Consider the following 50,763-nt stretch of genomic DNA (forward strand, 5'->3'; position numbering starts at 1 on the left):
ATACAACATTTTGTGCTTCGAGCACGGCAATAGACGATCAATCAAGTACGTAGGGCTTGATTTTTTATTGCACCGGCATAAAAAACGAAGATTTTTATGTAAGTTTGTAGTAATAAAGGTCATTCCTGATATGACAATCAATTATAAAGGAACATATAAAGAATTGATGCAATCGTTGTTGGGCATTTTCAGACAAAGACCTGATATCAGATTATCGTCATTGCGTGCCGGTTTGTGTTTTGGCAGTTTTCTTTGTCTGTGGGCTTGTCTGGCTTTCAAGTTGAGCGGAGCGCCTTTTTATGCTGGAAATAATATAATTGGTCTTATGGGATTGTGTGGTGTCGCAGGTGCATTGACGGCTTCAATAGTAGGACGCTATGTACGTATATTGGGAGTTAAGAGACTGAATTACATAGGCTGCAGCGTAATAATTGTTTCTTGGGCAATAATGTTTTTCTTCCAGAATACCTATACCGGTTTTATTGTTGGTATAATGCTCATGGATGTAGGTATGCAGTGTGTACAGTTGAGCAATCAGACGTATGTCCTGACTTCAGTTCCAAATGCTTCGAACAGGGTTAATACGATTTTCATGACTACATATTTTATTGGTGGCGCCTTGGGAACTTTCCTTGCAGGATTTTTCTGGCATTATCTGCAGTGGACTGGAGTTGTGATAGTCGGTATTTCTCTGACTATGGTCTCATTGTTGATAACCCGTTTTGCAAAGGTTTTGCAATAGTATTGCAAACAATGTCTTTACGCCCTAAGAATCAAGTTCATTTGATTTTGTTGGCAAATCCGTATAAAAGAATTACATTTGCAATGTAAAAGATATATACAACATGGGAAAAGGTAAACTGGCTAAATTTGCTGATATGGCGGAATATCCGCATGTGTTTGAATATCCGTACTCAGTGGTGGATGAAGTGAACTTCGAAATGAAGGGAAACTGGAACCGTGATTTCTTTAAAAATGATAATCCTATCGTTTTGGAGTTAGGTTGCGGGAGAGGTGAATATACTGTAGGACTTGCAAGAAGATATTCCGACAAGAATTTTATAGGAGTTGACATAAAAGGCGCGCGCATGTGGACAGGAGCTACGGAAGCTCTTAACGAAGGACTTAAAAATGCGGCTTTTCTACGTACTAATATTGAGATAATAGACCGTTTCTTCGCTCCTGGTGAGGTAAGTGAAATATGGCTTACTTTTTCCGACCCACAGATGAAGAAAGCTACGAAGCGTCTTACATCTACTTATTTTATGGAAAGATACAGGAAATTCCTTGTTCCAGGCGGAATAGTACATCTGAAGACTGACAGTAATTTCATGTTTACATATACCAAATACATGATAGAGGCAAATAATCTCCCTGTGGAGTTTATTACAGATGATCTTTATCATTCCGGAATGGATGATGACATTCTAAGTATTCGGACATATTACGAGCAACAGTGGCTGGACAGAGGACTAAACATCAAATACATAAAATTCAGATTACCTCAGGAAGGTGAATTGAAGGAGCCTGATGTAGAAATTGAACTTGACGATTACAGAAGTTATAACCGCAGTAAAAGAAGTGGATTGAAGACCAGTAAATAAATCAGACCTGATTTGCTTGGCATTAACTTCATAACTTCTTTAACTTCAAAAATATACTTACGAATAAAAAATAAATATATGACACTATATCCAAAATTAATTCTTGACGCGCTTTCAACAGTGCGTTATCCGGGAAACGGAAAAAATATTGTTGAGGCAGAAATGGTTGCCGACAATCTTCGTATTGACGGAATGAAAGTCAGCTTTTCCATTATATTCGAAAAACCGACAGATCCGTTCATGAAGTCTGTGGTGAAATCGGCTGAAACTGCTATCCATACATACGTATCAAAAGATGTTGAAGTTACGATAACAACTGAGAGCAGGCAGGCGGCTCGTCCTGAACCTGGGAAATTACTCCCTCAGGTTAAGAATGTGATAGCTGTATCATCAGGCAAGGGTGGTGTAGGTAAGTCAACTGTAGCAGCAAACCTGGCTGTAGCACTTTCTAAGTTGGGATATAAAGTAGGATTGCTTGATGCTGATATTTTCGGTCCGTCGGTTCCTAAGATGTTCCAGGTTGAAGATGCGCGTCCATACGCTGAAGAGGTGGGAGGACGTGATTTGATTGTACCGGTGGAAAAATATGGCATAGAACTGTTGTCAATAGGATTCTTTGTAAGTCCTGAACAGGCTACGTTGTGGCGCGGTGCTATGGCAAGCAATGCCTTGAAGCAGCTCGTTGGTGATGCAAAATGGGGAGAACTTGATTATTTTGTGCTTGACACTCCTCCTGGAACAAGCGATATCCACCTTACTTTGTTGCAGAACCTGGCTATAACTGGTGCCGTGATAGTAAGCACACCCCAGGAAGTAGCATTAGCTGATGCCCGTAAAGGTATTAACATGTACCAGAATGATAAGGTTAATGTACCTATTCTTGGATTGGTTGAGAACATGGCATGGTTTACTCCTGCCGAACTTCCGGAAAACAAATATTATCTTTTCGGCAAGGAAGGAACAAAGAGACTTGCTGAAGAGCTTAATGTTCCTTTGTTGGGTCAGATTCCTATCGTACAGAGTATATGTGAAGGAGGAGACAATGGTACCCCTGTTGCTCTTAATGAGGATTCTATAACAGGTCAGGCATTTATAGAACTTGCCAGAAACGTGGTGGAACAGACAGAGAAACGTAACGCCGAGATGGCTCCTACACAGATAGTTCAGACACACAAATAATAAATTGGTCTTATGATGAATGATGAAATTAAAAAGGCATGCGAAGTCATGTATAAAGGTGGAGTAATCCTATATCCTACAGATACAGTGTGGGGTATAGGTTGCGACGCGACAAATGAAGAAGCGGTAAAGAAGGTGTTTGAGATAAAACGCAGGGCGGACAGCAAGGCTATGCTGGTGTTGGTGGACAGTCCTGTAAAGGTGGAATCATACGTAAGCGATGTGCCAAGTGTGGCATGGGATCTTATTGACATGACAACCAAGCCGCTTACAATAATTTATGACGGAGCCAGAAATCTTGCTCCAAATCTTATTGCCGAAGACGGTAGCATAGGCATAAGAGTTACTTCAGAAGAATTCTCAAAACAGCTTTGTTTCAGATTCAAGAAGGCTATTGTGTCAACATCTGCCAATATCAGCGGACAACCTGCTCCAGCTGTGTTCAGCGAGATAAGCGATGAAATCAAGAATGCTGTTGACTATATTGTTGACTATAGAAGAGATGAGACTGGACCAGCCAAACCATCAAGCATAATCAAGCTTGGTAAGGGAGGCGTTGTGAAGGTTATCCGAGAGTAGTATATTAAAATTTGCTGGAGATGAAGACTAAGGAAAAATTTTCTTTTTTGCAGAGTTTTCTAAAGTGGAGAGAAAAGCATATCACCGATAAGCAGTTCATACTCATACTTAGTTTCCTGGTAGGTATCTTTACTGCTCTGGCTGCTTTTGTCCTTAAGTTCCTTGTGGAATACATAAAGGAATTCCTTACTGAAAACTTCGATACCACAGGAGCCAACTGGCTCTACCTTGTTTATCCTGTTGTCGGAATATTTATTACCGGATTGTTTATCCGATATATAGTACGTGACGACATCAGTCATGGTGTGACAAAGATTCTTTATGCCATATCGCGTCGTCAGAGCAGGATTAAGGGACATAATGTATGGTCGTCCGTTTGTGCGTCTGCAATAACCATCGGTTTCGGTGGATCAGTAGGAGCTGAGGCGCCTATTGTCCTCACAGGGTCTGCCATAGGCTCAAATCTTGGAAGTATGTTCCGTATGGATCATAAAACACTTATGCTTTTGCTTGGATGTGGTGCTGCAGGAGCTGTATCAGGTATTTTTAAGGCTCCAATTGCCGGACTTGTGTTTACTCTTGAAGTACTGATGTTCGACCTGACAATGGCTTCACTGTTGCCATTGCTTATTTCAAGTGTTACAGCAGCCTGCATGTCATATCTTCTTACAGGTACTGAAGCAATGTTCCAGTTTCACCTGGATTATCCATTCGCTCTCGAACGTATTCCTTACGCCATTGTTTTGGGAATATTCTGCGGTTTGATTGCGTGGTATTTCACACGTTCAATGAACTGGATAGAGAATATATTCAGGCGTTTTGCCAGTCCTTATTCAAAGTTTGTGCTTGGAGGTATAATGCTGAGTGTTCTGATATTCCTCTTTCCGCCTCTCTACGGTGAAGGTTATGACACTATCTCGCTTTTGCTTAACGGAACATCCAGTGCCGAATGGGATACGGTGATGAACAATTCTTTGTTTTACGGACACAGTGGTCTGTTGGTGCTGTATCTTTTTCTGATAATATTATTCAAGGTTTTTGCTTCGAGCGCTACTAACGGAGGTGGAGGATGCGGCGGTATATTTGCTCCAAGTCTTTTCTTGGGATGTATTGCCGGATTTGTATTTTCTCATGTGTGCAATGAGTTTAGCATAGGAGATACATATATACCTGAAAAGAATTTCGCACTGATGGGTATGGCAGGACTTATGTCCGGAGTGATGCATGCTCCGCTTACAGGGGTATTCCTTATTGCCGAACTTACCGGAGGGTACGGATTGTTCCTTCCGCTTATGATAGTATCGGTTTTTGCTTACCTTACTATAAAAGTATTTGAGCCACATAGCATATATTCAATGCGTCTGGCTAAAAAAGGTGAACTTATCACACATCACAAGGATAAGGCAGTGCTTACGATGATGAATATAGAGAGCATTATGGAGACTGATTTCCTTACTGTCAAACCTGAAATGGACCTCGGCCAGATGGTTAAGGTGATTTCAAAGTCAAGTAGGAATATGTTTCCTGTGGTAGATGTCAATGACGAGCTTATCGGCATTGTCAATCTTGATGATATAAGGAATATAATGTTCAGGCAGGAACTTTATCACAGATATACAGTGGAAAGTTTCATGACAGTTCCAAAGGCGAAACTTGTCACTACTGACTCAATGGAAGAGGTGATGGAAAAATTTGATACCACAAATGCATGGAATCTTCCGGTTGTGGATGAAGATAATAAATATAAAGGATTTGTCTCAAAGTCGAAGATGCTGAACACATACCGTCAGGTACTTGTTGACTTTTCGGCCGAATAAGTTATAATTATGGATAAGAAAGATTTACGTATAGTATATATGGGAACGCCTGAGTTTGCGGTGGAAAGCTTGCGCAGACTTGTGGAAGGCGGATATAATGTAGTAGCTGTAATAACTATGCCTGACAAACCTATGGGGCGTCACGGCAGTGTGCTTCAACCCAGTCCTGTAAAGCAATATGCCGTATCGCAGGGATTGAAAGTATTGCAGCCTGAAAAGCTCAAGGATGAGGCTTTTGTTTCCGAACTTCGTGACTTGAAGGCAGACTTGCAGATTGTAGTAGCCTTCAGAATGTTGCCTGAAGTAGTATGGAACATGCCTCCTATGGGTACATTCAATCTGCACGCATCGTTGTTGCCCCAATATAGAGGTGCGGCTCCTATAAATTGGGCTGTGATAAACGGTGATACAGAAACAGGAATAACAACATTCTTCCTGAAACATGAGATAGACACAGGTGAGATTATAGACCAGGTAAGAGTGCCTATCGCTGATACAGACAATGTGGAAGTGGTATATGACAAGCTGATGATGCTTGGAGGAGATTTGGTGCTCAAGACTGTAGATGCGATTCTCGAAGGTAATGTAAAGACTACTCCACAAGAAGACCTTGTAAAGGTGGAAGAATTGCGCCCTGCACCGAAGATATTCAAGGAAACCTGTCGTATAGACTGGAATGCCGGAGTGAAGAAGGTTTATGATTTCGTGAGAGGTCTGTCTCCATATCCTGCAGCATGGACTGAACTACATCAGGGCGATTCAGCTCCAGTCATGCTGAAGATATATGAAACAGAAAAGATATTCTGTGACCATGATTGTAAGCCCGGAACCATAGTTACAGACAATAAGACCTATCTGCATGTCGCTTCAACAGACGGATATGTCAATGTATTGTCATTGCAGTTGGCCGGAAAGAAGAGAATGCCCGTAGCCGATTTCCTGCGTGGATTTCATGCTTCTGACGTTACTGTCCTGGTTTGATGTCTGTTTGCTGACTTTAATTTCGGATTTTGTATTGGTGGCACTCTGATATGAAATTTTGAATCCTTTTACGTTTTCGTTGTCGTATTCAGGAATACTTGACAGAGTGAACGATACCACTCCCCAATAAAGTCTGTCACCATAATCGGAATTACTGTTGTGTCTTAATTCCACATTAATAAATCCCTCATTGTCTATGCCCGTGTTTTCTGTAAGAAGCAGGCTTATGCGATGAGGGGTTGTTTCGTTATAGCCGGTTATATTAAACTCCAAATTTAAGTGTTCATCACTTATATAGGCATTGGTAACCTGAATCGGGTCATTGCCGAATTTATCAATATTTCCTGAGGCAGATACCCGCATGTCGTCTGCTTTTTTTGTAAGTACCTTATATAAATAATATATGGTAACTTCCTTTCCTGAATTTTCCTTTGAATTTTTGTTTTCTGTGTCCGGGAAATTGACATTCAGCAGAACCCTTTGTCCTACGCTGTCAGCATCGTTACGTGTTATTATTTCAGGGTTATTAGGAATCAGTTTGCCATATACGTCAGAATTTATTGCAATTCCGTCCAGTTCGCATACAGTTCCCATAGTAGAGTGAAGTTCCGGATATTGTTCATTATCCAGACAGGCAGACATACATGTTCCGATGAAGCATAATGATATTATGCGTGTGATTGTTTTTCTGATTTTCATATTGCATCAAATTGTAAATCTTTGATTTATAAATGTCGGGTGCAGTACATTACTGCATAGTGACGTGTTAAAAAATAAGAATAGAAAAAAATTATGTTACATAATGCAGTATTTTTGTTCCGAATCCATTTAACTATTGAATAACAATTCCAGTATGACCGAAGAAGAAATAGCTTTAAAATGTACAGAGGCTGACCCTTATGCCCGTAAGAGACTATACGAGATTTACGGAGGGCAGTTGTTGGCTATATGTCTTCGGTATATCGGAGACCGGGATACCGCCCAGGATGTATTTCATGACGGCATTATTAAAATATTCCAGTCAATAGGTCAGTTCAAGTTTTTGGGGGACGGTTCGCTCAAGGCATGGCTGTCGAGGGTAATGGTTAACGAGGCTTTAGGTTTTCTGAGGAAAAAGAACTTGCAGATGCAGCAGGAAACGTTGGTAGAACAATTACCTGATACGCAGATTGATGATGACGGAGATGTAAATACCATCCCTAAAAAAGAATTGATGAGAATGATAAGTGAATTGCCTGATGGGTACAGAACAGTTTTCAATCTGTTTGTTTTTGAGGAAAAAAGTCATAAGGAGATAGCTTCACTATTAGGTATATCCGAACACACATCCTCATCACAGTACTTTAGGGCCAAGACGTTGTTAATGAAAAAAATAAATGAATACAGGAAGAGCTTATGAAAGATAATAGAGAAAAATGGATTGACGATATTCGTAACCGTATAGAAGACTATTCGGAACCTCTCCCTGTAGGTCTTTGGGAGAAGATTGAGGCAGATATTCCTTCGGCAAAAGTAATACCTTTGTGGCGAAGATGGCAGTCGGTAGCTGCTGCGGCAGTCGCTGTTGTCGGAGTATCGACTTTGTCGTTATGGTATTGGAGCTCTGATAAATATGTCAATCAGGCCAATAATGCTGAGATATTGAATGCTGTGAAGCCTGCTACTGTAATTGACGCTCAACCATTAATGTCCGATAATATTGAGAATGAAATATCCGACAGTGGAAACCGGCTTGCATATAATGCAACTGAGGTAACTACAGATAGTAGGACTATTGATTTTGCTCCTGTTAATGATGTCATTTTAATGAATACAGTTGCGGAAGAGGAAGTGTCGGAGAACAATTATGCGGTGACTGAAGTAGATGATGACCGTTCGAAGGAGAAAAGGATAAATATGATGAAAGCAGACAGGGAGACAGCAAAGCGTAATGCTGCCTATTTGGCAATGTCTGTCGAGAAAGATAATAAGGACAGTAAAATACAGTTTGGAGTCATGACAGGGAATATTCCGTATTCATCTTCCAACAGTTTTAGTGGTATGTCAAGGCTATCAACCTTAAAGAAAGTAAATTCAAATCCCAATAATGCTGTAGCCGGAGAAATATCAGATGCTACAGCGTCTTATACTCAGGTGTTGTTCAATAACATTGGTAAGGAAACCTATACAGACGTCAAGCATCATATTCCTGTTACGGTTGGAGCGTCCTTGAAATGGAATTTGAATGACAAATGGGCTGTTGAGACCGGCTTGAACTATACTTATCTTTATTCGGAATTGAAATCTGGCGCCCAGTCGTATATTGAAGACAGACAAAAACTGCATTATGTAGGTATTCCGCTAAAGGTTCATCGTACGATATGGGATAATAGTACATTCAATTTTTATGCTTCTTTAGGTGGAATGATTGAAAAATGTGTATCCGGAACTGTAGAAACGGTTTATGCTGAAGAAGGTAACGTGAAAAGTTCGGAAAATGAAAAAATAGATGAAAAGCCGCTGCAATTCTCGGCTTTGGCATCTGTGGGAATACAGGCGAATTTCAATAAATGGCTAAGCATCTATTTTGAACCCGGTATGGCTTATTATTTCGATGATAACACAGAACTTCTGACTATAAGGAAAGACAAACCTTTTAATTTCAATATGCAGTTGGGACTGAGATTTAATCTTGGCAAATAATTCAGTTCATACTGTCCCCGTTGTTTAAACAGTGTTTAAATACTGCTTAAATACCATTTAAATACTGTTTAAACGTCTTTCATAAAAATATTCGCTACTCTTTATCTTTTATTTAGGAAAAGAATTCATATCTTTGTTCTTGTACTAATCTATAATAGTCCTGAAATGAATAAAGTATTGATTTCTCCATCTCTGCTTTCGGCAAACTTCGGTTGTCTGAAAGACGATTTGGACAAGATAAACCGCAGTGAAGCTGACTGGTTGCATATAGATATTATGGATGGAGTGTTTGTTCCTAATATCTCATTTGGATTTCCTGTTCTTGAATATGTTGCTAAACTTTGCAACAAACCGCTTGATGTTCATCTTATGATTGTACAGCCTGAAAAATTTATTAATGAAGTAAAGGCTTTAGGTTCTATGATGATGAATGTTCATTATGAAACGTGTCCACATCTGCATCGTGTAATCCAGCAAATAAAGGATAATGGAATGAATGCGGGGGTTACTCTTAATCCGGCTACTCCGGTGTCTGTACTGTCTGATGTCATCGCAGACCTCGATATGGTGCTTCTGATGAGTGTAAATCCTGGATTCGGTGGCCAGAAATTCATTCCAAATACTTTGAAAAAAGTGCGCCAGCTACGTCAAATGATAGAAGAATCAGGTTCCGGTGCGTTGATAGAGATTGACGGAGGCGTTAATCTGGAAACAGGCAAACAGCTTGTTGAGGCAGGTGCTGATGTATTGGTTGCAGGTAGTGCCGTATTTAAGGCGCCTGATATGATTGATATGATTCATAAAATGAAAAACTTATAAAAGAAAGGATTGGAGAATAAATCCCATTTAGTTGACTATACGTTATTCCGGTTGGCTGTTTTTATGGCTGCCGGAATTTTTTTCTTCGACAGCTTTCTGCCGGACATGTCGGTATGGCCATTACTTTGTGTCCTATTCGTTTCTCTTTTTATATTGCTTTTGTCTTCTATATTGAAATTCAGGAAGAACTTTCTTAACTATTCCATTGGATTTGTTATATCTGCATGTTTTTTCCTGATTGGAGGTATATTGGTTATTTTGGAAAGAAACAATATTGAATATGAATGGGACAACAGTAAATCTTGCTATTACGGGGTAGTGGAGACCTCTCCTGAGGTGAAAGGCAAAACATTGTGTTCCGAAGTAAAAGTTGAGGCTGGAATATCCCCTAAAGGTGATGTCTCTGAAGTTATAGACCGCAATATTCTCTTATATTTCATTCCTGATTCTTCGGCATACATACCGCGGTGTGGAGACAATATCGTTTTTTATTCCTCAATTTCTAAACCGGTATCCGACTCGGAGTTCATGGGTTTCGATTATTCCAGATATCTTTTTACAAAAGGAATTTCCGGAACAGCTTTTGCTTTTTCCGGTAACTGGAAGGCGGTCGATGTTGAACACCCCAGTTCCATAAGGCATACTGCATTGAGATGCAGGGAGGCTGTGTCGGGTATATTCAGAAGTTGGGAAATGGATGATGATGTACTGGCTGTAGTTTCCGCATTGACTATAGGCGACAAGAGTGAACTAACACAGGAGTTAAAGGCGGTATATAGTGCTGCCGGAACAAGTCATGTTCTTGCACTATCTGGACTACACGTAGGAATATTGTCAGGAATTCTTTATCTGTTGTTGTGGCCTCTCAGAAAGGTCAAGCGGGGCAGGATTATACAGTCGTTTGTCGTGGCTGCTGCTTTATGGATTTTTGCGTTTATATCAGGTTTGAGTCCTTCGGTTGTAAGGGCAGTAACCATGTGTACGCTTTATCTTGTGGCATCCGTTCTTGTTGAGAATGGTTTCTGCGGATTTTTCTCTTTATCTCTTACAGCATTCATAATGCTGTTGTACAATCCTTTGTATCTTTTTGATATAAGCTTCCAGCTTTCATTCATAGCAGTGCTGTCGATAATTTTATTTTTCCCGGTAATATCTGTATGGGTAAAGAGCGGAAACAGGATAATAGGATATGTTTGGAATGTGATATCTGTTTCCATAGCGGCGCAGTTGGGAACATTGCCTCTCATATTATATTATTTCGGAACATTCCCGACTTATTTTCTCATGGCAAATCTTTTGGTCGCTCCTTTGGCTATAATAATCCTTTCGCTTACACTGGCGTCGCTCTTATTGTCGTTTATACCGGTAGTAGGAGAAATTTGCATTTCGTTGTTGGAAATGTTTACAATGTTTCTTAACTCTTCCATGCAGTTTGTCCAGAGTATCCGTGGAGCACAAATAACCTCTGTCTATTTCAATGAATTACAGGTTTTGCTCGCTTTCATGTTTCTTGCGTCATTATATATGTTTTTCAGAAAACGGTGTGCCGCATGGTTGATAAAAGTATTTTCCATTGTATGTCTGTTGGCTATGGTAGAAGTCTATAAAATGCGTACTCAAGAAGGTCCGTCATTGTTTTTTGCCCGATCCGATCTGTACATCAGGAATGGGAAAGAGCTTGAGTCTGTTTCGTCCGATTATGGACTTCATGAAATAAACGGAGTGAAAGTAGGAGTTATGAAGTCGGCTTACTGGAAGAATATCTGTCTGACCGGTGAAACGAAACTTGCATCACTGGATTATGTGTATATATGTAGAGGTTTCAGTGGGAATATCACACATTTGTTAACCCTGTTCGATATAAAAAATGTTGTAATTGACGGTGCTGTGAGCGAACGTTATCGTGAGTTTCTGAAGGAAGAGTGTGTGAGGTTGAACATCAGATGTATTGAAAATTCCGCTCAAGCTTCTTATAGAATACTTCTGTAAATAGAAAAAAAAGAGTACATTTGCCAATAATTTAACACAAACAATCGAATATGCTGTCAAAGATAATCTTACAAGCGAACATTGACAAAGTAGAAACTTACTTCGAGAAGGCTGATAAAATAGTGATAGTAACCCATGTGTCGCCCGATGGTGATGCGTTGGGCTCTTCATTAGGGCTTTATCATTTTCTTCTGGGTATGGAGAAGAATGTTCACGTAATAGTTCCCAATGCTTTTCCTGAGTTCTTGAGGTGGATGCCTGGAGCCAAAGACATTATACGATATGATAAGTATTCTGAATTTGCAGATCAGCTTATTGCGGATGCCGACGTTATCTGTTGTCTTGATTTCAATGCTTTGTCGAGAATAGATGCTGTGGCTAAACCAGTGGCCGAATCGCAGGGACGAAAAGTGATGATAGACCATCATCTTAATCCTGAACCGTTCTGTAAGATTACAATTTCTCATCCTAATATATCTTCTACTTCAGAACTTGTGTTCCGTCTGATATGCCGTCTGGGATGTTTTGACGACATAACATACGAAGGAGCCCAGTGTATCTATACCGGAATGATGACTGATACCGGTGGATTTACTTACAATTCGAATGACCGTGAGATTTATTTCATCATCAGCGAACTTCTTTCCAAGGGAATTGACAAGGATGATATCTATCGCAAAGTGTTCAATACATATTCTGAGGGCCGTCTTCGTCTGATGGGCTATGTATTGTACGAAAAAATGGAAGTCTTTCCCCAGTTCCGTTCAGCGCTGATATGGCTTACTAAGGATGAACAGAAAAAGTTTCAGTATGTAAAGGGCGATACAGAAGGTTTCGTCAATATCCCTCTTCAGATGAAAGGCGTTTGTTTCTCTGTATTCCTGCGCGAGGATACTGAGAAGAATATGATAAAGGTGTCATTACGTTCTGTTGGTAATTTCCCGTGCAATAAGGTGGCTGCAGAGTTCTTTAACGGTGGTGGACATCTGAATGCTTCGGGAGGAGAGTTTTACGGAACCATGGACGAGGCGATAGGATTGTTCAAGCAGGCACTTGTAAAATATGAGGATTTGTTGCTTAAGAACTGATTTTGAGTATCTTTTTCTACAAAATTAACTATTACATCGACTAATTAAGTATAGGGGTAAAGATAGTTTTATTACTTTTGCCCCGTAAATTTTTTTAATAATGAAGAAACTATTCTATTTATCAGTATTGGTATATGCATTGTCTTTCAGTTTTCAGAGCTGTAATAACGGAAAGACGTATGCCGAAATGAAGGAAGAAGAGGCCGATGCCATCAACAAGTTTATTCTGGAGAATGATATAAAGGTTATCTCTGAAAAAGAATTCATAGAGAATGATACTATGACTGCCGAAAACGAGTTTGTATTGTTCGACAAGAGCGGTGTTTACATGAACATACAGTATCGTGGCGATGGTGAGATTCTCAAGGAAGGAAGGTATAATATTTCATCTCGGTTTATGGAAATCAGTATTATGGATGTTGCTGATTTTAGTATAAGTGCTGGTGATACATTGTTGTATAATACAAACTCACCGTATTCTGAAAATTTCCTTGTAACTGTGGGGTCATCAGGATCTTATTCAGCATCTTTTACCGATGTTGCGCAAAGTGAGATGTATCTTAGGTATGAAACATCTGCTGTTCCGTCTGGTTGGCTTGTTCCTCTTGCTTACTTGAAGCTGAAATCATACATATCAGCTCCACCTTCAGAAAAAATTGCACGCGTAAAATTAATTGTACCGCATAGTGAAGGTACATATTATGCACAAAGATATGTATATCCTTGTTATTATGAAATAACTTACGATTTGAACTAATAGAGCTATGACACTAATAAAATCAATTTCCGGTATCCGTGGTACTATCGGTGGCCAGGCCGGTGAAGGACTTAATCCGTTGGATATTGTGAAGTTTACTTCAGCATACGCTACGCTGATTCGTAAAACTACAACAGTAAAAAGTAATAAAATCGTCGTAGGACGAGACGCACGTATCTCCGGCGAAATGGTGAAAAACGTAGTTTGCGGCACTCTTATGGGGATGGGATTTGATGTCGTGAACATCGGTCTCGCCTCTACTCCTACTACTGAGCTTGCCGTTACTATGGAGGGTGCTTGCGGTGGTATCATCCTAACTGCAAGCCATAACCCAAGACAGTGGAACGCTCTTAAACTTCTGAACGAGCACGGAGAATTCTTGAATGCTGCCGAAGGTAACGAAGTGTTGCGCATTGCAGCTGCCGAAGAATTTACTTTTGCCGACATAGACAATCTTGGTAAATATACAGAAAACAATACATATAACCAGCGTCACATTGACAGCGTTTTGGCTTTGAAACTTGTTGACGTTGAGGCTATCCGTAAGGCTAACTTCCGTGTGGCTATAGATTGCGTGAACTCTGTAGGTGGTATCATCCTTCCTCAGTTGCTCGAACAGTTGGGCGTTCAGCATGTAGAAAAACTATACTGCGAGCCTACAGGTGACTTCCAGCACAACCCGGAACCTCTTGAAAAGAACTTGGGTGACATCATGGGTCTAATGAAGAAAGGTGGAAACGATGTAGCTTTCGTGGTTGACCCTGACGTTGACCGTCTGGCAATCATCAGCGAAGACGGTTCAATGTACGGTGAGGAATATACACTGGTAACTGTGGCCGACTATGTGTTGAAACATACTCCAGGAAATACAGTTTCAAACCTTAGCTCTACTCGTGCTTTACGTGACGTTACTCGCAAATATGGTATGGAATACAATGCTGCTGCTGTAGGTGAGGTGAATGTAGTAACCAAGATGAAGGATACAAACGCTGTGATAGGTGGTGAGGGTAATGGTGGAGTTATTTATCCAGAATCACACTACGGACGCGACGCACTTGTCGGTATAGCATTGTTCCTGAGCCATCTGGCTCACGAAGGCAAGAAAGTTACAGAACTTCGTGCCACTTATCCTGAATACTTTATAGCAAAGAACCGCATCGACCTTACTCCTGAAACAGATGTTGATGCTATCCTGCTTAAGGTTAAGGAAATGTACAAGAATGAAGAAATCAACGACATCGACGGTGTGAAGATTGATTTCCCTGATAAGTGGGTTCATTTGCGCAAGAGTAACACTGAACCTATCATCCGTGTTTATTCTGAGGCTTCTACTATGGAGGCTGCCGACGAACTCGGTAAACAGATTATGGATATAGTATATAGCTTGGCTAAGTAATATCAATTACTGTATATATAAAAGCTCCATCGGTTTGCATCAGCCGATGGAGCTTTTTTTCAATCCACCCAAAGCATATCGCTCATTATGCCGTCTGATATGAAAATCCCGTTTTGAGTCAGTTTCAGGATGTTGTCCTTTATTTCAAGTGTTCCCTGACTGATGTGTGGTTTTGCCATTTTCAGACAATAGTCGTACAGCTCGTCTCCGAATTCAGTTTTAAGCCTTTCCAAAGGCATTCCCCATACTGTACGGATTGTGGTAATCACGAAATCATTGTAACGGGTGTATAAATCCAGTTCTTCTATTTCGGATATATTCAATCCGTTGTTTATTCCGTCTATGTATTTTTCCAGCGATGATATGTTCCATTGCCTTGAATGTCCGTCGTATGAATGGGCTGACGGTCCGCATCCAAGGTATTTTATTCCGGTCCAATAACTTGAGTTATGACGTGAGTGCATTCCTGGACGGCAGAAATTTGAAATCTCGTAATGCGCATATCCGCTTTCTTTCAGGCGTGTGATAAGTGTTTCAAACAGAGTATTGCTAAGGTCTTCATCAGCTTCGCTCACTTTGTTTTCTTCTTTCAGACGGTATAACTGTGTGCCTTCTTCATATATAAGATGGTAGGCTGAGATATGTTCCGGTGTCAGCGATATGGCTGTATCAAGATCTCTCTTCCATGTTTCCATACTTTCGCCCGGCAGTCCGTACATCAGATCTATGCTGATATTCCGGAATCCTGCATTTCGGCATCTGCGAAAAGCATTTATTGCCTGCTGAGCGTTGTGCCGTCTTTTCAGAAGAGATAGAATATCATCGTTGAAGGTCTGTATTCCCATGCTCAGACGGTTAAACGGGAGAGTGGAAAGCATACTCACATATTCATCGGAAAGGTCATCGGGATTAGCCTCTATGGTGATTTCCGCTTCCGGATTTACATTATAATTATGATATATAGTATTGAAAATACTTATGAAATCATCTTTTTCCAGTTGGGACGGTGTCCCTCCACCGAGGTATATGGTGTCTATGATTTCACTACCGAGATAATTTTTCCTTTCGGCAATCTCCTTGCATAGTGCCTGAATATAGTCGTTTTTCTTTTCAGATGCAGTAGTTGAGAAGAAGTCGCAGTATATGCATCTTCTTTTGCAGAACGGTATGTGTATGTATATTCCTGCCATTTATATCCTATATATCCTATTATCGTTAAGACTTTATGCAAAGGTACGAAATTTCTGAATTATAGTATTGTCTGTATGAAAAGAGTATTCTGTGCTGAAAAGTTCTTGTAAAAGAAAAGTCTATTTCTATAAATATAATTTCTTTATTTATAAAAATAGATTGTATTTATAAAAGTATAAGTTGTATTTATGTAAATATAAGTTGTATTTATAGATATTGTGAGGGCGTTGATATCTTTTTCTACTGTAATAATATATTTTATTTACAGAAACCTGACATATTGTTTTTACTAATGGGTAAAGTGAGACTCTCTGAAATTTTGTGGTGAAATTCCTGAATGACGCTTGAAGAATTTGCTGAACGATGCCTGGTCGGCAAAGTTAAGTTTATAAGTGATTTGCTGGATACTTAAATCCGTTGAGCTAAGCAGGTTTCTGGCTTCACTGTAAATCAATTCAAAGATAAATGCATTTACGGTTTTCCCTGTTTGGGCTTTTACTATTCTTGTCAGATATTGCGGAGTTATGTTCATTGATTTTGCGTAGAAAGAGACGTTGTGTTCTTCCTTGAAATTGTTCATAAGCAGAGTGATGAAGCCCTGAAGTTTCATTCTGTTTCTTGGTATTGATGCAACACAGCTTTCATCTTTTTCCGATTTTAGGTTTTTGGTTTCAAGTATGTTGTCAAGTTCAAGATAAAATCTGACAAGCGAGTTCTGTATAATTTCCAGATGATAGCGATGGCCGTTTCTTGCCATCTGGGTACTGATGTTCTCTATACATCCGACTAATATGTCCGATTCTTGAGGTGACAGCTCGAAAATGGGATTGCTGTAAGTGTTTATACTGATGGCTATGCGTTGCCTTAAATTGAACATTCCTATTTTGTCGATGAAATCTTTGTGCATGCACAGGAATATACACTTGAAGTCGGCAGAGAGGTCATGAAAATAAGTGAGATGTAGTGGCGACAATATGCACAGCTTATTGGGCGAAAGGCTGAAAACGTTCTCATCGACAGACACTTTGGCATGTCCCTCTATTACCAGTGCATAAGAGAAGGCATTCACATAGACAGGAAGATTTCCCGAAATGTAGAATTCCTTAGGATTGTTAGAAACAAAGACACCTATTTCACCTTTATATGCAATACCTTTCTTTAGACGCAGTATCTCCTGTATGTTAACTATCTGATAATGTTTCATAATATGCTTATATATTCATCGTTGCAAAGATAATTATAATTGAACTTTTACGGATGGTTTTTCCGGTTTTGTTTCAAATAAGACAAATAGCTTCATGATTCAGACATCAGCCGAAAACGTAAAAAGCCCGATCTTTGCACCGATAATTATGAGTAGGTAAATATCTAATAAAGATAACAGTGTTTATATGATTAAAAGTAATCGGAATTGTATTAATGGTTTTCTATTCGCAGGAATATTAAACTGTTTGGGATGTATGTCTGCGGCTGCACAGCCGAAGGTAATCGGAATAGACGAACTGTTTGAGCTTGCTGACGCGAACAGTAAGAGCATTAAGGTGCACAATCTGGCTGTGGCAGAAGCCGTCCAGGCAGTAAAGGTTTCAAAAAATGACAGATTGCCTTCCATCGAAGCGAGCCTGTCCTTCAGTTATATCGGCGACGGATGGATGAGCGACAGAGATTTTTCTAATGGAATGAAGGCCGAGATGCCTCATTTTGGGAATAATTTTGCCTTTAAGGTCACTCAGGCTGTCTATACAGGAGGAGCCATTTCTACAGGGATAGAGATGAGCGAACTTCAGAAGCAGGTTGCCGACGCCGAGCTTGATAATGACAAACAGAACATTCGTTTTATGCTTGTAGGCCATTATCTGGACTTGTATCAGCTGAACAATCAGAGAAAGGTGTATCAGAAGAATATCGAGCAGACCAAACTGCTTATCGAGGAAATTGAGTCGGCTTTCGAGCATGGAACAGCATTGAAAAGTGATATCACAAGATATGAACTGCAATTGAAAAATCTCGAACTGGGACTTACGAATGTTTTGAACCGGATAAAGATTCTCAACCGCGAACTGGTTACTACGATAGGTCTTGATACAAATGTGGAAATAATACCTGATACTACACTGTTTGCAATGGGACTTGATAAAAAGAGCGAGCTTCACTGGCAGGAAGAACGCATGAATACTCCGGTGCTGAAGCTGGCCAACCTTGGCGTCGAGCTTAGCGAAAGGCAGCAGGATATGGTTCGTGCCGAAAGAAGACCGACAATAGGACTCATGGCTTCGAACAATTTCGATGGTCCTATTCTCATCGAGGTTCCGCCAATAAACAAGAACTTCAATTATTGGTTTGTTGGAGTAAACGTGACGTATAAGTTTGATTCGCTGTTCAAGAACAACAAGAAGCTGAAGCAAGCCAAGCTTGCGACTCTAAAAGCCCGTGAAAACCAACTCCTTGTGGACGAAAAGCTTTCGAACGGTGTAAATGCCGCTTATATTAATCTGGATGAGGCTTATACCAGACTTGACTCGAAAGAGAAAAGCGTACAGCTGGCGCATGAAAATTATGATGTGGTGCATAGCAGATACATCAACGGACTGTCGCTCGTGACTGACATGCTCGATGCAAGCAATATTCAGTTGAGCAGCGAGCTGGAACTTGCCAATGCGCAGGTAGGCATATTATACCAGTATTTTCTGCTGAAGAAAACAGTCGGTACATTATAAATTAATATGGCATTCGGATAAAAACAATAAAAATACAGAAATCATAATAATATAGAAAGAACTATGGCTAATATAAAAAGAAACAGACTAATATCTAATATCGTTCTTACAGTAGTGATTGTTTTGGGGATTGTTTGGGTGTGCAGCCATTTCGTACATTTGGGTAATGTGGAATACACTGACAACGCACAGGTAAAGCAGCATATAACTCCGATAAACACACGTGTTCCGGGATTTATAAAGAAAATCTATTTTGAAGAATATCAGGAAGTGCATAAGGGGGATACTCTTCTGGTTATAGAAGATTCTGAATATCTGTTGCGTCTTGCTCAGGCTGAGGCCAATTATCAGAATGCTTTGGTGGGTAAGGATGCAATGCACACCACTATCAATACTACGCAGAATAATATTCTTGTTACTGATGCGGGTATCAAGGAAGCTCAGGTAAGACTGAAAAATGCCGAGGCTGACTATAAGAGATATTCCGAGATGATAAAGAAAAATGCTGTGACAGCACAACAGTTTGACAGAGTGAAAACAGAATACGAAGCTGCAAAGGCAAGATATGAGCAGGTTACACGTCAGAAACAGTCAACTTCGCTTGTCAAGCAGGAGCAGACACAAAGACTGCAGCAGAACGAAGCCGCTATCAAAGTGGCTGAGGCGGAATTGAATCTGGCCAAACTTAATCTTTCATATACGGTTATTGTGGCAACAACTGACGGTATGACAGGCAGAAAGAATATCCACGAAGGGCAGTTGGTGCAGCCAGGACAGACAATGGTGACTCTTATAGACAATACTGAAAAGTGGGTTATTGCAAACTACAAAGAGACTCAGACATCGGTAATGGAGAATGGCCAGGAAGTTGACATAGAGGTTGACGCCGTGCCGGGGGTGAAGTTCCGTGGAGTGGTATCATCCATTTCGGATGCTACAGGAGCTTCAATGTCGCTCATGCCTCAGGACAACTCGGCAGGTAACTTCGTGAAAGTGGAACAGCGCATTCCTGTGAGAATAGAATTTACTTCAGAGAATAAAGAAGAAGACTTGAAGCGTCTTCGCGCAGGTATGAATGTAGAATGTAAAGTAAGATATTGATATGGCAGGGCCAAATATTCCGACACGTGTCATGATGTTCCGTGACTTTGTCCCTGACAGGATACGTGTCTTTCTATGTTTACTTTTTGCTTTAATATTCCAGTTCAGTGGTGGTATATACCTGTCGTCTGTATCACAGATGGTAGGTTCTACCGCCCTGATGCAGGAAGACATCATGATGGCGGGCTATGCTTCTTTTGTTGGAATGACAGTGGTTTTTCCCATATTGTTCCGTTTGAAATTCAGATTTACAACACGCAGTATTCTGCTGTTTATATGTCCGTCGCTTATTCTGTGTAATATAATTACGATGTACACGGAAAGTCTGCCTGTACTTGTTATATTCTGTTTTATTGCAGGTGTGTTACGAATGTGGGGAACATTCGAGGCTTTATCGAATGTGCAGTTGAGTATTACTCCTACACGGGATTTCGCGGTGTTTTTCCCTGTAGTGTATATGATAGTTTTAGGAAGTATCCAACTGTCTGGACTCGCAACAGTATATTTGGGATATTGGGCAAACTGGAAATATATGCATCTGTTCATTATAGGTCTGCTGCTGATTATGTGGGCTCTTGTAGCCATGCTTACACATCATTTCCGCTTTATGAAACCTATGCCGCTATTCGGTATAGACTGGTTGGGGGGAGCATTATGGTCGATATTCCTACTGTCGCTGATTTTTGTTTTCGAATACGGAAAGTTTTACGACTGGTACGATTCATGGCAGATAGTGATAGGCACTGTAATAGCTGTCGTTTCCTTGGCTATGAGCATACACCGTATGCTGGTAATGCGACATCCTTACATCGAACTGGAAGCCTTTAAGTATAAGAACCTTTCATCTTTGTTATTCCTGTTTCTTATACTTTGTTTCTTTTTGGCATCACCGAATGTGCTGCAGAATATATTTACAGGCTCCATTCTGAAATACGATGTATTGAACTCAGTATCGCTCAACTGGTGGAATTTCGCAGGGACTGTGATAGGATGTATATTTGCATTCGTATGGCATGCAAAACTTCACGGGAGATATAAACTGCCTGTGTTTCTTGGCTTTGCCCTGATAGTAGGCTATAAGTGTATCATGTATTTCATCATAGACCCTAACATGAATATCGAATGGCTGTATCTGCCTACAATGCTTAGGGGAGCAGGATATATAATACTGTATATATCTCTGACTGTATATGTTACCGGTATAGTGCCTTTCCAGCATTTCTTCCAGGTACTGTCTATCTTGGGATTCGTACGAACTGGGTTCGGTTCGGTAATGGGAAGTGCCATATATAGCAGAGTAATGCAATATATTGTTCCGGAGAACTTTCAGACGATTTCAATTGAACTTGACTCTGTCAATACGGCTATAAACGGCAGTAGTTTTGTAGCGGTTTATGGTGAAGCGATGAAACAGACCATTCTTGTAAGTCTGAAGGAAATGTATGGCTGGGTTTGTATAGTAGGTGTCTTGTTTTTGGCATTGATTCTTTTCGAGAAGTTTCTGAACAGAAATATTGTTGGAAGGCTGCCGCGTATTCGTCGTATTAAGCAAATCATGAAACGCCGGTAAATTAAAATGATTTAAGTCACTTTTTCCATTGTCAAGGTGAAAACTCTGTCTAATGTTGTGATTTAAAGCATTGTAAAAGATAATGTGTCGGAAAACATAGTTTAGTAACACGAATGTAACAGTTGGATTTCTGAACATTAATTTCTATTTTGCGCCAACTTAAAAATGAGATATGAGAAGCATATCCATCATTTATTAATTTTTTAATCTAAGATACCATGAAAGTATATCAGACTAACGAAATCAAAAACATTGCACTCCTTGGCAATGATGGCTCAGGTAAAACCACCCTCACTGAAGCGTTGCTCTTTGAGAGTGGTATTATAAAACGTCGCGGCAGAATTACTGCCAAGAATACTGTCAGCGATTATTTCCCGGTAGAGCAGGAGTATGGTTACTCTGTTTTCTCTACCGTTTATCATGTTGAGTGGAATGGTAAAAAACTTAATATCATAGACTGTCCGGGTAGTGATGACTTCGTGGGAGCTGCAATGACTGCGCTTAATGTAACAGATACAGCCGTGTTGCTTCTTAACGGTCAGTATGGACCTGAAGTAGGTACTCAGAATCACTTCCGTTACACTGAGAAGCTGGGTAAACCGGTTATCTTCCTCGTTAACCAGCTTGACTCGCCTAACTGCGATTTTGATAAGGTGCTCGAACAGTTGACTGAAAATTATGGTTCTAAAGTTGTTCCGGTTCAGTATCCTCTCAGTACAGGTCCGGACTTCAATTCGTTGATTGATGTACTTTTAATGAAAAAATATTCATGGGGACCTGAAGGTGGTGCTCCTACAATCGAACCTGTTCCGGCTGAAGAAATGGAAAAAGCTATGGAATGGCATAAGAGACTTGTTGAGGCTGCTGCCGAACATGACGAAACTCTTATGGAAAAATTCTTCGAATCAGAATCGCTTACTGAAGACGAAATGCGTGAAGGTATCCGTAAGGGATTGGCTGCTCGAGGCATGTTCCCTGTATTCTGCGTATGTGCAGGAAAAGATATGGGTGTACGCCGTCTGATGGAATTCCTTGGCAACGTAGTGCCTTTCGTTGATGAAATGCCTGTAGTTCACAATACACGCGGTGTTCCTGTTCCTCCTGTAGCTGATGCTCCTACTTCGCTTTATTTCTTCAAGACTGCTGTTGAGCCTCATATAGGTGATGTTCAGTACTTCAAGGTAATGAGTGGTGTGGTTCACGAAGGTGACGACCTGAATAATGCCGACCGCGGATCTAAGGAACGTATGGCTCAGCTTTATGTATGTGCCGGTGCAAACCGTGAAAAGGTGGAAGAACTGAGAGCCGGCGATATAGGCTGTACTGTTAAGCTTAAAGATGTAAAAACAGGAAATACACTGAACAGCAAGGATTGCGAAAACAGATTCAATTTCATCAAATATCCTAATCCTAAATATACAAGGGCTATCAAACCTGAAAACGAGGCTGATACAGAAAAGATGATGGCTATCCTTAACCGTATGCGTGAAGAAGATCCGACATGGGTTGTTGAACAGTCTAAAGAATTGAAGCAGATTCTTGTTCACGGACAAGGTGAGTTCCATTTACGTACACTGAAGTGGAGACTTGAAAACAATGAAAAACTGGCTGTTCAGTTCCTTGAACCTAAGATTCCTTACAGAGAAACAATTACTAAGGCTGCTCGTGCCGATTACAGACACAAGAAACAGTCTGGTGGTGCCGGTCAGTTCGGTGAAGTTCATCTCATAGTTGAACCTTATTATGAAGGTATGCCAACTCCAGAAGTCTATAAATTCAACGGTCAGGAATTCAAGATTAATGTCAAAGGAACTGAAACCGTTGATTTGGAATGGGGCGGTAAGCTGGTATTCATTAACAGTGTTGTTGGTGGTGCCATTGATACAAGATTTATGCCTGCTATCCTTAAGGGTATTATGAGCCGTATGGAACAAGGTCCGCTTACTGGTTCGTATGCACGTGATGTACGCGTTATCGTATATGACGGAAAGATGCACCCAGTTGACTCAAACGAAATCTCATTCATGCTTGCCGGACGTAATGCTTTCAGCGAAGCATTCAAGAATGCAGGTCCTAAGATTCTTGAACCTATTTATGACGTTGAAGTATTTGTTCCGAGCGATAAGCTTGGTGACGTTATGAGTGATATGCAGGGACGTCGTGGTATGATTATGGGTATGAGTAGTGAGAAGGGTTATGAAAAACTTGCAGCTAAAGTACCTTTGAAAGAAATGTCCAACTATTCTACTGCTTTAAGTTCATTGACGGGAGGACGCGCTTCGTTCATTATGAAGTTTGCAAGCTACGAACTTGTTCCAACTGATGTCCAGAATAAGCTTATGAAGGAATTTGAAGAGCAGGAAAAAGACGAAGCTTAATAGTTAGTTGATAATTTAATATATTAAAAAGTCGTATTTCTTAAAAATACGACTTTTTTTTGTGCTTATTCAATGAACTTTTTGTCACTTTTAGTTGTTATATATTTAAAGTTATATTATTTTTGTAAAGTAAGTAACGATATGATGACTTTTGATTGTGATTTTATTAATTAAAAACTTGTTTAACCGTTAAAAACGAAAAAATCCAGTGTAAAACATGTTAATTGATGATGATTATATTAATTAGCTTGTTAAATTTGTCACCATGAAAAAGTCAACAATATGGATATTAGGAGTCATTATGGCTCTGTCTTTTCTTAGTCTGCTGTTTTTGCAGGTAAGTTATATAGAAGAGATGGTAAAGATGCGTCGTGGACAGTTTGAGGAAAATGTTAACCGCAGTCTTGTCCAGTCCGTGCGTAATCTTGAATTGGTGGAAACCAAGAAGTATCTTGAAGCAGATGCCGCTGCAACTGAAAGAGCCGCCCGTCTGGCTGAGCAGTTTAATCTGAATAATGGTAAAGGGAATGATGATATACTACAGGAACATCATCAGTACACTATTACTTCACCGGATGGAAGTATGTATTCCACTTTTGAATTCAAGACAATAACCAATAGACCTGCTAATGTCCCTAAGGTTATTATTTCTAATGGAAAGAATATCCCGCAGACTTCAAGGACATTGCAGGAGATTATAAAAGAAAGGTATGTCTATCAGAGGGCTTTGCTCGACGAAGTAATTTATAATATTCTTTATACAGCAAGTGACAAGCCGCTTAAGGAAAGAATTAATTTCAAGCAATTGGACCACTTTATTAAATCGGAACTTTTGAACAATGGTCTTGATTTGCCATATCATTTTACTGTTACTGATAGGGATGGTAAGGAAATATACCGCTGTTCGGATTATGTTTACGACGGAGAAAAGATTTATTCAAGGCTATTGTTTGAAAACGATCCGCCGGCAAAAATGGGATATGTAAATATATTCTTCCCAACAATGGATGATTACATTTTCAGTTCCGTAAAGTTTATGATTCCTTCTATAATATTTACTATAGTTCTTCTGATAACATTTATATTTACCATATATATAATATTCCGTCAGAAGAAACTGACAGAGATTAAGAATGATTTCATAAACAATATGACCCATGAGTTCAAGACGCCTATTTCAACAATATCGCTTGCAGCTCAGATGCTGAACGATCCGGCTGTAGGTAAGTCGCCTGTTATGTTTAAACATATTTCAGGGGTTATAAATGACGAAACCAAACGTTTGCGTTTCCAGGTCGAGAAGGTGTTGCAGATGTCTATGTTTGAACGGCAGAAAGCGACTCTTAAGAAGAAAAAGGTTGATGCCAACGAACTGATAAATGGTGTTATCAATACTTTCAGGCTGAAAGTTGAAAGTTGTCATGGTACTTTGGATGCCGAACTCGAAGCTACAGACCCGTTTGTATTTGTTGATGAAATGCACTTTACGAATGTGATTTTCAATCTCTTGGATAACGCTGTCAAGTACAAGCGAGCTGATGTTGATATCAGTCTGAAAGTCAGAACGTGGAATGAATCAAACAAATTGCATATATCTGTCGAAGATAACGGCATTGGTATAAAGAAAGAAAATTTGAAAAAGATATTTGACAAGTTCTACCGTGTCCATACCGGAAATCTTCACGATGTGAAGGGGTTTGGTCTTGGATTGGCCTATGTAAAGAAGATTATTTCAGATCACATTGGAAGTATAAGGGCTGAGAGTGAACTGAATGTCGGAACTAAATTTATAATTGTATTACCTTTATTTAAAGAAGAATAATATGGACGAAAGAATGCGTATTTTATTGTGCGAAGATGACGAGAATCTTGGCATGCTTTTGAGAGAATATTTACAGGCTAAGGGCTATGAAGCTGACCTGTTCCTGAATGGTGACGAAGGTGTTAAAGGTTATCAGAAAGGAAAATATGATATGATTGTGACTGACGTTATGATGCCAATTAAAGATGGTTTCACTATGGTCCAGGAAATCAAACAAATAAATTCTGAAGTACCTGTTATCTTCCTTACGGCAAAAACTATGAAGGAAGATATAGTTGAAGGATTCAAGATTGGTGCTGACGATTATATAAGCAAACCGTTCAGTATGGAAGAGCTGACATTTCGTATAGAAGCTATTTTCCGTCGCGTTAGAGGTAAGAAAGTAAAAGAGAATACTATGTACACTTTAGGAAACTTTACTTTTGATACTCAGAAACAGTTGCTTATTATCGGTGACAAGCAGACTAAGCTTACTACTAAGGAGTCAGAGCTTTTGTCTTTGCTTTGTTCTCATGCCAATGAAATTCTTCAAAGAGATTATGCGTTGAAGAATATTTGGATTGACGACAACTATTTCAATGCAAGAAGTATGGATGTTTATATCACTAAACTTCGTAAGCATCTTAAAGCGGATCCTTCTATCGAAATTATCAATATCCACGGTAAAGGATATAAACTAATTACTCCAGACGAGGAAGAGCAGGAAGCTTGATTATATATAATGATCATAAATAAAAATAGGTTGCTTGGCTCTGAACCAAGCAACCTATTTTTATTTACTCTTTTGATTAAATAAATTATTAATCAGTAATACGTTTGTTGATTAAAATGTAGCTGATTAAGCCTGCAACGATTAGAACAAGTGATGTTCCTAAAATAGCATTGTTGTTTACATTCTCAGTGGCAAAACATGCAATAAGTATGACTGCACCGATGATAATCAATATTACTCCCAGATTCTTCAATAAGCTTTTCATGTGTGTCTTCTATTTTTTATGGTTTATTCGTTTCTTGGTTACAAATTAAAGCATAATTCTTTATACGAGAAAATTATTTTGCGAAAAAAAATAAAAATCATAAAATAAAGGAATTATGTCTCTGTTTTAATCCTTTGTGTTGGTAAATATTTTACGCAGAACTTCCTGACTGATGTTAAGCTCTTCTAATGTCAGTCCCTTTAATGCTTCCTCAAGAGTGAGGTGGGCTACATATCTTGCTTTGTTTTCCAGCTGCTTGCCGTCTTTGGTTAAATGTATCAGGTTTGTTCGCCTGTCTTTTTTGTCGGATATTCTTACTACCAGATGTTGTTTTTCCATGTTGTCTATTAATCTGGTCATACTTGGTTTGTCCTTGAATGTCGCATTACATAGTTCCTGTTGTGTTACACCGTCTTTTTCCCATAGGAATATTAAGACTGTCCATTGCTCAGGAGTTATCTCTAAACCGTTTAATCTGAAATTTCTTATTAGTTTTCTATTTATTGCAGCTGAAACCTTGCCGTTAAGTATCGCGAAAATTAATTGAATATCGAAATTAAATTGTTCTATCATATAATTATTGTTTATACAACTATGCAAATATACAACTTATTGTGATATATGTTTCGTTTAGAGAATAGTATTTTTCGTAATTAGAACAGAATAAACAGATTACTTGAATGAAAAATGAAGAAAAATCCTTTAAATGTTTGTGTATTAGATAAAAAGTTGTACCTTTGCGCCGCGATTGAAATTTTTTATTAATAATTTAATTAACGAATTAGTATGAATCAATACGAAACCGTTTTCATTTTAACTCCCGTTTTATCTGACGCTCAGATGAAGGAAGCGGTAGAGAAGTTCAAGGCAATCCTTACTCAGGAGGGTGCTGAGATCATCAATGAAGAAAACTGGGGATTGAAGAAATTGGCTTATCCAATTCAGAAAAAATCTACTGGTTTCTATCAGTTGATTGAGTTTAAAGCTGAACCAACAGTAATCGAAAAGCTTGAAGTTAACTACCGTCGTGACGAAAGAGTTATCCGTTTCTTGACTTTCAAGATGGACAAGTATGCTGCAGAATATGCTGCTAAGAGAAGAAATGTTAAATCAACTAAAAAGGAGGAAAATTAATCATGGCACAGCAACAATCAGAAATCAGATATTTAACTCCGCCTTCAGTAGATGTTAAGAAGAAAAAATACTGCCGTTTCAAAAAGAGTGGTATTAAGTATATCGATTACAAAGATCCTGAATTCTTGAAGAAATTCTTGAACGAACAGGGTAAAATCCTTCCTCGCCGCATTACTGGTACTTCATTGAAGTTTCAGCGTCGTATTGCTCAGGCTGTGAAGAGAGCTCGCCATTTGGCTTTATTGCCTTACGTAACTGATATGATGAAATAAAAAAAGGAGGAATAAGTATGGAAATTATATTGAAAGAAGACGTATTAAACTTGGGTTACAAGAATGATATTGTAACTGTAAAGTCTGGTTATGGTCGTAACTATCTTATTCCGACTGGCAAAGCAGTTATCGCTTCACCAGCAGCAAAGAAAATGTTGGCTGAAGAATTGAAACAGCGTGCTCACAAATTGGAAAAGATTAAGAAAGATGCTGAAGCAGTTGCTGAATCACTTAAGGGTGTTTCATTGACTATCGCTACAAAAGTCAGCTCAACTGGTGTAATCTATGGTTCTGTAGGTAACATCCAGATTGCTGAAGAACTTGCTAAATTGGGTCATAACATCGATCGTAAGATTATCGTAGTTAAGGATTCTGTTAAGGAAGTTGGTAGCTACAAGGCTGTTGTAAAACTTCACAAGGAAGTTTCTGTTGAAATTCCATTTGAAGTAGTTGCAGAAGAAGCTTAATATAATTATTGAGTATATTAAAAATCCCTTTTCAAAAGAAAGGGATTTTTTTGTGTCTGTTTAAGATGCGGACACAGAATTTTATTATTGCGTTTGGAACGTAATTTATTGGAATAAGAAATGTATGGGCATAAAAAAAGCCTGTGGGTTTGTTATCCAACAGACTTTATAACTTTTTACCTAATCAGATTTTACTGATAATTATTCAGCTTTGTTGCAGCAAACTGAGTCGCTAGCTACTGAGTCACATGCTGTTGAATCAGTGCAAACTGAATCACAAGCAGGAGTAGTTTCTTCAACTACAGCAGCTTCTGTAGATTCTGCATTTGCATTTTTGTTACCACCACATGATGCGAAAGATACTGCAACGAATGCAACGAATAAAAATACTAACTTTTTCATCTTCTTTGCTTTTAAAATTCTGTAATACTTATGTTGTTATCTTAATTGACGCTGCAAAGATATATAGTTTTTCAATACGTTGTTCATTTTTATGCCAATAATTTTGCTAAAAAATATGTTTTGCAGCCTATTTATTGTTTTTTAACTAAGCGTGTTTTCCTTTTTTTTACACTTCGGTTTTGTTCAGATTATTCCGCTTCATAAATATCGAAATATTGCGTACCTTTGCGGAAAATATTTTTTTATTATATGATTGATACAAATGTTTTTCAGGATAAGAAAGCAGTATATTATACTTTAGGTTGTAAGCTGAATTTTGCTGAAACGTCGTCTATAGGTAAAACTTTGAAAGATGCAGGGATAAGGACCGCCAGAAAAGGTGAAAAGGCTGATATTATAGTTGTTAATACATGTTCTGTTACTGAAGTAGCAGATAAAAAATGCAGGCAGGCTATCCACAGACTTGTAAAGTCTCATCCTGGAGCTTATGTTATAGTTACCGGATGTTATGCCCAGTTAAAACCGGATACAGTAGCCGATATTGAAGGTGTTGATTTGGTTCTTGGAGCAGAACAAAAGGGTGATTTGATGAAATATCTTGTAACTCTTGATAAATCTGCTCATGGCGCTGCCATTACAACAGCTACTAAGGATATACGTACGTTCTCTCCTTCATGTTCCCGTGGTGACAGAACACGTTACTTCCTAAAAGTTCAGGATGGTTGTGATTATTTCTGTTCGTATTGTACAATTCCTTTTGCAAGAGGACGAAGCCGTAACGGTAAGATTTCTGACTTGGTAGCCCAAGCTAAGGAAGTTGCCTTGGAGGGAGGAAAAGAAATCGTTCTTACGGGAGTTAATATCGGTGATTTTGGAAAGACTACAGGCGAGACATTCTTTGATCTTGTAAAGGCTCTTGACGAAGTAGAGGGTATAGAACGTTATAGAATATCTTCTATAGAGCCTAATTTACTAACTGACGAAATTATTGAGTTTGTTTCCACTTCTAAAAGATTTATGCCCCATTTTCATATTCCTTTGCAGTCAGGATGCGATGAAGTTTTGAAGCTTATGCGTCGCCGCTATGATACTGAATTGTTTGCTTCTAAAATAAAGAAGATTAAACAGTTGATGCCTGATGCGTTTATCGGAGTGGATGTGATAGTGGGTACAAGAGGAGAAACTCCTGAATATTTTGAGACTGCATATAATTTCATAAATTCACTGGATGTTACCCAACTTCATGTTTTCAGTTACTCTGAGCGTCCGGGTACTCAGGCTCTGAAAATAGATTATGTCGTTTCTCCTGAAGAAAAGCATTTAAGGAGTCAGCGTTTGCTTGAACTTTCAGAAAAGAAGTTGAAAGATTTTTACGCACGTCATATTGGTAAAGAAGCTGTCGTTCTGGCGGAACATTCCAAACCAGGGATGCCAATGCATGGATTTACAGAAAATTATATTCGAGTTGAATTGGAAAAGGATAAGGTATTGGACAATCATCTGGTGAAAGTTAGACTTGGTGATTTCAGTGCAGACGGTTCAGCTTTGTTGTCAGAAACATTATAATCTCTTTGAGTTGTAGATTACATATTCTGTATGAAGAAAGTATCTGTAGTTATATTAAATTGGAATGGGGCGGAAATGTTACGTAAATTCCTGCCTTCTGTTGTCAAGTTCACAAACTCTGAACTTGCTGAAGTGTGTGTGGCTGATAATGGTTCAACTGATAATTCAGTTGAGATTATACAGAATGAGTTTCCAATGGTAAGATTGATAGTGTTCAAGGAAAATTATGGTTTTGCTGAGGGATATAACAAAGCTATTGACTTTGTTGATACAGAATATGTAGTTCTTCTTAATAGTGATGTAGAGGTTACAGAAAGATGGATTGAACCTGTATTGGAATACATGGAGTCTAATTCTGATGTCGCTGCCTGTCAGCCAAAGATATTGTCCTATCGTAATAAGTCACTGTTTGAGTATGCGGGAGCTGCCGGCGGATATATGGATAAATATGGTTACCCATTTTGCCGTGGAAGGGTTTTCGATTCAGTGGAAGAGGATAAAGGTCAGTATGATTCACCTGCTGAAATATTCTGGGCTACCGGTGCTGCCATGTTTGTCCGTCGTGACTTATATAAAGAGGTAGGTGGACTTGATGGAAAGTTTTTTGCCCACATGGAAGAAATTGATTTGTGCTGGCGTTTTCTCAGTAGAGGATACAGGCTTATGTGTATTCCGTCTAGTACAGTATATCATGTGGGAGGTGCAACACTGAAGAAAGAAAATCCACGAAAGACATACCTTAATTTCCGCAACAATCTGTTGATGTTATACAAAAATCTTCCTTCCCGTGAGTTGGATAAAGTGATGCGAATGCGTTGCCTGTTGGACTATTTGGCAACAGTCTTTTTTCTTCTGAAATTTGATTTTGCCAATGCCGGTGCTGTAATAAAAGCCAGACGTGACTATAAGTCTATGCGTACGGATTTCAAACCTTTACGTGAGGCTAATCTGCGACTTTCCAAGGTAGATAAAATAAAATTCAGATACGGCTTTTCCATTATTATGAAAAGTAAGCTCTTAGGAAAGAAAACCTATAGTCAGATGATAAGCAAATGATTATACTATTTTCGATTCTATATATCCTATAATATCCTCTTCTTTGTCAGGATGGAACCATTTTATCTCACTGTCTCTTTTAAACCATGTCATTTGCTTTCTGGAGTAGATACGTGAGTTCTGTTTGATTTTATCAATGGCAAAGTCCAAAGTACAGTTACCATCCAAGTACTGTATGATTTCTTTGTAGCCAACTGTGTTAAGTGAGTTTAGGTTTTTATACTGATATACTGACTTAACTTCGTCTATAAGTCCGTCTTCTATCATTATATCAACCCGTTTGTTGATACGGTCATACAGTTCTTCTCTATCTCTGTTCAGACCTATTTTTATAATGTTGAACGGTCTTTGTTTCTTGTTGCCTGTTCTGAACGATGTATATGTTTTCCCGCTCATATAGCATATCTCTAATGCATGTATAACTCTTTTAGGGTTCTTTAAATCTACAATAGAGTAGTATTCAGGGTCCAGCAGTTTCAGTTCAGCGCAAAGTCTCTCCAGCCCCTCGTCTTCATATTTTTTCGTCATCATCTGGCGTGTCTCGTCATCTACAGTCGGTATGTCGTCTATTCCTTTGCAGATAGCGTCTATATACATCATTGACCCTCCTGTGAGTAATAATACGTCTTTCGTTTTGAACAGTTCGTCCAACAGGCTTATCACATCACTTTCGTACTGGGCTGCGCTATAGTAGTCTGTCAGTTTCAGTGTGCCAACGAAGTAATGTTTTACCCTGTTGAGGTATTCTTCTGTTGGTGCGGCCGTTCCTATTTTCAGTTCGGAATATAATTGCCTTGAATCGGCAGAGATAATAGGAGAATCATATTTTTCTGCGATTTTTATGCTAAGGTCAGTTTTTCCCACTCCTGTCGGACCAACCAGTACTATTAAAGTTTTGTTGCGGTTTGTCATGATGTAATATAATTGATAAAAGCGAAGAATGACGGAAAATCAACAATAAGTTGAAGCCGTTATTCTTCGCTTTTAATCCAGTGTTGGTATATAACATTAATATTTATCTTCCTCGTACGGATTTCCTTCGCTCATTCCGAAGCCATCCATATCGAAATCTTCCATGTCGTAATCTTCATCACCATAGAAGTTTTCACCAAGATCAAGCGACTGGCTTGTATTTAGCTGTTCGTCGAAGTCGATTGTCTGTTGTGGCGCTTCTCCTTCTTTTCTTGAGCAGATAGCATGTTTCAAATCCTGACCGGTAATAATTTCGGAAAGCTCGATAAAGAATATCCTTTCTGCCAACGGGTCGAAGACATAAATCAGTTTTTGTTTTTCGTCCTCAAGTAGTTCGCTAAGAGGAGTATCCTTCATTATATATATATCCTCGTCTGAACTGCTGGTACCCATATCCTCCAATGTGATTTCTGTTTCTTTCTCCCAGTCGTCATCGCAGATAAAGAAAGATGTCATCTGGTCGTCTTTGTAGCCTGTACACTTTAATATAGCTTCATGCAAGTCGTAGAATGAAGCGTCTGAATCGATTTTTATTTCTCTGAGGAAATTATCGACTTCGTCTGATATGAGTCTGAATTTGTAAACCATCTTTGTTTAGTTTTAAATCTTTATTTTGTAAATATACAAAAAATGATTATCTTATTATGCCTCTTTTAGAATTTTCTATGAATGAGATTATATATTCTATCTCCGGACTCATAGGAACTTCCTGTTTTACCTGTTCAAGTGCTTCCGCAGTATTCTTGCCGCTATTGTATATAATACGGTATGCATTGTGGATATTCTCTATAAGTTCGTTTGAGAATCCGCGTCTTCTTAACCCGACAATATTTATACCGCAATATGCAATTGGTTCTCTTCCGGCAATAATGAAAGGAGGTATATCTTTGCTGAAGCGGCTACCGCCTTGAAGCATTCCATAACCACCAACACGGCAGAACTGGTGCATCAATACGTTTGCACTGATTATAGAATAGTCGTCTATAATAGTCTCACCTGCAAATTTTGTTGAGTTTCCAATAATACATCCGTTTCCAATAATAGCGTCGTGAGCCACATGCACGCCTTCCATCAGGAGGTTGTTGTTTCCTACTACTGTTTTACCTTTAGCGGCAGTACCGCGGTTTATTGTAACGTTTTCTCTTATGGTATTGTTATCTCCGATTTCGGCTGTAGTTTCTTCTCCTTTGAATTTTAAATCCTGAGGAATAGCTCCAATTACAGCACCAGGAAATATTCTGTTGTTGTTTCCTATACGTGCGCCGTACAGAATGTTTGCGTTGGGCATTATAGTGTTATTGTCGCCTATTACTACATTCTTGTCAATATATACGAAAGGACCGATTTCAACATTTTCTCCTATTTTTGCTTCAGGATGTATATAAGCTAAAGGACTTATCATAATATATTATAGTTATTTGTTTTTTACAATTTGAGCCATGAATTCAGCTTCGCAGACTATTTTCTCGCCTACAAAAACATATCCTTTCATTGTAGAAACCCCGCGGCGGATAGGAGCCATGAGCTCTACTCGGAATATCAATGTGTCGCCCGGAACAACTTTCTGGCGGAATTTCACATTGTCTATTTTCATGAAATATGTTGAATATTTTTCTGGTTCGTCAACAGAGTTCAGAACAAGAAGTCCTCCTACCTGTGCCATGGCTTCAATCTGAAGTACTCCAGGCATAACAGGTTCCTGAGGGAAGTGTCCCTGGAAGAAAGGTTCGTTTGAAGTAACATTCTTTACGCCTACTATATGGTTGGCACCCATAGCTATAACCTTATCTACAAGTTGGAAAGGATATCTGTGTGGCAGGAGTTCGCGAATGCGGTTTACGTCCATCAGTGGTTCCTCATTACAGTTGTATATAGGAGCCTGGATTTCATGCAAGCGAATTTCTTTACGAAGCTGTCTTGCGAATTTATTGTTGATAGTATGTCCCGGTCTTGTGGCTATTATGCGTCCCTTGATAGGTTTTCCCACCAAAGCTAAGTCGCCGATAATATCAAGCAGTTTATGCCTTGCTGGTTCGTTAGGCCATACCAAAGGAATATGGTTGATATATCCCAGATGGCTTGCGTCCATGTGAGGAACTTTCATTACGTCAGCCAGTTTGTCGAAATTTTCCTGAGTCATCTGCTTTTCGTAGATAACTATGGCATTGTCAAGGTCGCCTCCCTTAATAAGTCCTGCATTGAGCAAAGGCTCTATCTCGCGTACGAATACAAAAGTACGTGCTGAAGCTATTTCAGTAGGGAAGTCTGCCATGTTTTCAAGAGTGGCAAACTGGTTGGTAAGGATATTCGAATCGTACGATATCAGCGTGTTGATACTGAATCTGTCATCAGGCAATACTGTGATACTTGAGCCTGTAGCCTCGTCGCGGAATTCTATTTTTGATTTGATTATGTAATAGTCTTTTGGAGCCGACTGTTCTTCAATACCGACTCTTTCAATACATTCTACGTATGATTTTGCGCTACCGTCAAGTATAGGGAATTCCGGTCCGTCAACTTGTATAAGACAGTTGTCTATACCAGCTGCATACAATGCTGCCAAGGCGTGTTCAACTGTGCTGACTCTTACATTGTTTTTAGATAAAACAGTACCTCTTGTCGTGTCTATAACGTTTTCTGCTACAGCGTCAATAATAGGTTGGTCGTCAAGATCAATACGCTGTATTTTATACCCGTGATGTTCCGGAGCAGGATTGAATGTCACTGTCAGCTTAACTCCAGTGTGAAGTCCCTTTCCGTTCAGCGAAAAGCTGCCTTTTAAAGTCTGTTGTTTCAACATGGGCTATTATTTGTTTATTTGTTTTTTCAATTCTTCAATTTCTTTCTGTAGTTTTCCTATCTCTGCATACATGTCAGGCAATTTCTTGTAAACAATAGCGGCGCGTGCAAACTGTTTGTGGTCTATAGCAGGGTATCCCATGATAGCCACATCAGATTTTGTGTTTCCTGGAATACCAGACTGGGCTCCTACGGTAACCTTGTTACCTACTTTGATATGTCCTGCCACACCTACCTGTCCGCCGAACATACACCATTCACCGATTTTTGCCGATCCGGCTATACCTACCTGCGAAGCCATTACAGTGTTGCTGCCTACCTCTACATTATGTGCTATCTGAACTAAATTGTCAAGCTTAACACCTTTATGTATTATTGTAGCTCCCATTGTAGCGCGGTCAATACATGTATTTGCTCCCAGTTCAACGTCATCTTCCAGTATGACTATACCTATCTGTGGTATCTTTTCATAACCTTCGGCCGATGGAGCGAATCCGAAACCGTCTGCACCTATTACAGAACCTGCATGCAGGATACAGTTGTTGCCTATTCTGCAGTCATGATATATCGTTACATGAGGGTATAATATACAATTATCTCCAACTTTGACATTGTTTCCAACTACAGCATTTGGATGAATAGAAACATTATTTCCTATTACAGCCCCTTCTTCTATACATGCAAAAGGACCTATATAGCAGTTTTCACCAATTTTTGCTTTATCGGATATACATGCCAATGGGCTTATTCCTGTTTTTTTCGGCTGGCTCATCTCGTAGAGAGTCATGAGCTTTGCCAAACTTTCGTAAGCATTGTCAACTTTTATAAGAGTGGCTTTAACTTCATGTTCCGGAACAAAGTCTTTGTTTACAAGTATTATAGTAGATTTTGTTTCGTAGATGAAATGTGTGTATTTGGGGTTTGCCAGAAACGATATTGCGCCCGGCACACCTTCTTCTATCTTGGCGAAAGTGTGTACTGTTGCGTTTTCGTCACCAACAATAATTCCCTGGATAAATTCTGCAATTTGTTTAGCCGAGAACTCCATAATTATTATCTTTCTTACTTTGGTTTTTGTATTATTTGTTTTTACCCTTAATAAACGTATAGTTGCATCGTTTACTTATTTATGCAAATTACGTATTTTTTTTTTACATATCAGAGAAAAAAGCAAATTATTTGTGCGTTTACTCTTATAAATCGGTCTATTTGAACAAAAAAACAGTTATATCAGCCTTTTGTCGGATGATATAACTGTTAAATCTACTGAAATAATTATATGTATTACAAATTCAAAATGTCAGTACTTTAATGCTGATACTGCCGTTTTATTCAGAGAATACTTTCTGTGTGGAGTGTGTATTATAAGATAGCCTTAAGCTGTTCAGCCATCTGCTGCTGTACTTTATGAGCTTCTACGCCTGCGACATTTGCAAAGTTTTCAGTCTTGTCGGCATAAATGATTGCACGGCTTGAGTTCACGATAAGTCCGCATTCCTTAGTCATACCGTACTTGCAAACTTCTTCCAGCGAGCCGCCCTGTGCTCCGATACCAGGTACAAGAAGGAAGTGGTTAGGAACAATCTTACGGATATCTTCGAACATACGTCCCTGAGTAGCGCCTACCACGTACATCATGTTTTCGTCGTTTGCCCATTCCTGGCTCTTGCGCAACACTTTTTCGAAAAGACGTTCGCCTTCTGTGTCAGTAGTGAGCTGGAAGTCGTGTGAGCCCTTGTTTGATGTAAGAGCAAGAAGGATAACCCATTTGCCTTCGTAAGTAAGGAACGGAGTAACGCTGTCCTCACCCATATATGGAGCTACGGTTACAGAGTCGATGTTCAGCTTCTCGAAGAATGTACGTGCATACATAGCCGAAGTGTTACCGATGTCACCACGTTTTGCGTCTGCTATGATGAACTGGTCAGGGTAGTTAGTCTTGATATATTCCACTGTCTTTTCGAATGCAATCCAGCCCTTCACACCCATACTTTCATAGAAAGCCAGGTTTGGTTTGTAAGCGATACAGTAAGGAGCTGTAGCATCAATGATAGCCTTGTTGAATGCGAATATAGAATCTTCTTCTTTCAGAAGGTGTTCAGGAATTTTCTTGATGTCAGTGTCAAGTCCCACGCAGAGGAATGACTGTTTACGTTTGATGTTTTCGAATAACTGTTGTTTGTTCATATCTGATGAGTTTTTGAGTTTTTAAGTTCTTTAGTTGATGAGTTGACAAGTTGACCAGGTTCTGTATCGCTGACCTTTGGTTGCCATCCGGATGGAAAGCCTTGTCCCCTTGTAACTGAAGCCTTGTAGTCTGTTTTTTAAAGTTCGCTTTCCTTAAGTCTTTCAGCATTTTCAGCCACAATCAGATGGTCTATACAGTCCTGAATGTCTCCGTCCATGAATGCGCCGAGGTTATAGATAGTATAGTTTATGCGGTGGTCAGTGATACGTCCCTGAGGATAGTTATAGGTACGGATTTTAGCAGAACGGTCTCCGGTGCTGACCATAGTCTTACGTTTCGAAGCTATATCGTCGATGTACTTCTGATGCTCCTTATCGTATATAAATGTACGCAGGCGCGAGAGGGCACGTTCCTTGTTCTTTGGTTGGTCGCGTGTCTCGGTACATTCGATAAGGATTTCTTCCACAACTCCGGTGTTAGGGTTCTTCCAGTTATAACGCAGACGAACTCCGGATTCCACCTTATTTACGTTCTGTCCTCCGGCACCGCCGCTTCGGAATGTATCCCATTTTATTTCGCCTTCATTGATTTCCACATCGAAAGGTTCAGCTTCAGGCAGTACGGCTACCGATGCGGCCGATGTGTGTACACGTCCCTGAGTCTCAGTGGCAGGAACTCGCTGCACTCGGTGTACTCCCGATTCGTATTTCAGAGTTCCGTAAACCTTTTCTCCCGTTACGGAGCAGATTATTTCCTTGAAACCGCCTGCCGCACCTTCGTTTGCGCTTGATACCTCAAGTCGCCAGCCTTTGGTTTCGCAATATTTCGAATACATGCGGAACAGGTCGCCGGCAAAGATAGCAGCCTCGTCGCCACCCGTACCGCCACGGATTTCAAGAATCGCATTGCGGTCGTCCTGAGGGTCGGCAGGAACAAGCAGAAGTTTGATTTCCTCTTCCAGTTCCGGAATGCGTGCCTCGCAGGCAGCAGCCTCTTCGCGGGCCATTTCCTTCATTTCAGGGTCGCTTTCGTTCATCATCATTTTGGCTTCTTCAAGTCCGTTCAGACATTGCAAGTATTCCTTGCGTGCATTCATGATGTCGCCCAGCTCCTTATATTCCTTTGTAAGTTTTACATATCTCTTTTGGTCTGCTATTACGTTAGGGTCAGTAATCAGTGTAGATACTTCCTCAAAACGTGATACCAGTCCTTCAAGTTTCTCCAGTATGGTGTTATTTTCCGCCATTTAAATCTTTTTGTTTTGTTTTTTTACCACAATTTGCCTTCAAACAGTAATGTTATAGGTATAGCCAATACAACTGCTATGATTACTACATAAAGACAGCTTTTCCAGTTACTGAATATATTTTCTTTCTTTCCGTCTAACCAGTATCTGAAAAATACTGTACCCGACAAGCCGGCAGTCATATATCCGAATGTCTTAATCAGAGGTATGTCTTTAATATCTCCAAAACCTATTATAAATATACTTACTGCAAAGAGTAATATTGCTTGTACACTTATTGACTGTTTTCTCTCCATAAGCAAAATTATTCAGGTTTTACCACACTCTTCCGTAGAAAATGTATGAGACTACAACAGATGTGATTATGGCTATCAGAATATACGGTGCATGTCTTTTCCACGACCATTTTTCGCCTTTTGTAAGCTCTGTATACATAGCACCAGCATAAGCAGGAAACATATAACTCAGGCACTTTATCATAGGAATATCAAATTCCAGACCTATTATCAGGCACACTATACCTATAATTAAAAGAATTATCGGTGTGAGGCATCCATTCTTATCATATCCTTTCATAGTCATTTTTATGATTTATACCTTTAGGCATTGTGGCTTTATTGTATTAGTATCTGAATTCTCCGAACTCACTCTTGATAATCAATTCCTTAGTGCCGTTGCTTTCTTCTATGCGACCGATAATCTGTGCGTCGATATTGAACGATTTGCTGATTTCGATAACCTGTTCAGCGTGTTCAGGAGAAAGATATACTTCAAGACGGTGTCCCATGTTGAATACCTTGTACATTTCATCCCAGTCAGTACCGCTCTGTTCCTTGATAGTGCGGAACAATGGAGGAACAGGGAAGAGATTATCCTTAACCACGCGGCAGTTGTCGCCTACGAAGTGCAGAACTTTAGTCTGAGCACCACCCGAGCAGTGAACCATACCGTGGATTTCAGGACGGAGAGCATCGAGAAGTTTCTTCACTACAGGTGCGTATGTACGTGTAGGAGAGAGGACCAGCTTACCAGCGTCAAGTGGAGAACCTTCTACAGCGTCAGTCAGTTTCAGATTACCGCTGTAAACCAAGTCTTCAGGTACAGCCTTGTCGTAGCTTTCTGGATATTTCTCTGCAAGATATTTTGAGAATACGTCGTGACGCGCACTTGTCAGACCGTTGCTACCCATACCGCCGTTGTATTCCTTTTCGTAAGTGGCCTGTCCGTAAGAAGCAAGACCTACGATAACGTCGCCCGGACGGATGTTTGCATTGTCAATCACGTCAGAACGTTTCATACGGCAAGTCACTGTACTGTCAACGATGATAGTACGAACCAGGTCGCCCACATCTGCAGTCTCGCCACCTGTTGCGTAAACACCTACACCCATTTCGCGGAGTTCGGCAAGCAGTTCGTCAGTACCGTTGATGATAGCCGAGATAACTTCTCCCGGAACGAGCAGTTTGTTACGTCCGATAGTAGAAGAAACAAGTATGTTGTCAACTGCTCCTACGCAGAGCAAGTCGTCGATGTTCATGATAAGGGCATCCTGTGCGATACCTTTCCATACAGACAGGTCGCCTGTTTCTTTCCAGTACATGTAAGCCAGTGATGATTTTGTTCCTGCACCGTCTGCGTGCATGATGTTGCAGTACTCAGGGTCTCCGCCAAGAATATCAGGAATGATTTTACAGAAAGCCTTAGGGAAAATACCTTTGTCAATGTTTTTGATAGCGTTATGTACATCTTCCTTAGATGCCGACACGCCGCGCTGCATGTATCTTTGATTACTCATGAGTGATGATATATTATAAATTATAATTTCCTAAATCGATTTGATTTGCAAAAATACTCAAAATCTGATATATATCAAAGTTGATGGGCGGTAAATAATGGTTCGAAATATGAGTTTTTGAAACTCCTTTTCAAGTGTATAGCACGTAAAAAGGTAGAGATGTTGTTTTATACGTTCTGACAAAATAAAAATATTTTAATGATTTTTGTTGCATAATGTAATTATAAAGTCCTGTTCTGTCATTTGTAGCCTTAGATATTTTATTCAGAAAAATCTGTAATGTTAATGTTTCTTTTCCTTATGATTGATAATAATGTATGTATAATATTGTGAATGGTTAAGAATGTTAATTTAAACGCCTCGGCGTTTTATGTAAAATGTCTTGTTATTGTCTCAAAAACTCCTTGTCTTTTCAGGAAAAACTTCTTTTTCTTTTTCATAAAGTGACGGGTTGTCAATATTTTTTGTAAAAGTTGCCTTGTTTTATTCTAAAAAGAAGATTTTTAGATTTATTCTCGTTTTGATAGAATGGTATAAAAACTCCTTTCTTGTTGTCTTAGTGTATGTATATAAGTGGTTTGTGTGTTGTTTTGAAAGGATTTAGTCTTTCTTTGTTATAGAATGGTTTGGTATGATTCTCTGAGAATTGATTTTTCCCTGTTTTGAATTATATTGGTATTGATTATTCTATTCTTGGAAATCGCAAATAGCAGAATGTCAATTTGATAAAAATATATTTTTGTCAATATCAATTTGTTTTCCGTTTATTTTAATTGGTTAATAGATTTGATAGATTTCGCATGGGGAGAAGGAATTGATAAAAGAAAACATACCCTCAGTAGAGGACTGAAGGTATGTCAACATATTCAGTTATACAGGAAGGATGGTTTTACTTTTCTGTTTTTCTTTTACTATGTTTATGAATGATGATAATGTTTCTATTTCAAATTGAAACTCTTTATCAAATGAACTTAGGTAAGGTGATGGTACAACCAACTTCAAATGTTCATGTTTCATCTCTTGCAATTGATTTTTGGAAATACCTTGTTGTAAAGTGAATAGATATTTGGTTTCAATGCGGTTAGCTTCATTTAAAACTTGGCGCCAGCGATCTTTGCAAGTGGTCTTGGCGCCTAAGAAAACCAGCTTGTCAGCTGGAAACATTAGGTTATGGTACGCTTCTCCGCTTGGAAATAAGAAATCTGGTTTCTTATTATCTTCTGTTACGGCTTGTTCTTCGTATTCTAATTTTGCGGATGTAAAAATGGTGGCAAGATGATGTTCTAATGATTTCCCTGCACGTGATTTGCGACGATTGAGGATGATGTTGGAAAATTTAACCAGTTCTTGACAATTAGGGAATGGCATACTGTAGATAGGAGCATATATCTTTTCCTCAAAATTACGGAACAGAGCATATTCTGTATCAATCCATTTCAATAGTTGTAAATCTGGGGTTTTACAAATGTCATCATCTGTAATTTGATTGGCTTCATTGTAAATATCTCTGGCAAACTTTGCCATTTGAGTTGTCTCAGGAAAATCAGTGTATAGAGAAACAAGCTTTTGAATGCTTGTTTCCAATTGCTTTTCAGGAGTTTTTGCTTGAGAAATGTCAATCAATTGATTGGTCATTTCAGGTGATAAATTAAAGAAAGCAAAGAAATCATCTATGTCTTGGTCTGCTTGTAATACAAAACCGTCATAATAATCTTCACTTTGTTTGGCAATAATGAGTAAGTCGCCCACATTATCTTCTTCAAAGAAAGGAAAGCCTTTCCCAAAACGAGTAATTCGATATTCATTACGCGTCCCCTGCCCATAATAGATAAATCGACTGTCTGTGGTAAAGTCGTCTTGCCATTTTACTTTTACCAATTTGTCTTTATTTTCACCCTTCACACCCGGAGTTTCAAATAAAAGTGCGGCTGCGCATTTTGGTATGTAAAAACCTGCTTGATGCGAACCGTTTTTTCCAGTATCATTAGCAGTAATAAAGCGACAAAATGCATATTGGGCATTTTGCACTTTATTAATTGCACTATTCAATATTTCACTCATATATCATTACTAGTTAACATGGTTTTTACTAATTGTTCTGAAACAGCAGTGATGAGGGGCACGACGACTGAATTCCCGCATTGCCTGTAAGCTTGCACATCAGAAACTTGGTTGAGGCGATATTCATCAGGATATCCCATCAATCTAGCACATTCACGAGGTGAAAGTTTGCGAGGATTCTTACCTTCACCCTGTGGTATTAGAATTTCTGAACCATCTTTATAATATCGTGCGCTAAGTGTTCTTGAAATACCATCAAGATCAGTCAATCCATAACCAAAGCCGTTTCCTTTCGCACGGTGCTTTTCGGCATAGTTTTGTAAATAGTTCCATAATTTGTCACTCAACGTATATTTTTCATCAATGTTTGGGTCAAGTATATCTTTAATACTTCGAGTTGCCTGTTTTTGTTTAGGAAAAGTAAATTGTTCTTCTCCACGAAAAATATCACGGTTAAAGCCTACTATCATGATACGTTCCCTATGCTGTGGTACGTAAGTTTGCCCATCCATTACGAGATAATGAATCGAATAACGTAACTCTTCCAAAGTGCCTTTTATTACTTTAAACGTGTTACCTTTGTCATGTGACATTAGATTTTTCACGTTTTCCAAGAAAAAAGCTTTAGGACGATGACGGCTGATAATATCAGCTACATCAAAAAACAAAGTCCCTTGTGTTTTGTCTTTGAAGCCAGTTTCACGTCCGAGGCTTTTTTTCTTGGAAACTCCTGCAATTGAAAATGGCTGACAAGGAAAACCGGCACAGAGTACATCGAATTCTTTAGGTATATAACTTTTGGTTACATCTTTCGTAATATCACCGAAAGGCATTTCTCCAAAGTTTGCCATGTAGGTTTTTTGGGCATATTTGTTCCATTCTGAAGAAAAAACACACTTGCCACCCTGTGCTTGCATAGCTAAACGAAAACCACCCATGCCAGCGAATAAATCTATAAAAGTGAATTTAGGTTCTTTGGGGTCAGGAAACGGAACATTGAAAAAATCTGCAAATAAATCATATGCTATAGGGTCTTCTGCCAATTGTGTTGCATATTCTATTGTTATTACTTCATTCTTATTCTCTTTTTTTCTCTCTAAGAATTCAAGAATTGCATTTATCACTTTTCTCTTACAATTGTTATCTTCGGTATTATTATTGCTATGTAAATAGTGGCTTAATACCGCAAGTTGATTTTCCCAGCTGGTTTCTCCGTATAATTTTATACCGTTTTGTTCATCAACTTCCTCTGGGAAATCAATGAGTTTGATATCTTGTGCAATTGTTTTTTTTGTTATCATTCAATTCATTTGTCGATTAATAGTTGCAAAAATACAGTTTTTTATTGAGAATATCGAATTAATAAATTTCTCTTTTGTTATTGTATATATTACTTACTGAAGGTTCAATTCATTCAAATATTGAGGAACACATACAAAGCGTCAAAGAGTAAATCTTTTATGATACTTATTATCAGGCAAACTTTCTATAGTAAAGCGGAAATTTTTGGTGTTGATTTATAGAAATCAGCCTAAAGCTGTTGGTTATAATTTAATATTGTGTTATCTTTACAACATAATATTAAGAATCAAATAAAGTCTGTTTATGAAATACCCGATAGGAATCCAGAGTTTTGACCAGTTGATAGAAGACGGTTATGTGTATATCGACAAGACCGATATGGTATATAGCCTTGTGACCGAAGGTAAAATCTACTTTCTTAGTCGTCCGCGCCGTTTCGGAAAGAGCCTTCTGGTTTCTACATTGAAGAACTATTTTCTTGGTAGGAAAGAACTTTTCAAAGGCTTGAAGATAGACTCTCTGGAGAAAGACTGGAATGTATATCCGGTGTTTCATTTGGATTTCAATGGTACAGACTATACTGTTAGGGGAGGTCTTGAGAAAAAAATAAGGTATTATCTTTTGTCTTGGGCAGAAGAATATTCTTTACCTGAACGAACTAAAGAGCTTGGTTTGGGCGACTTGTTTGCTGAACTTATTCGTGTTGCCCATGAGCAGAGCGGGCGACGTGCCGTAGTTCTGATAGACGAATACGACAAGCCTATTCTTGATGTTCTTGATGTGGACAAAAATCTTGAGGAAGAGCATCGCAATACATTGAAAAGTTTCTATTCGGTGTTCAAAAGCGCTGATGAGCATCTTCAGTTTGTCTTTCTTACTGGAGTTACCAAGTTTTCTCAGGTCAGTGTATTCAGTGGTTTCAATCAGCCTTTTGATATAAGTATGCACGGCAAGTATGAAACTCTTTGTGGTATATCACAGACAGAACTGGATACAGTATTCCGTGAACCGATAGAAGAAATGTCTGGCAGATACGAATGCTCATACGATGAAATGCGTTCAATGCTTAAGTCGCATTACGACGGTTATCATTTCAGTAAGAACATGACTGATGTTTATAATCCATTCAGTCTGCTTAATGCTTTTGCAACTTTGGATATCTCAGACTATTGGTTCAAGAGCGGTACACCTACCTATCTCATCCGTCTGCTTTCGCACACCGACGAGAATATGGACGAGATAACAGGGCGCTATTATTCGGCTGAAGAATTTATTGACTATAAAGCTACCGTAGAACAGCCTTTGCCGATGATTTATCAGAGTGGTTATCTTACTATAAAAGACTTTAATCTGCGCCGCAATGTCTTTCTTTTGGATTATCCGAACAACGAGGTAAAGAAAGGTTTTCTTTCTCTTGTGGCCAGCAACTATTTCAATACTCGTGAGAGCATCTATTCATGGATTCGAAATGCTGCTTTTCAGCTGGAGGACGGAAAGATTGAGGATTTCCGTACAGGTCTGACTTCTTTCCTTGCCGGCATTCCATATATCATGCGACGTAAGGAAAACGAACGCGAACGTGAAAGATATTTCCAATATACTTTCTATCTTATTATGCGCCTTATCAGCGTATATACGGTTTATATTGAAAAGCTGCAAAGTCAGGGTAGAGTGGATTGTATTGTTGAAACTCCTGATTATGTCTATATATTTGAATTTAAACTTGATGGCACTGCGAGCGAAGCTCTTCGTCAGATAAATGAAAAAGGTTATGCCCTTGAGTATGCTTCCGACAAAAGAAGAATATACAAGATAGGTGCTGTATTTTCATCCGAAACAGGTACTATTGCAGACTGGCTCTGCGAATAGCCGTATTGTATATTCTCATTGACCTCTTTCCGATATTATCAGAGTTATATTCTCCTGTTTCCCGTCTGGCAGTATATATTGAATGGAATATACTCCTTTTTGGAGTTTCTTTACTAATTCATCAGAACTGCTTTTCGTTCTGAAAAGCTCCATTCCTGTGATGTCGTTTACAGATATAACGCATCCTTCTGGTGCTTCCGGCAGTTTGTTTACTGAAATTATTCTTTCGTCGTCCGCAGGACGGTTTATTTCCAGCGGAGAGCTTTCGTTGCCGTAGCGGTCGGTAGCCGTGATGGCCCAAAAACGCTTGATTTTACCGTCTTTCGAGCTATAGTGGAAACTGTTGGATTTGTGTTTCAGGCAGATAATGTTTTTACCGTCGTTTGTATCCATCGGATAAAAATCTGACGCATAAATGCGATAGCTTGCTTCTTCTGTTTTCGAAGAGTCCGCTTTATCCCAGTTAATCATCACACTGTCATTCCTGAATGATATTACTCCGTTTACAGGTTGAGCTGGAGCAATGCTGTCCTGCCATACCATTGGAGGTACGGCAGCCGGATATGTATAGAATCGGCATTTCAGGCTGTCTGTAAGACCACACGTGTTTTTCATCAGGAATTCGTTTCTGAAGAAAGCCTGTCCGTCCAGTCCGTTGCGTCGGGTGAAATATATCTGCCTCATTATCTCGTTTATGTCCCATTCATGTGCCTTTTGTTTCAGAAAATATATTCCCAGTCCGGGAACCACCCATCGCCCGTGCTTGTTCTCTTCCCAATCGAGCGCGAAAGGGTAGAACTGGTTGTCGCGGAAATACATCATGGGGAATACGGCATCGTGTATGCCTGACTCAAGCCAAAGCTTCGGGTCCTGATATACAGCGTTAAACGCGTTCCAACCCTTTGAACTGTATCTGCGTGTGTCATTGTATTTCCCTACAGGCGAGCTGCTTATCTTCACCCACGGCTTGACGGCTTTCACATCATTATATATTTTCTTTACTATAGAAGTTATGTTGTCCCTGCGCCATTGCGACAGGTTTTTCCCCTTGCCGTATTTACGGAACGTTTTTGTATCAGGAAATTTCTCGCCGTTTTCCGGGTATCTTATATAGTCTAAATGTATTCCGTCGATATCATAATTCATGGTTATTTCCTTTGCTATTGTAGCAAGGTATTCCGCGGTTTCCGGATTTCCGGGGTCAAGATACCATGCCTTATTGAAGTGAATGCACATTTCAGGTTTTTTCCTTACTACGGATTTCTTTCCAAGCAGTCTCACCTGCCTGTCGTTTCCGGCAGGTATGCACACTATCCACGCATGAAGCTCCATGCCGCGTTTATGGCATTCTTCAATTGCGAATTTCAGAGGGTCATATCCGGGATTGCGTCCGGTTTTGCCAGTCAGAGATTCGGCAAAAGTCTCGTATGCTGAGGGATATATCACGTCACCCCTAAGTCGTGTCTGAAACAGTACGGTGTTGAAATTAGCCTGTTTCAGCATGTCCAGTTGTCTGCACAGTTCTTCTTTCTGTCGTTTTATTCCGTATGCTGATGTGGCTTTATTTGATGGCCAGTCAAGGCCACCTATCGTTGTTATCCATGAAGCTCTTACCTCGTATTTAACCGAAGCATGGATATTCAATGTGAATATCGCTAAAAGAGATAGTATAATGATGTTTTTGTGCATATCTTTTGTCGTTTGGCTGCAAAGATACTAAGACTTTGTCGAAAAATCTCAGTAAAATGTGTAATCTGTAGTTTTATGTTTTATTTCTGACTAAATAACATTACTTTTGCAAGTGATTATTGAGAAAATCAAACAAAAAATATTATGATAACATTTAGTTTAGCTTTAGTATTGCTTATTGTGGGCTACCTGGTTTACGGAAAGTTCATTGACAGACTTTTCCAGCCGGATGCCTCACGCAAGACTCCTGCCATAACGATGGCCGATGGAGTAGATTTTATACCTCTTCCTACGTGGAAGATTTTCATGATTCAGTTCCTTAATATAGCCGGTCTTGGACCTATATTCGGAGCTATAATGGGAGCGCAGTTCGGTACGGCATCCTATCTTTGGATTGTTTTCGGTACAATATTTGCCGGAGCCGTGCACGATTTCTTTTCCGGCGCGCTTTCCATACGTAATTCCGGCGAGAGCCTTCCTGAGATTATAGGACGGTATTTGGGACTTACCACCAAGAAAGTAGCTTGCATATTTACCGTGTTGCTTATGATTCTGGTCGGTGCCGTGTTTGTGTCAGGACCGGCTGAGCTGCTGGCAGGTATGACTCCTGATTATATGAATATATATTTCTGGATGATAGTGATATTCTTGTATTACATTCTTGCCACTATGCTTCCAATAGATAAAATCATCGGCCGCATATATCCTCTGTTTGCATTTGCCCTGCTGTTTATGGCTGTCGGGATACTTGTGATGCTTTACGTTAAGTCGCCGGACCTTCCGGAAATGTGGAACGGTTTCGGAACAAAATATGAGAATAATCCTATATTCCCGATGATGTTCATCTCAATAGCCTGTGGTGCTATAAGCGGTTTCCATGCCACACAGTCTCCTCTGATGGCAAGATGTATGGTCAACGAGAAGCATTGTCGCCCTATTTTCTACGGAGCAATGGTGACAGAAGGTATAGTAGCTTTGATATGGGCTGCTGCAGCTACATATTTCTTCCATGAAAACGGAATTGTGGATCAGGCTACAGGTATTGCTTATTCGGGTGCGAAGGTGGCTACAGATATTTCCAATCAGTGGCTTGGTACTTTTGGTGGGATACTTGCAATATTGGGTATAGTTGCAGCTCCTATCACCAGCGGTGACACTGCACTCCGTTCAGCACGTCTTATCGTCGCCGACTTCCTCGGTATCGAACAGCGCAGCATCGCAAAACGTCTGCTGATATGTATTCCTATATTCCTTCTCACAGTGGGACTTCTGGTATTCAGTTTCAGTAATGCCGAAGGTTTCAAGATTATATGGCGATACTTTGCATGGTGTAACCAGACACTTTCGGTATTTACACTTTGGGCAATAACTGTCTATCTGGTTAAGAATAAGAAGAACTATTGGGTGACTCTTATTCCTGCCTTGTTTATGACATGCGTATGCTCCACATATATATTGATAGCTCCGGAAGGTTTCAGCCTTTCGCCTGTTATATCTTACTGGGGAGGAACGGCATGTGTAATAGTGGCTGCAATATGGTTTGTGGCATGGTATAGAAAATCTGTTAAACACTAAAATATAGATAATATGTTAATGACAACAACCAATAATGTGGAAGGCAAGCGTATTCTGCATTATTATGGAATAGTCTCTGGTGAGACTATAATCGGTGCAAATATGTTCAGAGACTTGTTTGCAAGTATTCGTGATATCGTGGGCGGACGTGCAGGGTCTTACGAAGAGGTTTTGCGCCAGGCTAAGGATAGCGCGATGAAAGAAATGTGTGATGAGGCTATGCGTCTTGGAGCCAATGCAGTCATAGGAATAGATCTTGATTTTGAGACTGTAGGTGGAAACGGAAGTATGCTAATGGTTACAGCTTCGGGGACTGCTGTATATTTGGAATAATATTTTTTATAGGGTAGAAATGAAGAAAAGTTTAGTTGCGGTAGCCTTTATGGCATTGCCGGGGTTGATGATAGCCCAGAAGAAAGGTTTTGATTACAAATTTTATGGTCAGGTTCGTACAGACCTGTTTTATAACTCAAGAGCAAATTCGGAAACTGTTGACGGATTGTTCTACATGTATCCGAAAGATATTTCGAATGATGCCGACGGAAAAGACCTTAACAGTTTTGCCAACGGTGGATTCTATACACTGTATTCACGTCTTGGAATTGATGTGAAAGGTCCTGAACTGATGGGAAAGATAAGGACTTCTGCAAAGCTGGAAGTAGATTTTCGTGGTTCAGGTACAACTTTTTCATTGTTCCGAATGCGTCATGTATATTTTAATCTTGATTGGAGTAAATCAGCTTTGCTCGTAGGTCAGACATGGCATCCCCTGTATGGTGATGTAGCTCCTGACATCCTGAACCTTAATATGGGTGCTCCGTATCAGCCTTTCAGCCGTGCTCCTCAGTTAAGATACAGATTTACTTCAAACGGTATTGTACTTACTGCTTCGGCTATATGGCAGTCGCAGTATCTGTCTGTCGGTCCGGCCAATAATACCCCGGGAACCACTTCAACACAGAAAAGCCAGAATTTCCTGAAAAACAGTTGTGTGCCAGAATTCTATTTTGGAGCGGACTACAGGACATCGGGTATTATTGTCGGTGCAGGAGTACATGTGTCGTCATTGACACCTCGTACACAATCGGAGTTCGGTGGCAATATATATAAGGTGAACGAGCGTATTACTGGAGTTTCGGGTGAGGCTCACATTAAGTATGTAAAAGATAAGTTCTCATTCTCTGCAAAGACTTTGCTCAGCTCAAACCTGACAATGACAAGTACTGTAGGCGGATATGGAGTGACATCGGTTGACGCGCGTACTGGCGAACAGGAATATGCTCCTCTGCGTGTTTCGCATTCATGGGTAAATATGGTTTACGGAAGCAAGTTGCGTTTCGGAGTATTTGGTGGCTATCTGAAAAATTTTGGTGCAAAGGATGATGTTACTTCTCTGATAGGTACAGGTACAAACCTCGACCAGTTATCAACAGCAACGGCTGAGCTTACATATAACATTCCTAACTGGAAGTTCGGTGCTGAATATTCGTGGATAGGTGCATGGTATGGCAGCAATGATGAAAAAGGAAAGGTCGTTGATACACATCTTGTAAAGAACAACCGTATTGTATTTACTGCAATGTTCCTGTTCTGATAATGCTGCAATAACCTATTTAAAAAAGTTCCTATGTTTAAAATCGGAAGTGACGGATAACATAAGATAGCACTAAAAAAGCTATACCATTATAGTTAACTTTGTATATAAGAGAAAAACAATATTAAC

The 50,763-nt window shown here is 39.5% G+C and carries 47 protein-coding genes; 28 read left to right on the forward strand and 19 right to left on the reverse strand.

What is annotated here, in order from left to right:
• The 6 genes from H6A27_RS09905 to fmt form a co-directional block, all read left to right on the forward strand.
• Window positions 1-742, forward strand: a 742-nt coding sequence (locus tag H6A27_RS09905; RefSeq protein ID WP_338083601.1) for an MFS transporter, incomplete at its 5' end; no start/stop codon positions are given.
• 103 nt (window positions 743-845) lie between these two features.
• On the forward strand, window positions 846-1,604 hold the full coding sequence (gene trmB / locus H6A27_RS09910; protein ID WP_154044638.1) for a tRNA (guanosine(46)-N7)-methyltransferase TrmB: 759 nt from the start codon (window positions 846-848) through the stop codon (window positions 1,602-1,604).
• A 78-nt stretch (window positions 1,605-1,682) separates the two neighbouring features.
• The gene (locus H6A27_RS09915; RefSeq protein ID WP_204402004.1) at window positions 1,683-2,783 is read left to right on the forward strand and encodes an Mrp/NBP35 family ATP-binding protein; all 1,101 of its coding nucleotides are present in this window, start codon (window positions 1,683-1,685) and stop codon (window positions 2,781-2,783) included.
• Window positions 2,784-2,798: 15 nt separating this feature from the next.
• Entirely contained in the window at window positions 2,799-3,362 is a 564-nt protein-coding gene (locus H6A27_RS09920) for an L-threonylcarbamoyladenylate synthase (protein ID WP_204402073.1), read from the forward strand.
• Between the two features lie 20 nt (window positions 3,363-3,382).
• Entirely contained in the window at window positions 3,383-5,179 is a 1,797-nt protein-coding gene (locus H6A27_RS09925; RefSeq protein ID WP_204402002.1) for a chloride channel protein, read from the forward strand.
• A 9-nt stretch (window positions 5,180-5,188) separates the two neighbouring features.
• Window positions 5,189-6,160 carry a methionyl-tRNA formyltransferase gene (gene fmt, locus H6A27_RS09930; RefSeq protein ID WP_204508570.1) on the forward strand — a complete coding sequence of 324 codons (972 nt, stop codon included), beginning with the start codon at window positions 5,189-5,191 and terminating at the stop codon, window positions 6,158-6,160.
• On the opposite strand, the gene H6A27_RS09935 is transcribed toward fmt, so the two are convergent.
• Window positions 6,074-6,859, reverse strand: a complete 786-nt coding sequence (locus tag H6A27_RS09935) for a NigD1/NigD2 family lipoprotein (RefSeq protein WP_204508571.1) — start codon at window positions 6,857-6,859, stop codon at window positions 6,074-6,076. The genes fmt and H6A27_RS09935 overlap by 87 nt on opposite strands.
• A gap of 154 nt (window positions 6,860-7,013) precedes the next feature.
• Here H6A27_RS09935 and H6A27_RS09940 point away from each other — a divergent pair, with 154 nt between their 5' ends.
• From H6A27_RS09940 to glmM, 7 genes are all read left to right on the forward strand, one after another.
• Window positions 7,014-7,559, forward strand: coding sequence for an RNA polymerase sigma factor (locus H6A27_RS09940; protein WP_204401996.1), 546 nt, complete (start codon window positions 7,014-7,016; stop codon window positions 7,557-7,559).
• On the forward strand, window positions 7,556-8,842 hold the full coding sequence (locus H6A27_RS09945; RefSeq protein ID WP_204508572.1) for an outer membrane beta-barrel protein: 1,287 nt from the start codon (window positions 7,556-7,558) through the stop codon (window positions 8,840-8,842). The genes H6A27_RS09940 and H6A27_RS09945 overlap by 4 nt, the downstream gene beginning before the upstream one ends.
• A 165-nt stretch (window positions 8,843-9,007) precedes the next feature.
• Window positions 9,008-9,661, forward strand: a complete 654-nt coding sequence (rpe, locus tag H6A27_RS09950) for a ribulose-phosphate 3-epimerase (protein ID WP_204508573.1) — start codon at window positions 9,008-9,010, stop codon at window positions 9,659-9,661.
• 9 nt (window positions 9,662-9,670) lie between these two features.
• Entirely contained in the window at window positions 9,671-11,650 is a 1,980-nt protein-coding gene (locus H6A27_RS09955) for a ComEC/Rec2 family competence protein (protein WP_204508574.1), read from the forward strand.
• A gap of 50 nt (window positions 11,651-11,700) precedes the next feature.
• Window positions 11,701-12,738: a DHH family phosphoesterase gene (locus H6A27_RS09960; RefSeq protein ID WP_204401988.1), complete on the forward strand. Its 1,038-nt coding sequence runs from the start codon at window positions 11,701-11,703 to the stop codon at window positions 12,736-12,738.
• Between the two features lie 100 nt (window positions 12,739-12,838).
• Window positions 12,839-13,495, forward strand: a complete 657-nt coding sequence (locus tag H6A27_RS09965) for a BamK family beta-barrel-assembly machinery protein (protein WP_204401986.1) — start codon at window positions 12,839-12,841, stop codon at window positions 13,493-13,495.
• A 7-nt stretch (window positions 13,496-13,502) separates the two neighbouring features.
• Window positions 13,503-14,891 (forward strand): phosphoglucosamine mutase, encoded by a 1,389-nt coding sequence (gene glmM, locus H6A27_RS09970; RefSeq protein WP_204508575.1) that lies wholly within the window; start codon window positions 13,503-13,505, stop codon window positions 14,889-14,891.
• A gap of 59 nt (window positions 14,892-14,950) precedes the next feature.
• Here glmM and hemW read toward each other — a convergent pair whose 3' ends face one another.
• The gene (gene hemW, locus H6A27_RS09975; protein WP_204508576.1) at window positions 14,951-16,081 is read right to left on the reverse strand and encodes a radical SAM family heme chaperone HemW; all 1,131 of its coding nucleotides are present in this window, start codon (window positions 16,079-16,081) and stop codon (window positions 14,951-14,953) included.
• 290 nt (window positions 16,082-16,371) lie between these two features.
• Complete coding sequence (locus H6A27_RS09980) at window positions 16,372-17,286, reverse strand: helix-turn-helix domain-containing protein (RefSeq protein WP_204508577.1); 915 nt, start codon at window positions 17,284-17,286, stop codon at window positions 16,372-16,374.
• 187 nt (window positions 17,287-17,473) lie between these two features.
• On the opposite strand from H6A27_RS09980, the gene H6A27_RS09985 reads away from it, so the two are divergent.
• The 6 genes from H6A27_RS09985 (at window position 17,474) to rprY (ending at window position 26,382) form a co-directional block, all read left to right on the forward strand.
• Window positions 17,474-18,799, forward strand: a complete 1,326-nt coding sequence (locus H6A27_RS09985) for a TolC family protein (RefSeq protein ID WP_204508578.1) — start codon at window positions 17,474-17,476, stop codon at window positions 18,797-18,799.
• Between the two features lie 63 nt (window positions 18,800-18,862).
• Window positions 18,863-19,900, forward strand: coding sequence for an HlyD family secretion protein (locus tag H6A27_RS09990; RefSeq protein WP_204401977.1), 1,038 nt, complete (start codon window positions 18,863-18,865; stop codon window positions 19,898-19,900).
• A 1-nt stretch (window position 19,901) separates the two neighbouring features.
• A complete protein-coding gene (locus H6A27_RS09995; protein WP_204508579.1) occupies window positions 19,902-21,470 on the forward strand; it encodes an efflux MFS transporter permease in 1,569 nt (522 codons plus the stop codon).
• A 218-nt stretch (window positions 21,471-21,688) separates the two neighbouring features.
• A complete protein-coding gene (locus H6A27_RS10000) occupies window positions 21,689-23,848 on the forward strand; it encodes an elongation factor G (protein ID WP_204508580.1) in 2,160 nt (719 codons plus the stop codon).
• 265 nt (window positions 23,849-24,113) lie between these two features.
• Window positions 24,114-25,670 carry a sensor histidine kinase gene (locus tag H6A27_RS10005; RefSeq protein WP_204508581.1) on the forward strand — a complete coding sequence of 519 codons (1,557 nt, stop codon included), beginning with the start codon at window positions 24,114-24,116 and terminating at the stop codon, window positions 25,668-25,670.
• A gap of 1 nt (window position 25,671) precedes the next feature.
• Window positions 25,672-26,382 carry a response regulator transcription factor RprY gene (gene rprY / locus H6A27_RS10010; protein ID WP_204401969.1) on the forward strand — a complete coding sequence of 237 codons (711 nt, stop codon included), beginning with the start codon at window positions 25,672-25,674 and terminating at the stop codon, window positions 26,380-26,382.
• 88 nt (window positions 26,383-26,470) lie between these two features.
• Here rprY and H6A27_RS10015 read toward each other — a convergent pair whose 3' ends face one another.
• Together H6A27_RS10015 and H6A27_RS10020 are read right to left on the reverse strand one after the other, a co-directional pair.
• On the reverse strand, window positions 26,471-26,647 hold the full coding sequence (locus tag H6A27_RS10015) for a hypothetical protein (protein WP_204401967.1): 177 nt from the start codon (window positions 26,645-26,647) through the stop codon (window positions 26,471-26,473).
• 126 nt (window positions 26,648-26,773) lie between these two features.
• On the reverse strand, window positions 26,774-27,220 hold the full coding sequence (locus H6A27_RS10020) for a MarR family winged helix-turn-helix transcriptional regulator (RefSeq protein WP_204401965.1): 447 nt from the start codon (window positions 27,218-27,220) through the stop codon (window positions 26,774-26,776).
• A 213-nt stretch (window positions 27,221-27,433) separates the two neighbouring features.
• Between H6A27_RS10020 and rpsF the strand changes: the two genes are divergently transcribed.
• The 3 genes from rpsF to rplI are packed head-to-tail and all read left to right on the forward strand — an operon-like array spanning window position 27,434 to window position 28,520.
• Window positions 27,434-27,781 (forward strand): 30S ribosomal protein S6, encoded by a 348-nt coding sequence (gene rpsF / locus H6A27_RS10025; protein ID WP_204401963.1) that lies wholly within the window; start codon window positions 27,434-27,436, stop codon window positions 27,779-27,781.
• Between the two features lie 2 nt (window positions 27,782-27,783).
• Complete coding sequence (rpsR, locus tag H6A27_RS10030; protein ID WP_013617046.1) at window positions 27,784-28,053, forward strand: 30S ribosomal protein S18; 270 nt, start codon at window positions 27,784-27,786, stop codon at window positions 28,051-28,053.
• A gap of 17 nt (window positions 28,054-28,070) precedes the next feature.
• Window positions 28,071-28,520 carry a 50S ribosomal protein L9 gene (gene rplI, locus H6A27_RS10035; RefSeq protein ID WP_204401961.1) on the forward strand — a complete coding sequence of 150 codons (450 nt, stop codon included), beginning with the start codon at window positions 28,071-28,073 and terminating at the stop codon, window positions 28,518-28,520.
• Window positions 28,521-28,721: 201 nt separating this feature from the next.
• Here the strand turns inward: rplI and H6A27_RS10040 are convergent, their stop codons facing one another.
• Entirely contained in the window at window positions 28,722-28,922 is a 201-nt protein-coding gene (locus H6A27_RS10040) for a hypothetical protein (protein ID WP_204401959.1), read from the reverse strand.
• 249 nt (window positions 28,923-29,171) lie between these two features.
• Between H6A27_RS10040 and mtaB the strand changes: the two genes are divergently transcribed.
• The gene (mtaB, locus tag H6A27_RS10045) at window positions 29,172-30,488 is read left to right on the forward strand and encodes a tRNA (N(6)-L-threonylcarbamoyladenosine(37)-C(2))-methylthiotransferase MtaB (RefSeq protein ID WP_204508582.1); all 1,317 of its coding nucleotides are present in this window, start codon (window positions 29,172-29,174) and stop codon (window positions 30,486-30,488) included.
• A gap of 30 nt (window positions 30,489-30,518) precedes the next feature.
• Entirely contained in the window at window positions 30,519-31,544 is a 1,026-nt protein-coding gene (locus H6A27_RS10050; RefSeq protein ID WP_204508583.1) for a glycosyltransferase family 2 protein, read from the forward strand.
• Here H6A27_RS10050 and miaA read toward each other — a convergent pair whose 3' ends face one another.
• The 12 genes from miaA to dcm form a co-directional block, all read right to left on the reverse strand.
• On the reverse strand, window positions 31,545-32,456 hold the full coding sequence (gene miaA / locus H6A27_RS10055; protein ID WP_204508584.1) for a tRNA (adenosine(37)-N6)-dimethylallyltransferase MiaA: 912 nt from the start codon (window positions 32,454-32,456) through the stop codon (window positions 31,545-31,547).
• Window positions 32,457-32,552: 96 nt separating this feature from the next.
• Complete coding sequence (locus tag H6A27_RS10060) at window positions 32,553-33,104, reverse strand: IS1096 element passenger TnpR family protein (protein ID WP_204401951.1); 552 nt, start codon at window positions 33,102-33,104, stop codon at window positions 32,553-32,555.
• A gap of 46 nt (window positions 33,105-33,150) precedes the next feature.
• Window positions 33,151-33,918, reverse strand: a complete 768-nt coding sequence (lpxA, locus tag H6A27_RS10065; RefSeq protein WP_204401949.1) for an acyl-ACP--UDP-N-acetylglucosamine O-acyltransferase — start codon at window positions 33,916-33,918, stop codon at window positions 33,151-33,153.
• Between the two features lie 12 nt (window positions 33,919-33,930).
• Window positions 33,931-35,316 (reverse strand): bifunctional UDP-3-O-[3-hydroxymyristoyl] N-acetylglucosamine deacetylase/3-hydroxyacyl-ACP dehydratase, encoded by a 1,386-nt coding sequence (locus H6A27_RS10070; protein WP_204508585.1) that lies wholly within the window; start codon window positions 35,314-35,316, stop codon window positions 33,931-33,933.
• Between the two features lie 6 nt (window positions 35,317-35,322).
• A complete protein-coding gene (lpxD, locus tag H6A27_RS10075) occupies window positions 35,323-36,363 on the reverse strand; it encodes a UDP-3-O-(3-hydroxymyristoyl)glucosamine N-acyltransferase (protein WP_204401945.1) in 1,041 nt (346 codons plus the stop codon).
• 314 nt (window positions 36,364-36,677) lie between these two features.
• Window positions 36,678-37,502, reverse strand: coding sequence for an orotidine-5'-phosphate decarboxylase (gene pyrF / locus H6A27_RS10080; RefSeq protein ID WP_204508586.1), 825 nt, complete (start codon window positions 37,500-37,502; stop codon window positions 36,678-36,680).
• A gap of 137 nt (window positions 37,503-37,639) precedes the next feature.
• A complete protein-coding gene (gene prfA, locus H6A27_RS10085; protein WP_204508587.1) occupies window positions 37,640-38,749 on the reverse strand; it encodes a peptide chain release factor 1 in 1,110 nt (369 codons plus the stop codon).
• A 23-nt stretch (window positions 38,750-38,772) separates the two neighbouring features.
• Window positions 38,773-39,045 carry a hypothetical protein gene (locus H6A27_RS10090; protein ID WP_204508588.1) on the reverse strand — a complete coding sequence of 91 codons (273 nt, stop codon included), beginning with the start codon at window positions 39,043-39,045 and terminating at the stop codon, window positions 38,773-38,775.
• 19 nt (window positions 39,046-39,064) lie between these two features.
• Window positions 39,065-39,325 (reverse strand): hypothetical protein, encoded by a 261-nt coding sequence (locus H6A27_RS10095; protein WP_204508589.1) that lies wholly within the window; start codon window positions 39,323-39,325, stop codon window positions 39,065-39,067.
• Window positions 39,326-39,371: 46 nt separating this feature from the next.
• Entirely contained in the window at window positions 39,372-40,544 is a 1,173-nt protein-coding gene (locus tag H6A27_RS10100; protein ID WP_204508590.1) for an AIR synthase-related protein, read from the reverse strand.
• Between the two features lie 870 nt (window positions 40,545-41,414).
• Window positions 41,415-42,605 (reverse strand): type II restriction endonuclease, encoded by a 1,191-nt coding sequence (locus tag H6A27_RS10105; RefSeq protein WP_204508591.1) that lies wholly within the window; start codon window positions 42,603-42,605, stop codon window positions 41,415-41,417.
• Window positions 42,602-43,906 (reverse strand): DNA (cytosine-5-)-methyltransferase, encoded by a 1,305-nt coding sequence (gene dcm, locus H6A27_RS10110; protein ID WP_204508592.1) that lies wholly within the window; start codon window positions 43,904-43,906, stop codon window positions 42,602-42,604. The genes H6A27_RS10105 and dcm overlap by 4 nt, the downstream gene beginning before the upstream one ends.
• Before the next feature lie 304 nt (window positions 43,907-44,210).
• On the opposite strand from dcm, the gene H6A27_RS10115 reads away from it, so the two are divergent.
• Window positions 44,211-45,776 (forward strand): ATP-binding protein, encoded by a 1,566-nt coding sequence (locus tag H6A27_RS10115; RefSeq protein ID WP_204508593.1) that lies wholly within the window; start codon window positions 44,211-44,213, stop codon window positions 45,774-45,776.
• A 15-nt stretch (window positions 45,777-45,791) separates the two neighbouring features.
• Here the strand turns inward: H6A27_RS10115 and H6A27_RS10120 are convergent, their stop codons facing one another.
• On the reverse strand, window positions 45,792-47,465 hold the full coding sequence (locus tag H6A27_RS10120; protein ID WP_204508594.1) for a glycoside hydrolase family 10-like protein: 1,674 nt from the start codon (window positions 47,463-47,465) through the stop codon (window positions 45,792-45,794).
• Between the two features lie 144 nt (window positions 47,466-47,609).
• On the opposite strand from H6A27_RS10120, the gene H6A27_RS10125 reads away from it, so the two are divergent.
• Genes H6A27_RS10125 through H6A27_RS10135 form a run of 3 tightly spaced genes read left to right on the forward strand, consistent with a single transcriptional unit; the run spans window position 47,610 to window position 50,634 of the window.
• Window positions 47,610-49,040: a carbon starvation CstA family protein gene (locus H6A27_RS10125; protein WP_204508595.1), complete on the forward strand. Its 1,431-nt coding sequence runs from the start codon at window positions 47,610-47,612 to the stop codon at window positions 49,038-49,040.
• Between the two features lie 12 nt (window positions 49,041-49,052).
• Window positions 49,053-49,373, forward strand: a complete 321-nt coding sequence (locus H6A27_RS10130; RefSeq protein WP_154044602.1) for a heavy metal-binding domain-containing protein — start codon at window positions 49,053-49,055, stop codon at window positions 49,371-49,373.
• A 19-nt stretch (window positions 49,374-49,392) separates the two neighbouring features.
• Entirely contained in the window at window positions 49,393-50,634 is a 1,242-nt protein-coding gene (locus H6A27_RS10135) for a DcaP family trimeric outer membrane transporter (RefSeq protein WP_204508596.1), read from the forward strand.
• The last annotated feature ends 129 nt before the right edge of the window (window positions 50,635-50,763 follow it).

Source organism: Bacteroides caecigallinarum (assembly GCF_016902295.1).
Lineage (GTDB): Bacteria > Bacteroidota > Bacteroidia > Bacteroidales > Bacteroidaceae > Phocaeicola > Phocaeicola caecigallinarum_A.

Coding starts and splice junctions, on each gene's coding strand:
- H6A27_RS09985 (WP_204508578.1), top strand. CDS start 17,474: ATGATTAAAAGTAATCGGAATTGTATTAATGGTTTTCTATTCGCAGGA.
- H6A27_RS09935 (WP_204508571.1), bottom strand. CDS start 6,859: ATGAAAATCAGAAAAACAATCACACGCATAATATCATTATGCTTCATC.
- trmB (WP_154044638.1), top strand. CDS start 846: ATGGGAAAAGGTAAACTGGCTAAATTTGCTGATATGGCGGAATATCCG.
- miaA (WP_204508584.1), bottom strand. CDS start 32,456: ATGACAAACCGCAACAAAACTTTAATAGTACTGGTTGGTCCGACAGGA.
- H6A27_RS10095 (WP_204508589.1), bottom strand. CDS start 39,325: ATGAAAGGATATGATAAGAATGGATGCCTCACACCGATAATTCTTTTA.
- H6A27_RS10130 (WP_154044602.1), top strand. CDS start 49,053: ATGTTAATGACAACAACCAATAATGTGGAAGGCAAGCGTATTCTGCAT.
- fmt (WP_204508570.1), top strand. CDS start 5,189: ATGGATAAGAAAGATTTACGTATAGTATATATGGGAACGCCTGAGTTT.
- rprY (WP_204401969.1), top strand. CDS start 25,672: ATGGACGAAAGAATGCGTATTTTATTGTGCGAAGATGACGAGAATCTT.
- pyrF (WP_204508586.1), bottom strand. CDS start 37,502: ATGAACAAACAACAGTTATTCGAAAACATCAAACGTAAACAGTCATTC.
- H6A27_RS10005 (WP_204508581.1), top strand. CDS start 24,114: ATGAAAAAGTCAACAATATGGATATTAGGAGTCATTATGGCTCTGTCT.
- H6A27_RS09945 (WP_204508572.1), top strand. CDS start 7,556: ATGAAAGATAATAGAGAAAAATGGATTGACGATATTCGTAACCGTATA.
- lpxD (WP_204401945.1), bottom strand. CDS start 36,363: ATGGAGTTCTCGGCTAAACAAATTGCAGAATTTATCCAGGGAATTATT.
- H6A27_RS09940 (WP_204401996.1), top strand. CDS start 7,014: ATGACCGAAGAAGAAATAGCTTTAAAATGTACAGAGGCTGACCCTTAT.
- H6A27_RS10000 (WP_204508580.1), top strand. CDS start 21,689: ATGAAAGTATATCAGACTAACGAAATCAAAAACATTGCACTCCTTGGC.
- H6A27_RS10040 (WP_204401959.1), bottom strand. CDS start 28,922: ATGAAAAAGTTAGTATTTTTATTCGTTGCATTCGTTGCAGTATCTTTC.
- H6A27_RS10090 (WP_204508588.1), bottom strand. CDS start 39,045: ATGGAGAGAAAACAGTCAATAAGTGTACAAGCAATATTACTCTTTGCA.
- H6A27_RS10115 (WP_204508593.1), top strand. CDS start 44,211: ATGAAATACCCGATAGGAATCCAGAGTTTTGACCAGTTGATAGAAGAC.
- rpsF (WP_204401963.1), top strand. CDS start 27,434: ATGAATCAATACGAAACCGTTTTCATTTTAACTCCCGTTTTATCTGAC.
- H6A27_RS09980 (WP_204508577.1), bottom strand. CDS start 17,286: ATGAAACATTATCAGATAGTTAACATACAGGAGATACTGCGTCTAAAG.
- H6A27_RS10020 (WP_204401965.1), bottom strand. CDS start 27,220: ATGATAGAACAATTTAATTTCGATATTCAATTAATTTTCGCGATACTT.
- H6A27_RS10105 (WP_204508591.1), bottom strand. CDS start 42,605: ATGAGTGAAATATTGAATAGTGCAATTAATAAAGTGCAAAATGCCCAA.
- hemW (WP_204508576.1), bottom strand. CDS start 16,081: ATGGCAGGAATATACATACACATACCGTTCTGCAAAAGAAGATGCATA.
- rplI (WP_204401961.1), top strand. CDS start 28,071: ATGGAAATTATATTGAAAGAAGACGTATTAAACTTGGGTTACAAGAAT.
- dcm (WP_204508592.1), bottom strand. CDS start 43,906: ATGATAACAAAAAAAACAATTGCACAAGATATCAAACTCATTGATTTC.
- H6A27_RS10015 (WP_204401967.1), bottom strand. CDS start 26,647: ATGAAAAGCTTATTGAAGAATCTGGGAGTAATATTGATTATCATCGGT.
- H6A27_RS09960 (WP_204401988.1), top strand. CDS start 11,701: ATGCTGTCAAAGATAATCTTACAAGCGAACATTGACAAAGTAGAAACT.
- H6A27_RS10100 (WP_204508590.1), bottom strand. CDS start 40,544: ATGAGTAATCAAAGATACATGCAGCGCGGCGTGTCGGCATCTAAGGAA.
- glmM (WP_204508575.1), top strand. CDS start 13,503: ATGACACTAATAAAATCAATTTCCGGTATCCGTGGTACTATCGGTGGC.
- rpe (WP_204508573.1), top strand. CDS start 9,008: ATGAATAAAGTATTGATTTCTCCATCTCTGCTTTCGGCAAACTTCGGT.
- H6A27_RS10070 (WP_204508585.1), bottom strand. CDS start 35,316: ATGTTGAAACAACAGACTTTAAAAGGCAGCTTTTCGCTGAACGGAAAG.
- H6A27_RS09995 (WP_204508579.1), top strand. CDS start 19,902: ATGGCAGGGCCAAATATTCCGACACGTGTCATGATGTTCCGTGACTTT.
- lpxA (WP_204401949.1), bottom strand. CDS start 33,918: ATGATAAGTCCTTTAGCTTATATACATCCTGAAGCAAAAATAGGAGAA.
- H6A27_RS10135 (WP_204508596.1), top strand. CDS start 49,393: ATGAAGAAAAGTTTAGTTGCGGTAGCCTTTATGGCATTGCCGGGGTTG.
- H6A27_RS09990 (WP_204401977.1), top strand. CDS start 18,863: ATGGCTAATATAAAAAGAAACAGACTAATATCTAATATCGTTCTTACA.
- prfA (WP_204508587.1), bottom strand. CDS start 38,749: ATGGCGGAAAATAACACCATACTGGAGAAACTTGAAGGACTGGTATCA.
- rpsR (WP_013617046.1), top strand. CDS start 27,784: ATGGCACAGCAACAATCAGAAATCAGATATTTAACTCCGCCTTCAGTA.
- H6A27_RS10120 (WP_204508594.1), bottom strand. CDS start 47,465: ATGCACAAAAACATCATTATACTATCTCTTTTAGCGATATTCACATTG.
- H6A27_RS10125 (WP_204508595.1), top strand. CDS start 47,610: ATGATAACATTTAGTTTAGCTTTAGTATTGCTTATTGTGGGCTACCTG.
- H6A27_RS09915 (WP_204402004.1), top strand. CDS start 1,683: ATGACACTATATCCAAAATTAATTCTTGACGCGCTTTCAACAGTGCGT.
- mtaB (WP_204508582.1), top strand. CDS start 29,172: ATGATTGATACAAATGTTTTTCAGGATAAGAAAGCAGTATATTATACT.
- H6A27_RS09920 (WP_204402073.1), top strand. CDS start 2,799: ATGAATGATGAAATTAAAAAGGCATGCGAAGTCATGTATAAAGGTGGA.
- H6A27_RS10060 (WP_204401951.1), bottom strand. CDS start 33,104: ATGGTTTACAAATTCAGACTCATATCAGACGAAGTCGATAATTTCCTC.
- H6A27_RS10050 (WP_204508583.1), top strand. CDS start 30,519: ATGAAGAAAGTATCTGTAGTTATATTAAATTGGAATGGGGCGGAAATG.
- H6A27_RS09925 (WP_204402002.1), top strand. CDS start 3,383: ATGAAGACTAAGGAAAAATTTTCTTTTTTGCAGAGTTTTCTAAAGTGG.
- H6A27_RS09965 (WP_204401986.1), top strand. CDS start 12,839: ATGAAGAAACTATTCTATTTATCAGTATTGGTATATGCATTGTCTTTC.